The sequence below is a fragment of the Stenotrophomonas maltophilia genome, assembly GCF_039555535.1.
Taxonomy (GTDB): Bacteria; Pseudomonadota; Gammaproteobacteria; order Xanthomonadales; family Xanthomonadaceae; genus Stenotrophomonas; species Stenotrophomonas maltophilia_Q.
The window spans coordinates 56,283-113,953 of the sequence record NZ_CP154630.1; the positions used below are offsets into that span (position 1 = coordinate 56,283).

The window sequence follows — 57,671 nt, forward strand, 5'->3', positions numbered from 1 at the left end:
CAGCTCCAGCAATTCGCTGATCCCCGAGCAGCGTGGTGCCAAGACCCATTCGGACTCGCTGGCCAAGGTCCTGCAGGCGCACCGCGTGCGCGAGGATCTGGATGTGCACCTGGTGCCGGTGTCGATCTTCGTCGGCCGCGCGCCGGACAAGCAGAGCGGCTGGTTCGCGGTGCTGTTCTCGGAAAACTGGGCGCTGGTCGGCCGCTTCCGCCGCCTGCTGGCGGTGCTGCTGAATGGCCGCAGCACCATCGTCCGCTTCGCACCGCCGATCTCGCTGCGCAACACCGTCGACGAAGGCCTGGAGCCGGAGCGCACGGTGCGCAAGCTGCAGCGCGTGCTGCGTACCCATTTCCGCCGCATCCGTGAATCGGTGATCGGCCCGGATCTGTCGACCCGGCGCCTGCTGGTGGACCAGGTACTGGCCGCCGAACCGGTACGCGAGGCGATCGCCGCGCAGGCCAAGCGCGACAATTCCAAGCCGGCCGATGCCTGGAAGAAGGCGCACACCTACGCCTGGGAAATCGCCGCGGACTACTCCAGCCCGGTGGTGCGGTCGGCCAGCTTCATGCTCAGCCACGTGTGGAACCGCATCTATGCGGGCGTGCTGGTGCACCATCTGGACAAGTTCAAGGCTGCCGCACCGGGCCACGAAGTGGTCTACGTGCCCAGCCACCGCAGCCACATGGACTATCTGTTGCTGTCCTACCTGCTGTACGACCGTGGCATCGTGCCGCCGCACATCGTGGCCGGCATCAACCTGAACCTGCCGGTGGTCGGCACCCTGCTGCGCAAGGGCGGTGCGTTCTTCATCCGCCGCTCGATCCGCGGCAACGCGCTGTACTCGGCCGTGCTCAGCGAGTACGTCGCGCAGCTGGTGGCCGGTGGCTACTCGCTGGAGTACTTCGTCGAAGGTGGCCGTTCGCGCACCGGCCGCCTGCTGCAGCCCAAGGGCGGCATGATCTCGATGACGCTGCGCGCGTTCCTGCGCCAGCCGCGCAAGCCGGTGCTGTTCCAGCCCATCTACATCGGCTACGAGAAGCTGATGGAGGGCGGCAGCTACCTGGACGAACTGTCCGGACGACCGAAGGAAAAGGAATCGATCTGGTCGCTGCTGTGGGGCATCCCCAAGGTGCTCAAGCAGAACTACGGCCAGGTGGTGGTGAACTTCGGCGAGCCGATCGCGCTGAACGACGTGCTGGCCGAGAAGGCCCCGGAGTGGAAGGGCGAGGCGGTCTCCGAGGACGAGAAGCCGGCGTGGCTGTCGACCACGGTGGATACGCTGGCCGAACGCATCCAGGTGCGCATCAATGGCGCCGCCGACGTCAACCCGATCAACCTGCTGGCGCTGGCGCTGCTGTCCACGCCGAAGCACGCGATGGGCGAGGCCGACCTGATCGCGCAGATCGAGCTGTGCAAGACCCTGCTGGTCGAGATGCCGTACTCGGATCGGGTGACGGTGACTCCGCACTCGCCGGAACGGATCATCGCCCACGCCGAGGAAATCAACGTCCTCACCCGCATCAAGCATCCGCTGGGCGACGTGCTCAGCGTCAGCGGCGATACCGCGGTGCTGCTGAGCTACTTCCGCAACAACGTGCTGCATTTGTTCACCGCCTCGTCGTGGGTGGCCTGCTGCTTCCAGAACAACCGCCGCATGAGCCGCACCGGCCTGGTCCAGCTGGGCCGCACGGTGTACCCGTTCCTGCAGGCCGAGCTGTTCCTGCCGTGGAGCGAAGACGAGTTCGCGCAGCGCATCGACCAGACCATCAACGTGTTCGTGCGCGAGGGCCTGCTGCAGAACGTCAACGACGACGACGGCGGCATCCTGGCGCGCAACACCGGGCAGACCGACGAGGTGTTCCGCCTGCGTGCGATCGGCCACTCGCTGCAGCAGGCGTTCGAGCGCTACTACATCGCCATCTCGGTGCTGGTGAAGAATGGCCCGGGCGTGCTGGGCGCGGCCGAGCTGGAAAGCCTGTGCCAGCAGGCGGCGCAGCGCTTGAGCCTGCTCTATGCACCGGCCGCGCCGGAGTTCTTCGACCGCACCCTGTTCCGTGGCTTCATCCAGAAGCTGCGCGAACTGCGCCTGGTGTGGCCGGACGAGAACAGCAAGCTGCTGTTCGACGAGCGCCTCGATGCCTGGGCCAAGGACGCCAAGTTCATCCTCGGCCGCGAACTGCGCCACACCATCGAACGGGTCAGCCCGGAAGCGGCCCGCCTGGACGAGCCCGCGCCACAGGATTGAAGGTAGCGCCGGGCCATGCGGTGGGTGCGGACCGTGGTCCGCACACCTCCCGTCTGTGCCAACCAGGGTTGGCACCCCCCAGGACCGGCGCTACGCCGGTTCGTCGGGAATCTGCAGGCTTTCCAGCTTGGCGATGCAGTCCTTCAACTGCAGCTTGCGCCGCTTCAGGCGCTTGGATTCCAGTTCGTCCTCGCCATTGGCGGCCATGCGGGTGATCTGTTCATCCAGCAGGCGATGCTCGGCGCGCAGGGCGGCGAGGCGTTCGACGATCTCGGCGGGGCTGTAGGTGTCCACGACCTCCGAGCATACACAGCGATGATGACTGCCGGGAGAGGGGAATCCCGACCCCCGGCCGGGGCGGCTCCGAGCCGTTAGAATGGAACCCATGAGTGCCGTGATTTCCCTTCCCGATCCCCTGCCGCGTTCCCAGCCGCGCGCCGCCCGCGATCCGCGGCTGGCCGAGCGCGAACAGCACAAGCTGGCCAAGCGCCTGCGCCGCCAGGTCGGCGAGGCGATCGCCGACTTCGGCATGATCGAGGCCGGTGACAAGGTGATGGTCTGCCTGTCCGGCGGCAAGGACAGTTACACCCTGCTGGACGTGCTGCTGCAGCTGCAGAAGAAGGCGCCGGTGCCGTTCGAGCTGGTGGCGGTGAACCTGGACCAGAAGCAGCCGGACTTCCCCGAGCATGTGCTGCCGGAGTACCTGGCCGGGCTGGGCGTGCCGTACCACATCATCGAGCAGGACACCTATTCGGTGGTCAGCCGGGTCATTCCGGAAGGCAAGACCATGTGTTCGCTGTGCTCGCGCCTGCGTCGTGGCGCGCTGTACAACTACGCCGAAACCCACGGTTTCACCAAGATCGCGCTGGGCCACCACCGCGACGACATGGTGGCCACGTTCTTCATGAACCTGTTCCACCACGCCAAGCTGTCGGGCATGCCGCCGAAGCTGCGCAGCGACGACGGCAAGCATGTGGTGATCCGGCCGCTGGCCTACGTGCGCGAGAGCGACATCGTCGACTACGCGCAGGCACGCCAGTTCCCGATCATTCCCTGCAACCTGTGCGGCAGCCAGGAGAACCTGCAGCGCCGCCAGGTCGGCCTGATGCTGAAGCAGTGGGAAAAGGACCACCCGGGCCGCATCGAGCAGATCGCGCGCGCCATGGGCGAAGTGCGGCCCTCGCAGCTGGCTGACACCACCCTGTTCGACTTCATGGCGCTGGGCCGTCGCGACGACGCGCCGCTGCCCGACGCCCATGCCTGGCTGGCCGGTTCCCCGGCCGACGCCGACGCAGATCCCGAGACGCCCGCCGTTTAAGGCCGGCCGCCCTTCCTCTTTGCCATCCGGAATTCCATGTTCTTTCGCAACCTGACGTTCTTCCGTTTCCCGACCACCACCGATTTTTCCGAAGTCGACACCCTGCTGCCGCACGCCCTGCTGAAGCCGGTGGGTGCGCTGGAAATGAACTCGCGCGGTTTCATTTCGCCGTTCGGCCGCGAGGAGAAGGAACTGCTCTCCCACCGCATCGCCGAGCACCTGTGGCTGACTGTGGGTGGCGAGGACAAGATCCTGCCGGCGGCGGTGGTCAACGACCTGCTCGAGCGCAAGCTGGAGGAGATCGAGGAGAAGGAAGGCCGCCGCCCGGGTGGCCGCGAACGCAAGCGCATGAAGGACGACCTGCTGCATGAACTGCTGCCGCGCGCCTTCGTGAAGTCTTCGCGCAACGACGCCTTCATCGACCTGCAGCACGGCTACGTGGCGGTGGACACCTCCAGCCGCAAGACCGGCGAGTACTTCATGTCCGACATCCGCGGCCTGCTCGGCAGCTTCCCGGCCATGCCGCTGAACGCCGAAGTCGCGCCGCGCTCGATCCTGACCGGCTGGATCGCCGGCGAGCCGCTGCCGACCGGGCTGAGCCTGGGCGAAGAGTGCGAGATGAAGGATCCGGTGGAAGGTGGCGCGGTGGTCAAGTGCCAGCACCAGGAGCTGCGTTGCGACGAGATCGACAAGCACCTGGACGCCGGCAAGCAGGTGACCAAGCTGGCACTGATCTTCGAGGACAACCTGTCCTTCGTGATCGGCGACGACCTGATCGTGCGCAAGCTGAAGTTCCTCGACGGTGCCCTGGACCAGCTGGAGCATGCCGACGAAGACGGCCGCCGCGCCGAGTTCGACGCCCGCTTCGCCCTGCAGAGCGCCGAGATCCGCCGCCTGTTCCTGTTGCTGGAAGAAGCCTTCAAGCTCAGCAAGGCCGACTGAACAGGCAGCCCGACGGCCGCCGGTCATCCGGCGGCCCGAAGCAGCGCTATGCTGGGCGCATGAGCCGTCTGCTGCGCCGCCTGATCAGCCCGACCCCGCCCGCCACCGTACAGCGCGACACCGTTCGCCTGCGGCTGGAGGATGCCGAGATCGAGGTGCTGCGCGTGCGTGATCCGCGTGCGCGGCGCATCAAGCTGAGCGTGGACGAACGCGGCGCGCGCCTGACGCTGCCGCCGCGGGCAAGCCTGGTGATGGGCGAACGTTTCCTGGAACAGCACCGCGACTGGCTGGCGCTGCAGCTGCGCCAGTACCAGGGCCAGGGCCTGCCGGCACCGCTGCAGCCGGGCGAGGACGGCGTGCTGCCCCTGCGCGGCGAACTGCTGCCGCTGCGCTGGCAGGAAGGCCGCTACGCGCGCCTGGAGATCGACGCGCACGGTGCCTGCGTGCAGTGGCCGACCCGTGGTGGGGACGCCACCCTGCGCCGCCTGCTGCGCGAGTTCTACGAAGCGCAGACCCGCGCCGACGTCGGCCGCTGGCTGCCGAAGTACCTGCCTACCCTGCCGCGCGCACCCAGCCGCCTGCGGCTGAAAGTGATGTCCTCGCAGTGGGGCTCGCTGGCGCCCGACGGCAGCATGGCACTGGACCTGGCCCTGGTGCTGGGCCGCTCCGACGCGTTCGAGTACGTGCTGGTGCACGAACTCTGCCACCTGATCCAGCCCAATCACTCACCCGCGTTCTGGCACGAAGTGGAGCAACGCTTCCCCGCCTGGCGCGAGCAGCGCGACTACTTCCAGCTGGAAGGGCGACGCCTCAAAGCGATGCTGCGCCAGCTTCTGTAACTGTAGAGCCGAGCCCACGCTCGGCTGCCGTTGAATGCAGCCGAGCATGGGCTCGGCGCTACAGAAGCGCGCACAGCGCGCGACCCGCTCCTGTTCTTCCTTCCTTCTTCCGTGGTGGGCACACCGGAAACTGTCCGTGGCCGGGTGGGGGGGGGTTGCGCAGGGGCGTGAGCCGCATGGGTCCGAGGCACGCCTCGGGCGGGTTGGGCAGGACGCCCAACCCCGGTCTTGCTGTGTGCGCAGGAAAGCGCACACGAGCAAGCGGCGACCGAGCTTACAAGGGTGAAGGCGCTTTGCTTGCGAAGCACTGCTTCGCAAGCGCCTGAACGAACAGCCGCCAGCGGCTGGGCCGGGCCCCGGAGGGGGACTTGCAGCGACCCCTGCGCAATCCACCCCATTCGGCCAAGCACGGCTTCTGATTTGAACGACCCACCACGAGGGGCTCAGCCGTTGGCCGAAACCCTCACCCCGCCCGCAACGCCGCCGCCGCCGCCCACCGCGCCGCCACCCGCGGCGCGGTAATGCACACCGCCTGGTCGGTCACCGTCGTCACCGCCCGCTCCAGCAGTTGGATATCCGCCTCATGCTGGCGCGCCACATGCGGGTCCTCGAAGAAGATCGCGCGCTGGCAGCGCCCTTCCAGCACGCGGTCTGCAATCTGCGCATCACCGCCCATCGGGCCGCTCTGGTAGCGCGTCACCCACGGCGTATCGCTGGGCCAGCCACGGCTCCAGGCCAGCTCGTTCAAACGTTGGCCGGTAGTACCGGTTGCCACCCGTTCACCGAACCGGGCCAGCACCTCGAAGTGCTCGTCGGCGAAGGCCAGCATCGCCGGCTTCATCGCGTCGTGCGCGATCAGCGCCAGCGTCTGCTCCTCGAATGCATGCAGGTCGTCAGCCCCGGCATCGGCGGCCAGGCCGGCGTGGATGCGTTCCACCTCGATCCAGTCGCGCGCAGTGGCCACGGTGGAGATGAACGGCTTGCCGTGGATCACGCACTGCCGCTTCAGCGCCGTGGCTTCCGGAAACACGGAGGACGGATCGACCGGATCGATCAGGTAGATCGCGCCATCCAGCGTCCGTTCCGGCCCCATGCCAACCACCTCGGCGACCAGCTTCATCAGGCCACCCTCGCGACCGTAGGGATAGCGATGCAGGCTCCCGTATCCGGCCAGGAAGCCCTGCCGCTCGATCGCGTCATGGGTGCGGCCGACCGCATGCAATGACACGCCCAGCTCGCGCAGGCCGGGTTCGCTGGCGCGCAGCCAGCGGAACAGGGCGGCGCGCGCGTCGTGGTGATGGAGACGGTTGGCGGCCAGGCCGATGCGCATCGAATGCTCCGCAGGTAGGGGTGAAAGCGGCAGTGTATGTCGGCATCTCCTCTACTTGCTGCTTTTACAACTTTCTTCATTGCTACCCGCACGCGCGTCGCTAGCGTGACAGGCAGCGGTACCGCAGCGCGGCCGTTCATTTCCGCCCGCGAAAAGAGGATGCCCATCGTGAACGTCGCTGGCATGCGTGCCGCCGCTGCGGTCATGGCCTGCGTGCTGTCGCCCATTACCGCCGCGGCTGCGGAGTGTGGGACGCCCCTGCGCATTGCCTGGCCCGCCGATCGCGCGCCCCTGTCTTCCAGTGAAGAGGGCGAGCCGAAAGGGCTCAGCGCGGAATACCTGGCGCTGCTGGGCGCACGACAGTTGCTGCAGCCCCAGCCATTGCCATCGGCCGCCGTCGCGGAAGGTGCGGTGCCCGCCGGCATCCAGGCCCTGCTGGGTTGGCCGCGCTCGCAGCTGCCGGCGGGCTGGGTGGCCAGTACCGCTTACCAGCAGCTGCCACAGGTGATCGTGCGCCGCCGCGATGCGCCGCCGATGCTGGGCCTGGAAGGGCTGCGCGGGAAGACCGTGGTCAGTCCCGACGCGGTGTCGCTGAGCGCAATGCTGGCCGAGCATGCGCCCGGTGCACAGCTGCTGCCGCCTGCGCCGATGGATGACGGATTGGCCCTGCTGGGAGCGGGCCTGGTCGATGCGGTGATCGCCAACCTCGGCGAGGCCGAGGCCGGCCTGCGCAGCTACCGGGGCACGCCGCTGGTGATCGCCGCGCCGGCGGGTATCGACGACGCGCTGGTGCTGGCCACCGTGCCGGCCTGTGCCGGTGTCGTCAGCGCGTTCGACCAGGCCATCTCGCAGCTTTCCGGCGCCGAGCATGAAGCGATCCGCAACGCGTGGCTGCCGGACCAGCCACGTCCCCAACCACCGCTGTCGCCGCTGCGCTGGCTGGTGTCGTCTTCGCTGATCCTGCTGGCGCTCGTACTGGTGTACGCCTTCGGCTACTGGCGCGTGCATCGCGAGAGTGAGCGTCGCCACGTGGCTGCGCAACGCCTGCAGGAGGTGACCTCGAACCTGCCAGCGGTGGTCTATCAAGCGCGTCGCTCTGCCACCGGCCACTACAGCTTTCCCCAGATCGCAGGCGATGTGCAGGCGCTGTTCGGAATCAGCGTGGAAACCGCCCTGATCGATCAACAGCGCCTGCTGGCAGCGGTTCATCCCGATGACCGCTCGCGGCTGATGGACACCGTCGACGCCGCTGCCCTGGCGCGGGGCCCGATCGACGTCACCTTCCGCACGCGTTCGCCACAGGGCTGGCGTTGGGTCCGCTCGCATGGACGGCCGCTGTCCCTGGACAGCAGCGACGTCGAGTGGAGTGGCTACTGGATCGACGTAAGCGAAGAGCAGTCGCGCACCCATGCGCTGGCCGAGGCACGTCGTGCGGCCGAGCAGGCAGCGCTGGCCAAGGCCCACTTCCTGGCAACCATGAGCCACGAGATCCGCACGCCGATGAGCACCCTGCTGGGCATGCTCGAGCGGCTGGATGGCAGCAGTCTGGATCATCGCCAGCAACAGGTGCTGGTGACCGTGGGTGATGCTGCCCAGATGTTGCGTCAGATCCTGGACGATGTGCTGCACACCCAACGGCTGCAGGCACTGCCGCTGCAGCTGCGGCCCACGAGCGTGGCTGCGCTGGTGCGCGCGGTGCAGCAGTTGTTGATGCCGGTGGCGGCCAGCCGGAGCCTGCATCTGCGGATCGAACTTGATCCGGAACTGCAGGCCGGATCGCTGGCCGACGGCCTGCGCCTGCGCCAGATCCTGTTCAACCTTGCCGGCAACGCGCTCAAGTTCACCGAGCAGGGCGGCGTGGACCTGCAGGTGCAGGTGCTGCAGCAGCGCGAGGGCGGCCAACGTCTTCGCCTGCAGGTAAGTGACAGCGGTGTGGGCATCAGTCCGGAACGCCAACAGGCGGTGTTCGCTGCCTACACCCAGGCCGAGGCATCGACAACGCGCCGTTTTGGCGGCAGTGGCCTGGGCTTGGCGATCTGCCGTGAACTGGCCGCATCGATGGAAGCGGAACTTTGCCTGCGCAGCACGCCAGGCAAGGGCACCACCGTGTGGCTGGAACTGGATCTGGACGCCTGTGAGTTGCCTGCGGAGGCGTTGCCGCTTCCGGTAGAGGCGGCGCGGCCACTGTCATCGGCCCGGGTGCTGTTGGCTGAAGATCATCCCACCAACCTGCATCTGCTGGAGCAGCGGCTGCATGATCTGGGACTGCAGGTGCACGCCTGCACCGATGGTCGCCAGGCCTTTGAGGCCTGGCAGGCGCGGGCGTTCGACCTGGTCATCACCGACTGCCATATGCCGCACATGGATGGCTTCGCCTTGGCACGGGCCATCCGCGCCGACGCCTGCACGGTTCGCGCGCAGGTCCCGATCATCGCACTCACGGCCAGCGTGCTGGACCGCACCCGCGAGGCCTGCCGCGAAGCAGGCATCGATCATTTCCTGGCCAAGCCGGTAGAGGCGCAGGAACTGCGTGGCTTGCTGGCCATGCTGCTGGTGCCGGAATCAACGCGCCAGTAGGCGGATGATGCTGGCGGCGGCGTCGCGGCCTTCGGCCACGGCGGTCACCACCAGGTCGGCGCCACGCACTGCGTCGCCACCGGCGAACAGGCGTGGGTGCGCGGTCTGGAAGGGCAGGCGGTCCTTGCCCCCGGCCACGATGCGGCCGTTGGACTGGCCTTCCACGCCGTGTTCGGCCAGCCAGGCCGGAACGGTCGGCGAGAAGCCGAAGGCGATGATCACCACGTCCGCCTCCAGCAGCGATTCACTGCCGTCGATCGGCACCGCGTTCTGGCGGCCGTTGGTATCCGGCTCGCCCAGTCGGGTCTCGACCACGGTCACTCCGATCACTTCGTCATCGGCACCGGCTTCGATCGACAGCGGCTGGCGGTTGAACAGGAAGCGCACGCCTTCCTCGCGCGCATTGGCGACCTCGCGCGCGCTGCCGGGCATGTTGGCCTCGTCCCGGCGATAGGCGCACGTCACCTTGGCCGCGCCCAGCCGGACCGCGCTGCGCACGCAGTCCATGCCGGTATCGCCACCGCCGAGCACCACCACGCGCTTGCCGTTGAGATCGGGCAGGGCGATGGTGTCCTCCCAGCCGGCGATCGGCCGGCCCTTCGGATCATCACCACCGACGATGCGGCTGTTCTGCACCAGGAACGGCAACGCCGGCAGCACGCCCTTCAGGTCCTGCCCGTCGAGTCCACCGTCGGTATAGCGGTAGGCGCCGGTACCGACGAACACCGCATCGTGGCTGTCCAGCAACTGCTGCACGCTGAGGTCACGGCCGATCTCCACGCCGAGGCGGAACTGCACGCCCATGCCCTCGAGCACTTGGCGGCGGCGATGGATCACGTCCTTGTCCAGCTTGAAGCTGGGGATGCCGAACTGCAGCAGGCCGCCGATCTGTTCATAGCGGTCGTAGACCACCGCGGCAATGCCGGCGCGCGCCAGGCGGTCGGCACAGGCCAGTCCGGCCGGCCCGGCGCCTATCACCGCCACGCTGTGGCCGCTCGGCTGCACCGCGCCCAGGTCCGGGCGCCAGCCCGTGGCCAGCGCCGTATCGACGATGTACTTCTCGACCGCACCAATGGTGACCGCGCCGAATTCCTCCAGCGTGCAGCTGCCTTCGCACAGCCGGTCCTGCGGGCAGACGCGGCCGCACACTTCCGGCAGCGGGTTGGTGCTGTGGCACAGCGTGGCCGCCTCGTGGATGCGGTTCTCCTGTACCAGCTGCAGCCACTGCGGAATGGCGTTGTGCACCGGGCACTTCCAGCTGCAGTACGGATTGCCGCAGTCCAGGCAGCGGCCGGCCTGGTACTGTGCGTCTTCCTTGCCGAACTTTCCGTACAGCTCACCCCAGTCGCCGGAGGTGCGCAGTTCCACCGGAATGCGCTGCGGCATGGTGCGGGGCAGGTCGAGGAACTGGAAGGCGTGCTTGCGGCTCATGGCGGGCTCTGTGTTGTTTTCCGGGGGCCGGCCAGCGACCGGCACTACCGTTATGCGGCGCGGCGCAGGGTTTCGGTCAGCGACTCGATGCTGGCGGCCTTGGGTTTGACCAGCCAGAACTTGCCGATGTAATCGCGGAACTCGTCCAGGATCTGCTGCGCCCAGATGCTGCCGGTCAGCTCGCGGTGGCGGCCGATCAGGCGGTGCAGGTGCTGGCGGTAGTTCTCGAAGCCCTCGGCGGAGACGCGATGGATGTCGATCAGCTCGTGGTTGTAGCGATCGACGAAATCGCGGTCGACGTCCAGCACGTAGGCCAGGCCACCGGTGAAGCCGGCACCGAAGTTCAGGCCGACCTTGCCCAGTACCAGTACCACGCCGTCGGTCATGTACTCGCAGCAGTGATCACCGGCACCCTCGACCACTGCCAGCGCGCCGGAGTTGCGCACCGCGAAGCGCTCGCCTGCGCGACCTGCGGCGAACAGCTCGCCGCCGGTGGCGCCATACAGGCAGGTGTTGCCGATGATGGCGGTGCTGCGCGCCTCAAAGCGGGCGCCACGCGGCGGGCGAACCACCAGGCGGCCACCGGCCATGCCCTTGCCGACGTAGTCGTTGGCTTCGCCTTCCACTTCCAGGTGCAGGCCGCCGACATTGAAGGCACCGAAGCTCTGCCCGGCGCTGCCACGGAATCGGAGTTCCAGCGGTGCCTCGGCCATGCCCTGGTTGCCATGCGCGCGTGCCACTGCGCCAGCCAGGCGGGCGCCGATGCTGCGGTCGGTGTTGTGGATCAGGAAGCGGTGTTCGCCGCCGCGCTTGTGCTCGATGGCCGGCGCCATCAGGCCGTCCATCTGCGTGGCCAGGCTGTCCGGTGATTCGTACAGGCGCTGGGCGGCACGGTGGCTGCCCTCGTAGCGGCTGTCGGCCAGCAGGCGCGACAGGTCCACGCGCACACCGTCGCGCGGTGCGGCCTCGATCTGCCGCAGCAGGTCGGTGCGGCCGACGATCTCTTCCAGCGAACGCGCGCCCAGGTACGACAGCCAGCCGCGTACTTCCTCGGCCAGCAGGCGGAAGAAGTTCTCCACACGCTCGGGCTGACCGGTGAAGTGGTTCTCGCGCAGGCGCTCATCCTGTGTGGCCACGCCGGTGGCGCAGTTGTTGAGGTGGCAGATGCGCAGGTACTTGCAGCCCAGCACGATCATCGGCGCGGTGCCGAAGCCGAAGCTGTCCGCGCCCAGCAGCGCGGCCTTGACCACGTCCAGGCCGGTCTTCAGGCCGCCGTCGGTCTGCAGCAGGGTGCGCCCGCGCAGGTCGTTGGCCAGCAGCGCCTGGTGCGCTTCGGCCACGCCCAGTTCCCACGGCACGCCGGCATAGCGGATCGAGCTGATCGGCGAGGCACCGGTACCGCCGTCGTGGCCGGAAATGGTGATCAGGTCCGCGCCGGCCTTGACCACACCGGCGGCGATCGTACCCACACCGGCATGGCTGACCAGCTTCACCGACACCAGCGCGGTCGGGTTGACCTGCTTGAGGTCGTAGATCAGCTGGGCCAGGTCTTCGATCGAATAGATGTCGTGGTGCGGCGGCGGCGAGATCAGGCCGATGCCCGGGCGCGCATAGCGCAGGCGTGCGATCAGTTCATTGACCTTGTGACCCGGCAGCTGGCCGCCCTCGCCGGGCTTGGCACCCTGCGCGACCTTGATCTGCAGCACTTCGGCATTGACCAGGTATTCGGCGGTGACACCGAAGCGGCCGGAGGCCACCTGCTTGATCTTGCTGCGCCGCTGCGTGCCGTAGCGTGCGGGATCTTCGCCACCTTCGCCGGAATTGCTGCGGCCGCCGAGGCGGTTCATGGCAATGGCCAGCGCTTCGTGCGCTTCGGGCGACAGTGCGCCCAGGCTGATCGCCGCGGTATCGAAGCGCGGGAACAGGGCACTGGCAGGCGCCACTTCATCCAGCGGCACGGGCGTGGCCGCCGGCACCAGTTCCAGCAGGTCTCGCAGCGCCGACGGCGGCCGTGCATGCACGGCATCGCAGTACTGCTGCCACGCACGCGGGTCACCGCTGCGCGCCGCGCGCTGCAGGGTGGTGACCACGTCCGGGTTGTACATGTGGTACTCGCCGCCGTGCACGTACTTCAGCAGACCGCCAACATCCACGTCCTGCTGCGCGTCCCAGGCCTGCGCGCGCAGCTCACGCGCGTCGGCGTCCAGGCGGGCGAAGCCGGCGCCGCCGATGCGCGACGCCGTATCCGGGAAGCACAGGTCCACCACCTCCGGCTCCAGGCCGATGATCTCGAACAGCTGCGCACCGCGGTAGCTGGCCACGGTACAGATGCCCATCTTCGAGATGATCTTCGACAGGCCCTTGTAGACACCCTTGCGGTAGCGGCGGCCGATCTGCGATTGCTCACCGCCCTTGCTCAGCTTGAGGATGCCGCGGCGGCCCAGGTCGAACAGGGTCTGGTAGGCCAGATACGGATACACCGCGGTGGCACCGAAGCCGAGCAGGCAGGCCATGTGGTGCGGGTCGCGCGCGGTGCCGGTCTCGACGATCAGGTTGACGTCGCAGCGCAGGCCCAGGCGCGAGAGGTGGTGATGGATGGCGCTGGTGGCAAGCAGCGCATGCACCATCGGCCGCGCGGCCACCGGGTAGCGGTCGGACAGCAACAGCATCACCATGCCATCGCGTGCGGCCTGCTCGGCCTCGGCGCAGATACGCTCGATACCGGCGCGCAGGCCTTCGTCTTCGCTGTAGGACAGATCAAGCAGGCGGTTGGCCTGCACGTACTGGTCCATCTTCAGCAGCTGGCGCAGCTTGCGCTGGCTCAGTACCGGCGAATTGAGGATGACGTGGTTCACCGTCTCCGGGCCGGCATGGAAGATGTTGGTCTCCTTGCCGAGCTGGGTGGACAGGGACATCGCGCAGTCTTCGCGCAGCGGATCGATCGGTGGGTTGGTGACCTGCGCGAAGGCCTGGCGGAAGTAGTCGTACAGCGGACGGCTGCGTTGGCTGAGGACGGCCATCGGCGTGTCATCGCCCATCGAGCCGGTGGCTTCCTGCTCGGTCTCGGCCAGCGGACGCAGCACCTGCTCCACTTCCTCGCTGCTGAGCTGGTAAAGCTTGTGGTAGCTGCGCAGGGTGCCTTCGTCGAAGGGCTCTTCCACCAGCGACGGGTCGATCAGTTCGGTCTGCAGGTAGGTCACGCCCTGCTGCAGCCATTGCTTGTACGGCGCGCGGCCACGGTTGATGCGGTCCACCGCGTCCGAGTCAAGCAGATCGCCGCGCTTGAGGTCGATGGCCACCATCTCGCCGGGCCCGAGCTTGCCCTTGCGCACCACGCGTTCGGTCGGCACTTCCCACACGCCGGCTTCGGAGGCGACCAGGAAGTGGCGGTCGGCGGTCAGCATCCAGCGCGCCGGGCGCAGGCCATTGCGGTCCAGCGTACACACGGCGTAGCGGCTGTCGCAGGCGACGATGCCGGCCGGGCCGTCCCACGGCTCGCTGTTCAGGCCGTGAAACTCGTAGAAGGCCGCCAGGTCCGGGTCCTTGAATTCCAGCGACTGGGTAGCCGGCGGTACCAGGATGCGCAGCGCCTGGATCAGCTCCATGCCACCGGCGACCATCAGTTCCAGCATGTTGTCCAGGCTCTGCGAATCCGAACCGTGCATGGAGATGACCGGATCGAACTCGGCGATGTCGAAGCGCGGTGTCTTCCACACCTTGCTGCGCGCCTGCGCCCAGCGCCGGTTGCCTTCGATGGTGTTGATCTCGCCGTTGTGGGCGAGCATGCGGAACGGGTGGGCCAGCGGCCAGCGCGGCAGCGTATTGGTGGAGAAGCGCTGGTGGAACACGATCGCGCTGGAGGCCAGTTCGCGGCGCTGCAGGTCCGGATAGAAGCGGCTGAGCTTGTCCGGCAGCACCATGCCCTTGTAGCTGATCGCATCCGGGGTGAGGGTGGTGACGTAGAAGTCGGCGTGTTCGCGCAGCTGCTGCTCGCTGCGGCGACGGGCCAGGAACAGCGCCAGCGCGAAGCCGGCATCATCCTGGCCGACGCCGGCGTCGACGAACACCTGTTCGATGCGCGGCAGCGTGTCGCGCGCCAGCTGGCCGCAGACGCTGTCGTCGGTGGGTACCTCGCGCCAGCCGGCAACCTTGCAGCCCACCGCTTCCACCTGCGCCTGCAGCTGCGCGCGGCAGGCCTGGGCCGCGCCGGCATCGTGCGGCAGGAACACCAGGCCGGCAGCGAAGCGCGCGGTGGTGGCGATGCCGGCCTCGCTGGCCAGCAGTTTCAGGAACGCATCGGGGCGGCGCAGCAGCAGGCCGCAGCCATCGCCGGTCAGGCCGTCGGCGGCCACGCCACCACGGTGGGTCATGCGCGAAAGCGCGGCGATGGCGGTATCAACCAACAGGCGCGATGGTTGATCGTCGAGCTGGGCGACCATGCCAAATCCACAGGCATCGCGCTCGGAGCGCGGGTCGTAAAGCCCTTGGCGGTTGCGGGGGGCCATCTCTACCTCGATGCGTATAGGGTTGGCGGCGACACTCGTCCCCGCTCATTCCCTGGAGCGCATCGTGAGGCCACCGGATGCCTCGACTAGATCACAGGTTGCTGCAACGCCGCAATACACGGTTGCAGGTGCAACGGAAAGCGCCGGCAACCCAGTGCCGGCGCGGGGCCGGACTCAGCCGCAGCGCGTGCCGCTGACCGCGCCCTTGTCGTCCACTTCGATGTTCAGGCGGTCGCCGAGGAACTCCATCGTGGCCACATCATTGGGCTTGAGCACACGCACCTGGCTGGCCCCGGCATCTTCCTGCGCCTGCTTGCCGAGGGCATCGGTGTAGGCCTGGCCGACCAGGCTCTGCACCTGGCTGGCATCGCAGGTGCCGACGGGCGGTGCCTCGGTGGCCTTGCCGGCGTCGTCGGCCGGTGCCTTGGCGGCTTCGGCGGCCTGCTGGGCGTGGGCCGTGGCCGAATCCTGTTCATCCAGCGCCGGTGCCTGGCAGGCGGTCAGGGCCAGCACGGCCGGCAGCAACAGGACGGAGAGCGAACGGGCGCGAATCGGAAACGACATCATGACTCCGGAAGGGGTTGTGAAAGCCCGAGCATAGCGGCGAACCGACCCTCACGTGTTTGTCTTGTGTTATCGACAGGATCACTGCGCCGCACCAGTGACACTGCCGGACATGCCAACCCCCCCCACTCCGGAACAACAGGCCGCGCGCGCTGCGGGCCTGCGCTATGTTGATGACACCCAGCCCGGCATCAGCCGCCGCCGCGCCGGCAAGGGGTTCAGCTACCGCGATGCCGACGGCCACGCGCTGCGCGATGCCACCACCCTGCAACGCATCCGTGCGCTGGCGATTCCGCCGGCCTACACCGCAGTGTGGATCTGCGCCCATGCCAACGGCCACCTGCAGGCGACCGGCCGCGATGCGCGCGGGCGCAAGCAGTACCGCTACCACCCCGACTGGGCCGCAGTGCGCGACGCCGGCAAGTTCGACCGGGTGATCGCCTTTGGCGAAGCACTGCCTGCGCTGCGGCGCCGGCTTGGCCGCGATCTCAAGCGCAGCGGCTTCCCGCGCGAAAAGGTGCTGGCGGTGGTGGTCGCGCTGCTGGCCGACACCCTGGTGCGGGTAGGCAATGAAACGTATGCCAGGGAAAACAAATCCTTTGGCCTGACCACGCTGCGCAACCGGCACCTGGACCTGCTGCGCGGCGGGCGCGTGCGCATGCGCTTCCGCGGAAAATCCGGGCAGCTGCATGAAGTAACGGTCGGTGACCGCCGGCTGGGCACGCTGGTGCGCGGTGTGCAGCAGTTGCCGGGCCAGGCGCTGTTCCAGTACCGCGACGACGACGGTGTCATCCAGCCGGTCGATTCCGGTGCGGTCAACGATTACCTGCGCGAGGTGATGGGAGAGGACTTCACCGCCAAGGATTTCCGCACCTGGGGCGGCACCCTGGCCGCGGTACAGGCGTTCGCAGCCACCGAACTGCCCGAACCGGCCAGCCAGCGCGCGCTGGCCAAGGTGCAGCGCGAGGTGGTGTGCAAGGTGGCGGCCCAGTTGGGCAATACGCCTGCGGTGTGCCGCAAGGCCTATATCGACCCTTGCGTGTTCGCCGGCTGGGAGCGCGGCGAACTGGCGAAACTGGCCGGCCTGCGTGGGCCGCGCCAATGGGAACAGGCGACGCTGAAGGTACTGCGCCGCGCACGGCGGCTGGCCAAGCGCAGCGCCACGACGTAGCGTCGAGCTTGCTCGACGGCTATTAGCCGCAATAAATGGCCGTGATGTTGTTGGTACGGCCCTTCTCGATGGTCAGGCGGTCACCGCCTTCGTGCGCCGGTGGCACCCGCGGGCCGTCATGACGCAGCACCTGCACGTGCAGGCTGTCGCTGTCCACGCGCGCGCGTTCAACGGTGGCGGCCGAAGCGGCCAGGCCGAGCGCACCGCGCACCATGTCGCTGTGGCACTGGCCGGAAATCACCCCGTCGATCGGCTGCACCTGGGCCATCGGCGTGCTGCTGCAGGCAGCGAGGGCAAGGCTGAGAGCGGTGGCGGCGATGGCAGCTTTCATGGAGGCGTTCCTCGTGTGGTTGCGTGCAAGGGTGCGACGGCGCGCGTGGTGGCGGAATGAATGCCGTGCACATGCTGGACACGGTGCGCTCACTGCCGCCGACAGCGCGGTCAGGGACACTGCAGTTGCGGCGGATGCCGCGCCCGGTAGTGCCGGCCGCTTGCCGGCAGCCCCTTTCCCTCCCGAGGAGATCTGCATGGCCACGAGCAAGAAGCTTCCCACCCGCCGCAAGGCATCGCCGAAGGTGCGCAAAGGCAGCACCGCTACCACGACCGCCGCCGACCCGGACCGCCCACGCGTGGTGAAAACCGCAACCCGCAAGGCCGCCGCCAGCGATCCGCGGGCGGCGCGCGTCGCGTCGCGGCAGCGGCGCCTGCAGGACCAGGAAAAGGCCAAGGACGCGCGGGCGGCAAAGAAGGCCACGAAGAAGCACGCGACCCAGGCCGGTACCCGCAGGCAACCTGAGGTCATGCCCGCCCAGCAGCTGCCCAAGCCCGGGCATGAACACGAACTTGAGCTGGCGCCACGCTTCCTCGCGCCGGACTACGCGGGCAGCGGCAAACTGCAGGGCATGCGCGCGATCATCACCGGCGGCGATTCCGGTATCGGCCGCGCGGTCGCGGTGCTGTTCGCACGCGAGGGTGCGGACGTTGCAGTGCTACATCTGGACGAGGCGGAGGACGCGGACATCACCCGCCAGCACGTGGAGCGCGAAGGCGGTCGCTGCGTGGTGATTGCCGGTGACGTGCGCGATCCGCGCTTCTGCAACAAGGCGGTGAAGCAGGTCGCCAAGGCCTTCGGCGGCATTGACATCCTGGTCAACAACGCCGCGTTCCAGCTGCACTGCGAGCGGCTGGAAGACCTCGAAGACGCGCACTTGCAGGAGACCCTGCAGACCAACATCGGTGGGTACATCCAGATGGCGCGTGCGGTGCTGCCGCACCTGGGCGAGGGCGCCAGCATCATCAACACCGGTTCGGAAACCGGCATTTTCGGCAGCAAGGCGCTGATCGACTACTCGGCCACCAAGGGCGCGATCCACGCGTTCACCAAGTCGCTGGCCAGCCAGCTGCTGCCACGTGGCATCCGGGTCAACTGCGTGGCGCCGGGGCCGGTGTGGACGCCGCTGAACCCGGCCGACAAGCCGGCGGAGGACGTGGCGGAGTTCGGCAAGGACAGCGACATCGGCCGGCCCGCACAGCCCGAAGAACTTTCTCCGGCCTACGTATTCCTGGCCTCGCCGGTCTGTGGCAGCTACATCAGTGGCGTGATCCTGCCGGTGATGGGCGGGCCGCGAGGCTGAACGGCCCTACTGCGTGGAGTCTGCTGAATGGGGCCTCGCGCAGGTGTGTGGCGTGCGTCAAAGGCTGCGCCGGTGCGGCGGGGTAGGCTGGACTCCCATACCGATCACGTTCAAGGAAAGATCATGCCGGAGATGGATATCAACGCAGCGGCCGATGAAGTCGTCGCCCTGCTGCGGCAGAACGACGCCCGTGGCGCGGCCGCGCGCCTGGAGGCCCTGCACAACGGCCAGAGTGCAGTGGTGCAGGAATCGCTGGATCGCTACATCGCGGCGCGGGGTGCCACCGAGCTTGAGGCCCTGCAACGCAGCGGTGGCGTATCCGCCGCGGATGCGGCCACGGTCAACCCGATGCTGGATCGCCTGGCTGAGGCGACGCGCCCTCCGCGCATGCCCGATGCAGCAGAGACCGCAGGCCTGAGCCAGGCCCAGCAGTACGACGTGTACGGCAGCATCGTGGCCCAGCGCGGCAGCGCCGCGGCAAACGATGCGATGGCCACCCGGGATCGCGTGGTGCTGGGGTTGCGTGATGAGAACCGCACCACCGAGGCGCGCGGGCGTGGTGTCTACGACGACCGCATCGTGGTGCTGTGGAAGGATGCGCAGGGCCACGGCCATGTGCGCGAGTTCAACCAGGCCACGACGGAGCCGACGGCCCAGTACGATGGTCACGCCAAGACCACGCCACGCAGCCCCGGCTTCGGCAACGTGGCGCCGCGCACCAAGACCGAGGGCGAGGACGTCAACGGCAACCGGGTCAAGGATCTTGGACGGTTGGGCGAAGGCACCACCGAGATGCGCGCAACAACCCATCCGCGAAATGGCCATCCCGATGAATTTGCACTGCGCCCTTCGCAGGACGCGATCACCGCAGGCGCCGGCCGTGTGGAGCGCGACAGCAATGGCGACGGCTGGTTCGATGCGCGCGATACCCAGGGCGTGCAGGACCTCAACGACACCTTCAAGATCCATCGTGGCAGCCGGTCCAATACCGATTCGGCGGGCTGCCAGACCATCGGCGGCGGCGAGTACGACGACTTCGTGTCGACGGTGCGCGGCACGCCTGGGCAGAACCGTTGGCAGTACGTGCTGACCTCGGTTGCACCCGGCCAGGCGCGCGAGCTGGGACAGGACGCGCCGCTCGCGGCCAATGACGATCCCCGTCAGCCGCAGCATCGCGACCATGCCCTGCAGCAGCAGATCAGCACGCACCTGCAGGCCCTGGGCGGACGCTACGCCGAGCATGCCGATGACTACAGTCTGGTGATGCTGCGCGAAGCGAAGGCCGCAGGCATGACCCGGGTCGACCAGATCGTGGCCAGCAATCCCAGTGGTGGCCGCGCTGCGGGCGAGACACTGTTCCTGGTGCAGGGCAGTCCGGGCGACCCCGCGGCAGTGCGCGCAGGCGTCAACGCGGCCGAGGTGCGCGAGACTACGGTGGAAACCAGCCTGCGCCAGCTGCAGCAGCAAGCGCGCGAACAGGGTGCACCGGTACCGGCGCCGGCGCCTGCACAGCAGCAGGAAGTACCGGCGATGGGAGGGTGTTGAGCGATGATCCGATCACACCTGATGCCGAGCGTTTCGTTGATGTTGTTGCTGGCCTGCAGCGCCTGCGCGCCCGCTGGAGAGCGTGTCGCGCCGGCAGCGCCCACCGCCAGCCCGGCGGCGAACCCGGAGGCCTTGCCTGCGCAGACCCTGCCCACTGATCGTGGACTGCCCGCACTGCCGGAAGCCTCCGGCAGCGCCCATCCCGGCGGTCGCTACGCTGCGATGCCCGAACCTGCCAGGCAGGTGCTGATGCATTTGAAGTGCAACGTGGAAGGTGCCAGCAATGTGCAGGTGCTTTCCATTCCCGCGCAGGGGGGCCGGCAGGATTTCATGGTCACCGATCGCAGCGGGCCGCGTTTCCGTTACTGGATACGGTCGTTCTCCAGTAGTGGCGGCACCACGGGCTATCTGGTGCAGCTGCGGGACTGCCCAGCCAGCACCACCGGCATGCGCGCCTACATTGCACAGGGGGCGGCACCGCTGCAGGACGTCACCGCATCGCTGCTGGCGCAGGCAGGGCTGCCTGATGCGGCGACGATGACGGCATACCAGGACAAGGGCGCGGGCGACCTGTTCGCCTTCATCGGGCCGCTGGACAAGGTGCCGGTGCTGCGCTGGGTGGCCGAAGCCGACCCCGAGCAGCCATTGGCCGCCGACGCGCGCAGCTTCGACCATGGCAATGCCATCCACGGCGGTTTCCTGCGCTGGAACCAGGATCACTTCGAAGTGGCCAGGACCGTGCCGGCCGGGCTATGGCCCTGCGATGACAGCCCGTTATTGCCGTGCAAGGGCGACCCGTTCGTGACTGGGCGTTGAGGCATCGCGCGCATAGAAATCGGCAATGCGCGGAATGAACTGCTGCGGATTGGCACCGACAAGATTGGTCAGCACCACCACCGCCACGCGGCGCTCGGGATAGACCACGAACGCCGAGCGCGCACCGCCGATACCGGCCACCTGAAGGTCGGGCGATGCGCGCAGTACCGGCCAGCCCCCCGCCCACGGGCCGGCACGGCCATCCGCCAGGCGCTCTGCGCTCCACATCCGACGCAGGGCCGTCTCCGGCAGCAGACGGCCTTCGGTCAGCGCGACCAGCCAGCGCGCGGTGTCGTCGGCGGTGGTGAGGATGCCGCCACCGGCCCACAGCGAAGGCGGTATGTCGTAGAACCAGTGCGACAGGCGGGACGGTGCATCGGCAGCGTCGGTGGCTCGCGGGGCCAGGCTGTACATCGTCGCCGCATCCGGAATCAGGTCGTAGCTGTCGCCGAAGGTGGTGCGGGCCATGCGCGCGCTGCTGAACTGGCGGGTGGCGAGGAAACGTTCGTAGGGCATGCCGGATTGCTTCGCGATGATTCGTGCCAGCAGTACGTAGTTGGTCTGGTTGTAGGCGAAGCGCTGCCCGGGTTCGGCTTCGACCGGCTGCGCAGTGACGGCCGCCCACGCCTGCGCTTCTGAGCCACCGCCCAGCAGTCCATTCGCATCAAGGATGTCCGGAAGGCCGGAGGTATGCGCCAGCAACTGGTGTACGCGCACGTCTCTCCACGCTGGCGGAAGATCATCCAGGTAGCGCGAGGCCGGCGCGTCCAGATCCAGCTGCCCCTGCTGGGCCAGCTGCGCGGCGGCCACGCCGGTGAACGCCTTGGTGGCCGAATTGAGTGGGAAACGGGTGTCGCGCGAGGCAAGCACACCGTTCTCCACGTTGGCCAGCCCGTAGGCCTCGGACAACACGGTCTGCCCGTCCTTGACCACCGCGATCTGCAATCCTGGGATGCGCCGCTCCAGCATGATCTGGCGGATCAGGCGGCGGGTCTGGTCGTTGGCCTGGTCCTGGCTGGCAGAGACGGCGGCGAAGGGCAGTGCACTGATGAGCATGAGCAGGACTCGGAGCATTGGGTGGGACATGCGGAATTCCAGCGGGGCGTTGCGGATGGGATGCAGCGGGCGGATTGGTGCCTACCGTTCGTCGGCCCATGACTTCCGGGGGGTTGACTACAGCTGTCGTCAAGCTGACAGTGACGACACATGTAGTCAAGGGAGTGGTGTCATGCGTGGCAAGACCATCGGGGACCAGGAGCTGGCCCTGCTGCAGTACATCGATGAACATGCGCCGGCCAGCGTCGGCGAGGTCGCCAGTGGCTACGGGGAGGCCCGTGGCCTGGCCCGTTCCACCGTGCTGACGATGATGGAGCGGCTGCGGGCGAAGGGGTACCTTCAGCGCCAGCAGCAGGACGGGGTCTACCGCTACCAGGCCACCCGTGGCCCGCAGAGCGTGCTGCAGGGTGCCGTGGCCCAGTTCGTCGACAACACCCTGCAGGGGTCGGTGTCGCCGTTCGTGGCCTACCTGTCGCAGCGCCAGCAGGTCAGCGACAACGAGCTGGCCGAGCTGGAAGCGCTGGTCGCCCAACTCCAATCGCGTCGCCACGAGGGCTGAGCCATGGACACCACGATGCTGATCCCGATGTTGGAACGGCTGGGCTGGACCAGCCTGCAGACCGTGCTGCTGGTGGCCCTGGTGTATGGCCTGTGCCGCGCGCTGCCGTCGCTGTCGGCGGCCACCCGCTGCCGCCTGTGGTGGCTGGTCTCGCTGCAGGCCGTGCTCGGCCTGTTCTGGAGCCAGCCGTTGCAGCTGGCCTGGCTGCCGGCCCCCCAGGCCGTGGCGATGACTGCAACCGAAGTGGTCACCGAGACACTGCACCCGCTGGCCCCGCAGGCCTCGGCGCAGGTGCTGGCGGCGATGCCGATGCCTGCGGCGGACGTGCCGGCGGTGGCCTGGTGGGCGATCGCACTGGCCGCGCTGTGGCTGTCCGGCGTGCTGCTGATGGCGTTGCGCACCTTCGGTGAGTGGCGCCGCTGCCGCGCACTGCTGGCTGCGGCCTATCCCTGCGAGGACCAGGCGCTGGTGCAGGCCCTGCAGCTGGCCTCCGATGCGCACGGTGTGCGCCCTGCACCGCGGCTGTGGATGAGCACTCAGGTGGACTCGCCGCAGCTGGTCGGGCCGTTCCGCCCGGTGCTGCTGCTGCCCGCAGGTGACAATGCGCTGCAAGGCGACGCGCTGGACCTGGCGCTGACCCACGAACTACAGCACCTGCAGCGTCGTGACCTGCAGTGGGGGCTGCTGCCCGCATTGGCCCAGCACCTGTTCTTCTTCCACCCGCTGCTGCGCCTGTCGGTGCGCGAATACGCCCAGGCCCGCGAGGAAGCAGTGGATGCGGCCGTGGTCGGCCAGCACGGCGCCAGCCGCCAAGCCTATGGCCGCCTGTTGCTGCAGCTGGGCGTGGCCCCACAGCCGCACCTGGGCGTGGCCAGCGCCGCACCGAGCACCACCAGCCTCAAGCGTCGCCTGCTCTCGCTGCAGTCGCACCGGTCCTGCCCGCGCCTGCTGGCGATGGCGTTGACCGCTGCCGTGGTGGTGGTGGGCGTGGCGCCGATGCGCCTGGTTGCGGCCCCGGTGCCGCCGGCACCGCCTGCGCCGCCGGCCGCACCGAAGGCCGTGGTTCCCCCGCCGCCGGCGCCGAAGGTTCCGCCTGCACCGCCGATGTCGGCGCGCGCGCCGGCGGTGCCGGTGGCCCCTGCGCCGCCCGCCGAGCCCGCCGACGTTGAGGAGCTGTCCGGCCCGGACGATGCGGATGTGGCGGTTGACGTGGATGTCGACGTCGACCCGGGCATCGACGGCGGCCGCAGCACCTCGCGCAGTTCCTCCATCACCACCTACGGCCGTCTGGATCTGGGCCAGTCCCCGTCGCAGGCATTCGTGCTGGTGGATGGTGATTCGACCTTCGCCAACGGCGGCATCGACGATGTGACGCTGGCACGCAAACAGCTCGGCAAGGGCCCGGCGCTGTGGTTCCGCCAGGGCGACAAGCGCTACGTGGTGCGTGATCCGATGATGATCCAGACCCTGCAGCGTGCCTACAGCGGCGCGGTCGATCTGGGCCGCCAGCAGAGCGAACTGGGCCGCCAGCAGAGTGCGCTGGGTCGCGAGCAGGGCGAACTCGGCAAGCAGATGGGCGAGATGGGGCGTCTGCAGAGCGAGGAGGCACGCCGCATCGCACTGGCCGCTGCCGAGGCCGCGCGCAACGCGATGGCCGCGCATGACATCAACCGCGAGGCGGCGGCGGAAGCGGCGAAGGCGGCGCGCGGTGCGACCAGCGATATCGCCGTTGCGCGAGAGGCTGCGCGCGAGGCCGCCGCCGAGGCACGTCGTGCGATGCAGGAAGCCCGCAGCGAGGCCGCGCAGTCCGGCCGTACCCGTGACATGCAGCGCCTGGCCAGACAGCAGTCTGAACTGGCCAACCGACAGGCGGCACTGGGCAGCCAACAGGCCGCGTTGGGCGAGCGTCAGGCGCGCGTGCATGCGCAGGCATCGCAGCAGGCACAGCAGGTGATCGCGCGCGCACTGGCCAGCGGCAAGGCCGAGCGACTCTGAGCGGTAGTGCCGGCCGCTGGCCGGCAATGTGGGTGCCGGCCAGCGGCCGGCACTACCCTGAGACGATCAACCGCAGCTGGCGCGTTCGATGCGGTTCTGCGCATCCACCTGCACGGTCACGCGGTCCTGGCGGAAGTCCATGGTCACCGCCATGCCAGGCTTGACCACCCGTGCATTGCGCGCGCCGCTGGCGCTGACCAGCTGCTTCACGGTGGCCTCGTCGGCGGTCTTGCCAGTGAAGGCTTCAAGCTTGTCGGGCTGGCACTCATGCGGACCGTCGGCCGCCGATGGCGGCGTGGTCTCATGCGCGGTACTGCTGCCCGCATGGCTGCAGGCGGCCAGAGGCAGGATGGCGAGCAGGGCGAGGGGACTGAGGCGCATCGTCGGGCTCCAAGCGTGGATGGTGGCGGCAGTGTCGCCGCTGCCACCGTCAGGCCGCGTCAACGCCTACTGCCCGACCAGCGCCAGCGTCTCGCGCTCGCGCTGTTCCTCGTGCACCAACCGTTGCAGCAGCAGGGCCAGCGTCACCACGTCCTGGTGGTTGTGGTCGGCCACCCGGCGCAGGTTCACCGCATCGCCACCACGCAGGAAGCGCAGCCATGCGCCCGGCGCCTCAGAACCGGGCAGATCGTCCTCGCGCACCACGCGCAGCAGCTGGCGTTCGATGGTGGACAGCTTGCAGTTCTCCCAGCTGCCACGATAACGGCGGCGGGTGGGGTAGAGCAGGTCGACATGGTCCAGCGCGCTGATCGGGTCGCGTTGCCGGGCCAGCCGGTAGCGGGCCTTCAGCAGTGGCGCATCGTAGCTGCGGCCGTTGTAGCTGCAGAACACGGTGGTCGGCTGCAGCCAGCTGGCGAAGGTGGCCAGCATCGCGTCTTCCGCAGCCATGGTGGACATCAGCAGCTGGCGGATGCGCAGGCCTTCGCCGCGTTGCGGGCACACATGCCAGTCGGCGGCCCCGATCATGAAGGCGCGGGTGCCGGTGCCGCCGGCCAGGCCGGTGGTTTCGGTATCGAAGAACAGCAGGTCGCGCGCGGCCACGTGCTGGCCTTCGCGACGGGCGAAATCCAGCGACAGGGGCTGCGCCGGAATCGTCTGCGGCTGCAGCGATTCGATCAGGAACAGACCCGGTGCGATTTCTTCGCCGGGTAGTTGCCGATCCTGTGCACGGGCATGCACCGGTGCAGGGCCGCCGCGTGTGCGCAGGCCAAGCAGGCGATGCAGGCTGCCCACCTCCGGCCGACGCAGCGGTGCGGGTGCCGGTACGGAGGCCGCAGCGCCGGTCGGCTTGTGGCGGATCTCCTGTTCGACCCAGGCGAACACCGAACGCTCGGCCGGTGGTTGCCGCGCATCGTTGGCGGCCACGGATGCCGGTGGCGCAGGGGGCACGTCCGGCGCGGCCAGTGTACTCGCCTTCGGGTCGCCGGCCTGCCTGCGCAGCAGGCGCAGCTTGTCCAGGCTCAGGCTCACGGTGCCAGCAACTCCATCGGCTCGCGCGTGGTCACCACCACGTCGCGCACGTACTGGCAGGCTTCGGCATCGAACAGGTCCAGCACGCGCAGCGCCAGCGCCCGCGGCGAGGTCTCATCGTCCTCCTGTGCGGCCAGCACCGGGCCGACACAGGCCGGGCAGCCGGCCTTGCAGTCGCAGCGCTGGACCAGTTCGCGCGCGCGCTGCACCAGCTCGGCCTGGCGCTGCCACAACGGCTCGCTGAGGCCGACGCCACCAGGGAAGTTGTCGTACAGGTACACGGTGGGCACGAACTCCTGCAACAGCTCGACAACGCCAGGATCACCCTCGCTGCCGCGCAGCTGGCCACGGCCGCTCTGGTCGGCGATTGCGAACCAGGAACCATCGCCGTTGCCCACCGACTTCTGCAGGTCGCGCGCATCGGCCATCACCGCCACGGTGGCGACGATGTGCAGCGCATAGGCCGCGCCGAGGAATCCATCCAGCGCATCCTGCTTGCTGGCGAAGGCGCGCAGCAGCTGCGCCTGTGGCAGCTGCCACCACACCGCAGTGGTATGCAGTTCCTGGTCGGGCAGGTTCACCGGGCCGTAGCCGATGTTCTCGTGCGTGTAGTAGCGGATCTTCTTGTAGCCGGCCACGCGGCGCACTACGTGCACTTCGCCGTGGTGCGAATCGCCACGGCCGGCCACGCCTCCATCGAAGCGGTCCAGCACCTTGAGCTTGGTGAAGTCGATGCTGTCGGTGTAGTAGTCCACATGCGTGCGGGTGACGTAGGCCTTGCGCCCGTCCCAGTCCAGCGTTTCCACCTGGTACGGGGTGGACTGCACCATGTGGATGGCGCCTTCGTACAGGGTGAGCGCCGCGGCGGAGTAATCCACTTCGGCGATGATCTGCTGGCGGCCATCGCTGCGGTCGACCACCACGAAGTTGCCGTCGGCCACGGCACGCAGGCTGACCGCATTGGCCGGATAGCTGTCGGCGATCCATTCCCAGCGCTCGCCTTCGCGATGGATGACTTCGGTTTCGGCCAGCGCTTCCAGGAACACTTCCGGATCGATCGGGCCGAAGCCATCGCCGACCCGGAACGGCAATTCAAAGGCCGCGCAGCGGATGTGGTCGAACAGGATCAACGGCTGGTCCGGCGCGATGCGCGCATGTTCGGGCGAGGCCTCGGCAAAGAAATCCGGATGCCGCACCACGTACTGGTCCAGCGGCTGCGAGCTGGCCACCATCACGCCCAGCGCGGGCTGCTGGCGGCGGCCCGCGCGGCCGAAGCGCTGCCAGGTGGCGGCCACGCTGCCGGGGTAGCCATTGAGGATGACCACGTCCAGACTGCCGATATCCACGCCCAGTTCCAGCGCCGAGGTGCTGACGATGCCGTCGATGTTGCCGGCGCGCATCGCCCGTTCGGTCTCACGGCGCTCGGTGGGCAGGTAGCCGCCGCGGTAGGCACGGATGCGTGGCGGCTTGCGCGGGTCGTGGTCGAAGATGTCCTTCAGGTACTTGGTCAGCACTTCCACCATCAACCGGGTCTGTGCGAACACCAGCGTCTTCAGCCCGGACTTGATCGCGATGCGCGCGATCCGGTTGCTCTGCGAGCGCGCCGAGGCGCGCAGGCCGAGGTCGGGGTTGATCACCGGCGGATTCCACAACAGCACCTGTTTCGGCCCGCTGGGCGCACCGGATTCAGTAATGGCAGTCGCCGGGGCCTCGATCAGCGCCTCGGCATGCGCCTGCGGGTTGCCGATGGTGGCCGAGCACAGGATGAACTGCGGTTGCACGCCGTAGAACGCACAGATGCGCTTGAGCCGGCGCAGCACGTTGGTGACATGGCTGCCGAACACGCCGCGGTAGGTATGCACTTCGTCGATGACGATGTAGCGCAGGTTCTCGAAGAACTGCGCCCACTTGGTGTGATGCGGCAGGATCGCCTGGTGCAGCATGTCCGGGTTGGACACCACGATGTCGCCATGCAGGCGGATCGCCTGCCGCGCATCGCCAGGGGTGTCGCCATCGAAGGTGAAGGCCTTCACCCCCAGGTCGCCGGCGCGGTTGAGTTCCAGCAGTTCGGCCACCTGGTCCTGGGCCAGCGCCTTGGTCGGGAACAGGTACAGCGCCTTGGCCTTGTCCTGCATGGCCGCGCTGACCACTGGCAGGGTGTAGCACAGCGACTTGCCGCTGGCGGTGGGGGTGACGATGGCCACGTGTTCGCCGCGCTGGCTGGCCTCCCACGCTTCAGCCTGGTGGCTGTAGAGCTGCTCGATGCCACGGGCCTTCAGCGCGGCGGCCAGGGCCGGCGGCACTGAATCGGGAAGGGGCGCGTAGCGGCCTTCGCGGCCCGGAATGGCAAAGCTGCCGGTGATGCGGTCCTGGTAGCGGCGCTGCAGCCGCGCACTGAGCAGGGCGCCATCGCGGGCGGGCAGGCCGTCGCGGGTGGCGAGCTTCTGCTCGGCGTCGGCGGTGCGCTTGGCGAGTTCGTAGGCCATGGAAGATGGAGCCAGTACGGATTGCGAGGCGTCACATGGCACCTCATCCACGTCTCAGGATGTGAGACACCGGCGTGGGATGCAGTGAACCATTCAGAGCGGGACCCGAGGAGTGGTTGATCCTTCTGCTGGCTATCGCGATGTGTCAGTCGTCGCGCATGTGGCTGGCCAATGCGCGACGCTGCTGCTCTGCCCGGAGCCCACATCGCATCAGGATGCGCAACTGGACGAGCAGCAACAGCACCGCCAGCAGCCGCCACGTGCTGCGTACCAAGGCGCTGGCAAGTGGGGATGATCCCGAGGCTGTGTCGATGTCCACATGCAATGCGTGGCCTTGCTGCGAAGCGTTGACGACCCAGCCTGCCATGTCGAAAGGCTGCGGGTGTACCAGCCGGTCGCTTGTCAGGCCCAGCGCCTGCCAGGGATCGCTGGCGGCAGCCCCAGCAAGGGTCGGGCGGGGCCGGTGCTCCCGCAGGATCACCCCGGGCGGGGCATCGCGATAGGCATGGGTGAGTTCAGCCAGCTGCTGCCTGGCAATACTGCGGCTGACGGCGCGCTGCAGTGCGTGCAGGGCAGCCATGTCGGGCGTGGTCAGGTGCAGGGCCGCGTCGCCTGAAGCGTCGATTCGTTGCATGGACGCTGCAAACCCCCTCCAGCCATCTCCCGGCGGGACCGCCTCGTCAGGAAGTGCTGCGCTGCGCCGTGCAACCGGCGTCGCCAGCAGTTCCATCACGCGCTCGCGGAAGTATCCACAGTCCGGCAGGCCCGCCTGGCATGCCAGCTCCAGTCCATCCACCAGCTGACGGCTCCCCAGCACGGCATGCCTGGCATCCTGCCGTGCGCTCAGAAACAGGGCGTCAGGTGCGTGCAGTGATACACGAACCTTCAACAGGGACTCATCGCCAAGGGCCGCGATGGCGGGCGGCAGCGCGGCCGGCGGTGGCGCAACGGGGGATGTTGTCCAGACCCGTTGCCCGCAGTCGAGGATCGCAGGTGCCTCTCTGTCTCCTGCCCAGGACCGCTGCACGCCACAGGTGGCCAGGCCGGTCAGCTGCACCTTGTCACCGCGCCTGGGGGGATCGGATAGCAGATCAGAGGGCACTGCATCGGTCCGGACGCGTGACGGCCGCAGTGCATCCGCCGAGGCACGCAGGTCTTCAATGACGCCTTCGCCGTTGCCCAGGGACCACAGCGTGACGATGACCGCCACAGTCAGCCACAGCAGGTGCCTGGCCCAGGGAAGACGAGGGTGACGCAGCGCCTCCTTGACCCGGGACGGGCCGGGTGACACCGCCAGCAGTGCACGATCCTCCTCGCGCACGTCGGCGGTGACGGTGCGACCAAAGGGCAGCACGCCGGGTTCGCACCAGTGGCGAGGGACGTGCACTTCGACGGTATCGACGAAGACCCGTGGCACGTCACCATCGATCTGACCATTGCCCTGCAGTACCGGGCCGGACAGGACACCCTCGATCCTTACCACCTGCGCCGGCGGCGGCAGCGGGCGCGTTCTCTGCCGCCGCAGCGCCACTGCGACCCCGGCCATGGCCGCGCCACCGGCCAGCAGCCCCCAGGACGATCCCCAACGCATCTGACCACCCACCCAGAACAGGGTGGATGCAAGCACGATGCACACTGCGCTTGATATGCCCAGCCAGCGGGGTTGGCGGAGGGAACGTTCTGCCTCCGTCTCCTCGCGCCGGGTGCGTGGGCTTCCCTGCGCAGTGTCCACCGTGCAGGGCCCGGGCGTGGGCTGCCGGGTACCCCTCTCGAGCCAGACACATCGGTCAGTCTGCGCCTGCGTTTCACGTTCACGCTCGCCGGTGATCGTATGGCCGTTCAGCCAGACGACCAGGGCGAATGAGCGACCCAGCACGACATCCGCACGGTTCCGCGCGGACAGATGGCGCCGCATGCCATACGGCAGCAGCACCGGCACGCTGCCCAGTCGCTCGATCTTCGTGTGTGCGTCGACCTCGCGCAGGCTGTGCTCGCCTTCGATGCGGTACACGCTGTTGGACGGGCCGAGCTGGCCGGTCAATCTGAAGGGCTCGAGAGCGTCGTATTCGGCGCTGTCCAGCTGGCGCGCCGCTTGCGAGCCTCGAAGCCTTCGCAGGGCGCGATGATCGAGCTGTCGCTGATGGAATTCGGTGGCGGACAGGGCGAGGGCGAGCAGCAGCACGCAGCCAATCACCAGCAATGAAAGGGGCATGAGTGTGCTCCGGCAGGTCGAACCTGACAGGTTCAAGGGTTCGGCATCGAAAACCAATGCAACTCGTTGCGGATTGGGCCATCGCCCGCTGAACGCCTGCGCGCGGCCACAACGAAATCTGAAGCAGCGATGCGTATCCTCACAGCCTGGACGCAACAGACGGGGCAAGGGCCGTGGCACGACGTGGAATGCAGGGAGCAGTGCTGGCCAACCTGATGCTGGCGGGCCTGGCGCAGGCGCAGCAGGCGGTGCCCGAGGCTGCGCCTGCTCCTTCTGCAGACGCGCCCACGGTAGCTACCGCGCCGGTTTCCACCACCCTGCCGCAGGACAACGTCACCACCCTTGGCGAAGTGCGCGCACTCAAGCCGGAAGACGAGCCGCTGGACCTGTACCGCTTCAAGAATCCCGTGAAGTTCGGCGACAACCGCTTCAGCCGCGACTGGAGTGAACCACCGTCGCCGGAACAGGTCAGCATGGGCGGCGGCTACATCATGATGGGCGTGGTCAAGGGCGTGATGGCAGCTGCAAAGGGCGTGAACAAGCTTACCGGTGGACCGGCGCAGATCCAGGCTGCGGTGGCGCGGCCACCGCCGGAACTCAGTGCCGAACAGCAGCAGCGTGCGCTGCGGTTCTCCGAGGAGCAGGGTGCCGGTGACCCATCGCCGGTGAAGTAGGCCGGTATATCCTGCCGGCATCCCCCTCGGTGCCATGCCATGTCCCTGCGTTCGTTCTGCCTGCTGGCCGCGTTGCTGCCCGCCTCTGCCTTTGCTTCCGATATCGCCGATGACGGCGCCTGCCGCAACGGCGCGTTCCCGTCCGAACAGAGCCGGTTTGCACTGGCGCGGGTGGTCGACGCACCGCGCCTGTACCTGCTCGGCGACATGGACGGCTGCCCGGGCAAGGGCGAGCCGGCCTGCCGCCAGCGCAGCTATGTGGTCAACGGCGATACGGTGGTGACCGGGCGCGACCTGGGCGGTTATCGCTGTGCGTTCTTCCCGAACAAGGTGGGCGGCAGTGCGGGCTGGGTGGACCGCAGCAAGCTGCAGCCATTGCCTGCGGTGGTGCCGTCGCTGCGGGACTGGGCGGGCAACTGGAAGGATGGCGACAACGGCCTGCACATCTCGGTGCAGGGTGCACAGCTGCATGTGGAAGGCGACGCCTACTGGCCCTCTGCAAACCCCACGCCGGAACAGCGTCCGTATGGCCCCAACATGGGCCAGGTCGAAGCGCGTGCGACGCCACGCGGCGCCGATGTGGAGTTCGCCGAAGACACCTGCAGGGTGCGTGTGCATTCGCTGGGCGAGGTGCTGATCGTGGCCGACAACAGCGAGTGCGGTGGCATGAACGTGCGCTTCAATGGCGTGTATCGGCGCGTGGGAAAACGTTGAAGGGCGCATGAGGGACCAGTAGATCCACGCCATGCATGGATGCTCTTTGCGATCCAATCGGCCGGGGTCAGAGCCCTTTCGCGGGCGAAAGGGATCCGACCCCGAAGTCACCGCCGCCGTTCCAGCCACCACAGCAGCGAGGCGCACAGCACGAAGGCCAGCCACCATGGCCAGCGCGAGCCAGCCACCGGCTGCGTGGCCTGTGCATTCGCGGGCGTGCTGCGGGCCAGCGCCTGCGTGGTCGCATCGATCATCGCCTGCCGATGCAGTGCGGGCGCGTCCTTCGGGTCGAATGCATAGCGCCAGACGATACTGTCCCCATGCTGCAGGCGCTGCCAACCTGCGCCACGTGGCCACCAGCCGGCACAACGCAGCGCCGATGTCGCACCATCGACGATCAGCGGTACGCCGTCGCCACGCGGGTCGAAGGCCTGCAGCGGCGCCTGTACGCCACACAGCGCCTGCCGTTCGCCGGCCCAGGCAATCGCTTGTGGTGACCACAGCGCATCACCGCTGCCCTGCGCACGTGCCAGCGTGGCAACCACGCCGCTCCACAGTTCGCCGTGGCGGTCATCGCGGCCCGCCAGCACCCAACGCCAGCTGTCGGTGATGGGCAGCAGGCCGATGCGTCCCTTGCCGGCCGAGCGCCAGCCGCCGACGGCCTTGCCATCAAGACCCTGCAGCAGTGCGTTGCTGCCCGGTGCCTGCAATGCCAGTGCTTCCAGCGAAGGCAGCGCAGCGCTGTGCGAGCTGCGGTCGGCCTCTTCGCCGTAGCCGGTTGGGAGTGTGCCGGCGGCAAGCGGGCCACGGCGCGCGGCAAGGACCGCGGTGTCACCGTCGCCGGGAAGTTCGAGGGTGTGGCTGCTGCCATCGCCCTGCACGGGCAGGCCAAGATCGTGCAGGCGCTGGCGCGCGCTGGCCGAAGGTGCCCCCGCACTGCGTACCAGTACACCCAGACCGTCGCGCAGCGCCTGACGCACGGCGGCCAGCTGGCCTGCACTCAGGGCCGCCAGGCCGCGTTCGTCCAGCAGTAGCAGGTCGCCGCGCGCCAGCGTTGCAGCATCGAGCGAAACCACGCCATCGCCCACGCTGAGCCCTGCACCGGTATCGGCCTGCACCTGCACGCGCAGGCCCGCGTCAGCGGCCCAGCGCCGCAGGTACTTCAGTTCCGGGCCGGGCGCGCTGGCACGCACCAACAGGCGCAGGGGCGCTGCCGGAAGGGTCTGCTGCGGCACCGGTACGGTATCCACCACATGGCCTTCGGTGTCGAGCAGGCGCAGCCGGAATACGCTGCGGCCTTCGGCGCGGGCGATGCCAGTGAGCTGGACGCGGCCGTCTTTGGCAACGTCCGCGCGATCGACCACGGTGTCGGCCGGGTCCAGCAGCTCGGCCTTCGCCTTTGCCGCGCCACGCGCCTGCGCTTGTACCTCGAAGCGGCCACCGGGAGCAACGTCGGCCGGTGGCTGCAGCGCGACCCAGCCGAGCGGTGCGGGTGCTGCCTGCCAGCGCACGTCGCCCGGCAACGTCGCGTCGCGATCGCGTGCGACCAGGCCGGCGCCAACGAGGGTGAGCGTGGAGGCGGGGTGTTGGCGCAGCCCGGTGGCCAGGTCGGGGATACGCTGCCCATCAGGTACATCGCCCGCTTCCGGCAACAGCAGCAGCGGACCTTCGCTGGCCGGCGGTGCGCCCACCTTGTCGGCCTCGGCGCCGAGCACGACCAGGCCGGCGGCCGGTCGCTGATGGGGAGGTGGCAGCAGGCAGAAATACAGCAGCGTGGCAGCGGCGATCTGCAGCGCGATGACGACCCAGCGGCGGCCTGGGTGCGTTGTGCTTCCACGCAACTGGCGCACGCTGGCGATGACCACGACCAGGGCGAGCAGCAGCGCAATCCACAGGCTCGAACCGGAGGCGTTCATGGCTGCGCCTCCAGCGCGTCGAGATACCGTTGCCCCATCGCATCGGCTGCACTGCGCCGCATTACCTGCGGCAACGGACGCTGCAGGGCACGCCACAGCTGCGCACGCAGGCGCTGGCGGCAGTCGCGGCAGCCGGGCTCGATGCGCAGCTGTTCGATGGCGGCAGCCAGGTCCAGTGCATCGGGCAGGTAGGTAGCGTTGCGTTGCTGCCAGGTCGCGAGCGCATCGAGATCGGGTGTGCCGATGTCATCGCCGAGACGCTGCCAGGCTTCGACAATGGCCGGGTCCGGCGGCGTGCGTGCGGCCAGCGGCAGTTCACGGCTGGACAGCCCGGCGCGATCACCACCCAGCCGGCGGCCTTCATCGATGGGGGGCAGCTCCGGCCCGACCCGGGCCAGGTAGATGCGCTCGGCCTGCTGCACCTGCTTGATGAAGCCCAGCGCCTTGTAGGCGAATGGCAGCGCCTGCTCCGGCCGGCCCTGGCGCAGCTCGCCTTCAGCCGACCACATCTGGTCCAGCGCGGCCTTCAGCGTGGCACGGGTCTGCGGGTCGAGCAGGGTCGCCGCCTCGGCGTGGTCGTGGGTGTGTCCGTACTCGGAAAGCACGTCGGTCGCGCTGCCGAACACCGGCGGGGTATCTGCGTTGGCTGTACCGCCATGGTCATGGCCATGGTCGTCGTGCGCATCGGCCTGCGCGCCATGGTCGTGCTCGTGATCGTCGTCGTGGCCATCTGCGGTCGGCGTATCGCTGGTGGGCAGGTCGCTGGTCGGCGGCGGCTTCGGTGCGCCTTCGCTTTCCTCGCCCAGGAACTGGCCGTAGCGCAGGCGCAGGATGCGCTGGTCGACACCGATCGCATCGCTGCGCTTGATGAAGTCATCGGCGGCGAGACCGCGCCGCTGCCGGATCAAGGCCTCGGCATCGATGATGATCTGTCGCTGGCTGCGGAAGTAGGCCGGCAGTGTCTTCCTGATACGGCCTTCCAGCTCGGCACCCAGCGCAACCTCGGCACTGGGCAGGCGCAGGATCACACTGCTGCTACGTCCCGCCTGTGGTATGGGCGCGTGGTTGTCGCGCACTTCCAGCTGGGCGATCACATCGTTGCCAGGCTGCGCACCCAGCGCGGCGAGGTCGAGCGTATGCGCGAAGCGTCGTGCGGTCGGCGCGCCACTGCCGGTGAGGCTGACGCTGCGACGGACGAAGGTGATGTTCTCACCGCTGCCCTGGGTGGTCGTGATCGACAGCGTTGCCTGTGCAGCCACGCCGTAGTCGTCGCCGGCCTCGAAGCGCAGCGACCATTGGCGCTGTCCGGGCGAGGCCAGCACCAGGCTGGCCGCCGGTTCCAGCACGCGCACGGAGGGTGCACGGTCGGCTACCACGTCCAGCCGATGCAGGCGGGTCTCGGCCAATGCCGGTTCGCTCACCACGCGATACAGCACCGGCGCGCGTGCCACGTCCTGCGCCTGCCATTGGCCGTCCTGTTCGTTCAGCGGCAGGCGTCGGCCATCGTGGAACTGCAGCCACGCCTTGTCCGGTGCACGGTCGAAGCGCAACGACCACGACAGGCGGCTGTCGGCGGCAACCTTGGCATCCAGCGCATTCTGGGTGAGCGTGGCCTGGCCGGTATAGGCCGGTGCGTCGATGCGCAGGCGGGTGGACTGCAGGTGCAGTGGGCCCGCGGGCGGGGTGCCGCCGTGCGACGTGGGTGCAGCGGTGGCGGGGCCGCTGTTCGAGCGCGGCCAGCCGAATGCCAGCAGTGCGATGGTCAGGCCCGCAATCCAGCACAGGGCCAGCGCCGCACGCGGCCAGCGCGGTCGCAGCTCCGGCATGCGGCGCTCCAGCGTGTCCAGCACGTGCGTGCGTTGGCGCTGCTGCAGCGGATTGAGCGTGGCGGTCTCGGCGAACAGCAGGTCCGCGCTGTCCTCGCTGGCGCCGCTTGCATCAAGTTGCCGCTGCAGCCACCGACGGTCGAGCTGCCGGGCACGCGCCGTCGCAACGGCGGCGCAGGCGAGCACGACGAGCGTCCCGACCACGCAGGCCAGATCGAAGCCGGACAGGCGCAGCGCCAGCGCGGTGGCGGCCAGCGCCAACGGCAGGCCAAGCAGCAGGGTGATCAGGGCGCGTCGGCGTCGCGCGCGCTGCCAGGCACGTTGCAACGCGTTCATGCTGCCACCCTGCGCCGGGCGCTGCTGGCCATCCAGCGTTCAACGGCGAACAGCAGCACGACGACCAGTAACAGCCATGCGGTCGGCTCACGCAGCGGCGGCGTTGCGGCCGGCAGAGCGGTCTGGCGGGGCGCGTGGTCTGTTGCATCCCCCACGCGTGGGGGCGATGGCGGTTGCAGTGCCAGAAGCAGCGAGCGTGGCAGCTGCGCGTCGCGCAACGCGGCATGGGTGGTGATGTCCCAGTCACCGGGCAGTGACAGCAAGCGTCCGTGACCGACGCGCTGCTGCCAGAGCAGCGGCGCGCCATCGGCGCTGCGCAGCAGCACACTGGCCTCGGTGGCAGGTTTCGCAGCGCTCAGTACGCTGCCGCCGTCGCGCAGCCACGCCTGCCAGTGCGGCGGCAGTGCGTCGCTGCGGCTCCAGACACCGATCTCGCCGCGTTCGGGCAAGGCATCGGCCGTCAACGGTGCCGAGGGTGCCTGCACGCCCCAGGCCCGCTGCAGTGCACCGATCCAGCGCTGCACCCCGGCGGGCGCGTTGGCGTGCACGCGCAGCCGTGGCGGCGTCGTGGCGGCCTGTGTGGCTGTGGCCGCCACGGCATGCGGGCGCCACTGCACATCGCGCGACAGCTGCAGGCGTGCGCCGTCCAGGCCGGGCAGCGGATCGGGCATGTGCACGGTCAGCGCGGTACCGGCCGGCAGCTGGGCATCCAGTTCGCGCAGCAGGCTGGGCAGGGAGGCATTGGAGGCCAGCGGTGACTGGTCGATGGAGGGGAAGCCGGTTGCCAGCCAATGCCAGTTGCCATCGTTGACGGTGCCACGCAGTGCGGCGGCATCCAGTCCTGGGGCCACCACGGTCCACGCAGCGGGGACCGGCGCAGGGCCCGTCAGCGCCGGGCGCGCCAGCAGCAGCGCCAGCGCGGCCAACAGCAGCAGGCGCACCAGCAGCAGCGGCCAGTCATCGAAGCGGATGCGCTGGCGCGGTCGGATCTGCGCGCGCAGCCAGCGCAGCGCGGCGAAATCCAGCGGCGTGTACGGATGGCGGCGGGCGAGGTGGATCAACAACGGCAGCAGCCATGCGGCGAGCGCGGCCAGGCCCAGCGGGAACAACAGGTTCATGCGCCGCCCCCACGGCCGAACAGCGCCTGCAGCGGCTGGTCCAGTGGCTGGTCGAGCCAACCGCTGGCGCTGGCGATGCCACTGGCCTGCAGGCGCGCCTGCAGCGCGCTGCGTGCATCGGCGAAGCGCTGCAGGTAGTCGGTGCGGATCGCCACGCCATCGCCCAGCAGTTCTTCGCCGGTCTCCGGGTCGCGGAAGCGGTGGCCGGCGTCGAAGGGGAAATCGCGTTCGTCAGCGGTCAGGATCTGCAGCAGTGCCACTTCGCGGCGGGCGCTGGCCAGTTGTTCCAGCAGCACGATGCCGGCCTCATCGAAGCCATCACCGATCGCCAGCAGCAGGTCGCCTGGACGCACCCGTTCCCATAGCGGGCGCAGGCGATCAGGTGCAGGCCAGCCGCCGCGTGCCTGCAGCGCCTGCGACTGCAGATACACACGGTCGCGCTGGCGCGCGCCGTTCGCCGCGGGCACCAGTTGCAGGCCATCGCCATTGATCGCCAGCAGGCCGAAGCGATCACCCTGTTGCAGGGCCAGTTCAACCAGGCATGCGGCCACGCCACGCATGTGGTCCAGTCGCGTGCGCTGCGGTGCCGCGCGATCAGCCTGGCCGGCCGAGGCGGTGGCATCAAGCAGCAGCCAGACCGTTATCGGGCTTTCGCGTTCGGACTCGCGCAAGAAGAAGCGGTCCGAGCGCGCATACAGCTTCCAGTCGATCTGGCGCAGTTCGTCACCCGGTTCGTACGCACGGTACTGGGCGAATTCCAGGCCGGCACCGCGGCTGCGGCTGGCGTGCTGGCCGATGCCGCTTGCCCCGCTGGCCAGGCGCGGCCGCAACCGCAGCAGACGCAGGCGCGCACGCAGTTCCGGCGGCAGGGTCAACGGCGTACCTGCGTTCACGCGTGGCTCAACCCGGGAACGGCACAGCCTGCAGCAGCGCGGCGACCACGTCGTCGGCACGCTTCTGCTCGGCCTCGGCGGCGAACGACAGCAGCAGGCGATGGCGCATCACCGGCGCGGCCAGTGCCTGCACATCCTCGCGGGTGGCGGCGAAGCGGCCCTGCAGCAATGCGCGTGCCTTCGCTGCCAGCACCAGCGACTGGCCGGCACGCGGGCCGGCGCCCCACTTCACCCACTGGTTGATCGCAGCCGGAGCGCCTTCGCCAGGCCGGCTGGCGCGTACCAGGCGGGTGATCCAGGCCAGCACATCGGGGCTGACATGCACCTGGCGCACCGCGGCCTGCAGTGCGATCACCGCCTCGGCATCCATCACCTTCGGCACCGTGTCGGTGGCGCCGCCGGTGGTCTGCTCCAGGATCTTCCGTTCCTCGTCCTCGCTGGGGTAATCCACCAGCACGTGCAGCAGGAAGCGGTCCAGCTGCGCTTCCGGCAGCGGGTAGGTGCCGGCCTGCTCGATCGGGTTCTGCGTGGCCAGCACGAAGAACGGCGCCGGTAGCGCATAGGTGGTGCCGGCGTAGCTGACCGTGCGTTCCTGCATGGCTTCCAGCAGCGCCGCCTGGGTCTTGGGTGGGGTGCGGTTGAGTTCGTCGGCGAGCAGCAGATTCGTGAAGATCGGGCCCTGCTGGAAGCGGAAATGGCGATGACCGGTGCCGTGGTCTTCCTCCAGCAGCTCGGTGCCGAGGATGTCGCTGGGCATCAGGTCGGGGGTGAACTGCACGCGCCGGAACTGCAGTTCCAGGGCCTGGCCGAGCGAGCGCACGAGCAGCGTCTTGCCCAACCCGGGCGCACCTTCCAGCAGGCAGTGGCCGCCGGCCAGCAGGCCGATCAGCAGCTGCTCGACCACGGTGTTCTGGCCCACCACCGCGCGTGCGAGCGCAGCGCGCAGATCGTGCAGGCGCGGCAGCAGGGAATCGAGGTCGGGGGCGGTCATGGGCGTGCAGGTCCTATCAGTTGTTCAACGCGTACATCACGATGTTGACGCCGAAGCGGGTGTTGTCTTCGGCCAGGAAACGCTTGTTGCGCCAGTCGTAGTCCCACTCGCAGCCATAGTCCTTGTTGCTGTAGAGCAGGCCCAGGCGGCCATCGACCTCGATGCCCTTCAGGTAGTCGTGCACGAGGTCATCGCCCCAGCCGTTGAGCTCGAAGCTGGTCGCAGGCGGGCCGTCGGGGAATCGGAAGAAGCTGCGGTACAGCGCGTGGCTGTTGGGCAGTTTCTGCAATGCCCTGGGCCCGAACAGGCGGCCCATCTGCGCTTCGAACGAGGTGGCGAACAACCCGTCGATGTCATGGTTGCAGTCATCGACGAAGACGAAGCCGCCGTTGCGCACGTAGCGCACGAAGTTCTGCCGCTCCGCGGCGTTGAACTCGACCAGCGTGTGCCCGGCCAGGTAGCAGAACGGCGCTTCCAGCATGCGCGGGTCGGCCAGGGCCACCACGTGTTCCTGCGGGTCCACCCGCAGCGAGGTGTAGTCGATCAGCGAGGTGATCAGGTTGGACGGCATGCGTGCGTCCACGTCCCAGTCGCCGGAGTCGTACTGCAGCCGGGTGAACCAGAAGTCGTAGCGTGAACTGCGCGGGCCTGCCTGTGCCCAGGCCGGCAGCGCCGCCGCCGAAGCGGCAGCGGCCAACCAGCGCAGGCAGGCCCGGCGATCCATCAGACGGCGTCGGACAGCGAGGTGAAGGTGAAATCGCGCAGCTTCATCGGCGGGATCATCATCACGTAGCTGGATTCATCACCGGCCACGCGCACCGGCTTGCCCAGCTCTTCGATGTTGTTGAGCATGATCACCGGCGATTCGTTGAAGCGGAAGTTCTTCACCGGGTGCTTGATCTGGCCATTCTCGATGTAGAAGGTGCCGTCACGGGTCAGGCCGGTCAGCAGCACGGTCTGCGGATCAACCATGCGGATGTACCAGGTGCGGGTGACCAGGATGCCCTTCTGGGTGCCGCGCACCAGCTCGGCGGTGCTCTTGTCGCCACCGCTCATCAGCAGGTTGCCCGGCGACGCCTTGGCGGTCTTGCCCTGCTTCTGTGCCCAGAAACGCGAGTAGTCCAGGTTGGCGATCTTGCCGTTTTCGATGATGGCCATGCGCTCGCGCGGCAGGCCCTCGTTGTCCCACGGCAGTACAGGCGCATCCGGGTGCCACGGGTCGGCGAACATGGTCACGCGCGGGTCGTAGACCTGCTCGCCCAGCTTGTTGCCGCCGCCCTTCTTGGACAGGAAGCTGCGGCCCTCATCGGCCGAGCGTGCACTGAAGAAGTTCATCATGAAGCTGATCAGGCCGGCGGCCGCGGCCGGCTCCAGGATGACCGTGTACTTGCCCGGCTCCAACGCCTTGGCCTCGGCCGATTCAGTGGCCTTGCGCATGGCGATGCGGATGTCCTGGTCGGCCTTGAAGTCCGCCGCATCCTTCAGGTTGCGGCCGACCCAGCCCGAACCACGGCCATCTTCGGTACGCACGGTGCAGGTGTAATCGAAGTTGGTGGTGCGCTGGTAGGCGAAGTTGCCGTTGCTGTTGGCGGTGGCCTGGAAGCCCTGGCCGTCTTCGAGGAAGCCGGCGGCGATCAGGCCGTGGCCACGGCACGGCGCGATTGAATCGGCGGCAACCTTGGCACGGAAGGCCGGATCGATCGCGGCCGTGGATTCGCTGAAGGTCGGGCTGGCGCGGTAGCTCTGCTTGCCGATGGCCGGCATGAACTCCGGGTTCTCCGGGGCCAGGCGGGCCAGGTCTTCGGCGCGGCGTACCACGCGTTCCAGCGCGGCATCGTCGAACTCGTTGATCGAGGCGGTGCCGACGCGCTTGCCGAAGGCGACGGTGACCGCCAGTTCGGTGTTATCGACAATCCCGCTGGTGGACACGTTGTTCAGTGCGAAACGGATGTTGCCGCTGATCGCGCCGGCCAGCACGGCGGTGCACTCGTCGGCCTTGGACAGGGCAATGACCTTGTCGAGGATGGCCTTGGCCTGGGCTTCGGTGAAGATACTCATGGTGTAAGGGCTCCTGACCGGTCAGCCGAGGCTGCGTGCGGTGTTGATGACGTTGATGCCGTTGAAGCGCGCGGTCGACGAGCCGTGCGAGACCGCCGAGACCTGGCCCGGCTGGCCCTTGCCGTCGAAGAACGAACCGCCCAGGCGGTAGTCGCGCTCGTCGGCCACGGCGGTGCAGGCATTCCAGAACTCCGGCGTGCGGATCTGGTAGGCCACGTCTTCCAGCATGCGGGTGATCTGGCCATTCTTGATCTCGTAGAACAGCTGGCCGCCGAACTGCGCGTTGTAGCGCTGCTGGTCGATCGAGAACGAACCGTCACCGATGATGTAGATGCCGTTCTCCACGTCCTTGATCAGGTCGGGCACGCTCAGCGGCTTCTTGCCTGGCGCCATCGACACGTTGGCCATGCGCTGGAACTGCACGCTGGACCACGAGTCGGCATAGCAGCAGCCGTCGGACTCGGTCTTGCCGAGGATGTGGGCCTGGTCGCGGATGGTCTGGTAGTCCACCAGCTTGCCATTGCTGATCAGGTCCCACCGCTTGCACTTCACGCCTTCGTCGTCGTACGCCACCGCGCCGAGGCTGCCCGGCTGGGTCTTGTCGGCAAAGATGTTGACCAGCTCGCTGCCGTACTGGAAATGCTGTTCGCGCTTGTCCAGGGTGGCGAAGCTGGTGCCGGCATAGTTGGCTTCGTAGCCGAGCACGCGGTCCAGTTCCAGCGGGTGGCCGATCGACTCGTGGATGGTCAGCCAGGTGTGCGACGGGTCCAGCACCAGGTCGTACTTGCCCGGCTTCACCGACGGCGCCTTCAGTTTCTCCTGCGCCTGCTTTGCGGCGGCGATGGCGTCTTCCTTCATGTCGTAGGAGGAGCTGTAGTTGACCACGCCATTGGGGCCTACCACCTTGCCGGCGGTGGCGCCATCCAGGTACTCGTATCCCAGGCCCATCGGCGAGGACAGGCCCGAACGGGTACGGAACTTGCCGCTGGACTTGTCGATGGCGGTGACCGTCATCGGCGCCCAGATGCGGTGCACGTCCTGGTCGATGTAGGAGCCGTCGGTGGAGGCGAAGTACTTCTGCTCGTTGACCAGGAACAGCATCGAGTTGACGAAGCTGGCACCGGCACCCATCGCCGCAGCGTTGACGTCCAGCAGCAGGCCGACCTTGTCCTTGATCGGTACCTCCATCGCGTTCTTGCGGATCGGCGTGCGCCAGCTCACCTCGCCCACGCCCGGTGCCTTGGCCAGCTGTACCGGCGCGGTCTGCACGCCGGCGTTGGCCTTGGCGATGGCCGCCGCCTGCTGCGCGGCCTTGGCCACGTCGGCGGTGCCCAGCGCATTGGTGGCGGCAAAGCCCCACGCACCGTTGACGATCACGCGGATGCCCACACCGGTGGACTCGGTGTTCACCACGTTCTGCACCTTGTCTTCGCGGGTGATCACGAACTGCCGCAGGTAGCGGCCGATGCGCACGTCGCAGTAGGTGGCGCCAGCGCTGCGTGCGGCCTGCAGGGCGGCGTCGGCCAAGCGCTTCTTCAGCGCCGGGTCGAGAGTGGACTGCAGCTGCTCGGCGGCGATCACCTTGCCGAAGAAGGAGGGCACGATCAGCCCGCCCGCGGTAAGCCCGGTCAGGGCCAGGAAGTCACGTCTTTGCAAGGCTGCTCTCCATGTCGAAGGATGGGTGGCTCAAGCGCCGAGACTGCGCGCGGTGTTGATGATGTTGATGCCGTTGAAACGGGTGGTGGACGAACCGTGCGAGACCGCCGAGACCTGGCCGGGCTGGCCCTTGCCGTCGAAGAACGAACCGCCCAGGCGGAAGTCACGCTCATCGCAGATCGCGGTGCAGGCATTCCAGAATTCCGGCGTGCGGATCTGGTAGGCCGCATCCTCGACCATGCCGGCGATCTTTCCGTCCTTGATCTGGTAGTACAGCTGGCCACCGAACTGCGCGTTGTAGCGCTGCTGGTCGATCGAATACGAACCGCGGCCGTGGATCCAGATGCCGTTCTCCACGTCCTTGATCATGTCCTCGACGCTGAGCGGCTGCTTGCCCGGCGCCAGCGAGACATTGGCCATGCGCTGGAACTGCACGCTGGACCAGGAATCGGCGTAACTGCAGCCATGCGATGCATCGCGCCCGAGGATATGGGCTTCATCGCGGGTGGCCTGGTAGTCGACCAGGATGCCGTCGCGCACCAGGTCCCAGCGCTGGGTCTTCACCCCTTCGTCGTCGTAGCCGACCGCGCCGAGGCTGCCGGGCTGTGTCTTGTCGGCGAAGAAGGTGACGATATCGCTGCCCCAGCGGAAGCCGGCATCGCGCTTGTCCAGCGTGGCGAAGCTGGTGCCGGCGTAGTTGGCCTCGTAGCCGAGCACGCGGTCCAGTTCCAGCGGGTGGCCAACGTTCTCGTGGATGGTCAGGAACAGGTTGGATGGGTCCAGCACCAGGTCGTACTTGCCGGGCTTCACCGACGGCGCCTTCAGTTTCTCTCGCGCGTGGCGGGCGGCCGCAATGGCGTCCTCGACCGGGTCGTAGGAGTCGCGGTAAGCAGTGATGCCGCCCGGCAACTGCACCTTGCCGCGCGCATCGCCATCAAGGAATTCGTAGCCCATGCCCATTGGCGAAGACAGGCCGGCGCGGGTACGGAACCTGCCGCTGGCCTTGTCGATGGCGGTGGCGGTGAACGGCAGCCAGATGCGGTGGATATCCTGGTCGATGAACGAGCCGTCGCTGGAGGCGAAGTACTTCTGTTCGTTGACCAGGAACAGGGTGGAATTGATGTAGTCGGCACCCGCATTCAGCGCGGCGGCATTGAGTGCCAGCAGCAGCTCGACCTTGTCCTGGATCGGCACCGCCATCGCGTTGCGGCGCACCGGTGTCTGCCAGCGCACCTCTCCGACCGAGGGCGTCGGCGCCAGCTGCACCGGCCGGGTCTGGATGGTGGCGTTGGCACGGGCGATCGCCGCAGCCTGCTCGACCGCAGCGCGCACGGCGGCCTCGGTCTGCTGATGGGTTGCAGCGAAGCCCCAGGCACCGTTGACGATCACCCGCACACCCACGCCGGACGATTCGCGGTTGGTCACATTGCCGACCTGATGCTCGCGGGTGATGACCGACTGGTTGAGGTAGCGCCCGATGCGCACATCGCAGTAGCTGGCCTTGGCGGTGCGTGCGGCTGCCAGCGCGAGCTCGGCCAGACGCCGGCGCTGGGCGGTATCGACCGGCGCCAACAGCTGCTCGGCGGCGATGGCACGGGAATGCGGCAGCAGCAGGCCCGCCAGGCCCAGACCGGAAAAAGCCAGGAACTCACGTCGTTGCACAGCGTTTCTCTCTCTCGCTTGCGTGCGGTTGGCAACAGGCCGGACCGATCACGTCAACTCCTCGACTTTCGCCAGCACGGCGCGCGGGGACAAGTGACTGCAGTCATGGTTGGGGAGGGTTTCGGCAGGGCTGCGCCCTGCACCTGCTCAATGCAACGGCCGAAGCCGAAGCCGAAGCGGCATTCCGTGAGTTGGCGGGGCGGTGTGGGTGGGCAGGACACGCCGTAAACCCGTCCCTGGGGGCTCGATGGCGCCATCCATGGCGCCAACGGTCCTGCCCACCCACACCGCCCCACCTCTGACAGATTCCGGGTGGCTGTTGGTAGGTGTCGACCTTGGTCGACACATCTGTCAGATATCGATACATAAAAATGGGGTCAGATCCGTTTTCCTGCGGAAAACGGATCTGATCCCGAGAGCCGTTCCTGCAGACCGCAGGAAACTGTCGAAGGCGGGGTGGGTCCGGTTGCGGGGCGTGAGCGGCATGGGCCCGAGGCATGCCTCGGGCGGGTTGGGCAGGACGCCCAACCCCGGTCTTGCCGTGTGCGCAGGACAGCGCACACGAGCAAGGCGCGACCGAGCCTCCATGGACGGATTCACGGCGTCCCCCGCCACCGGACCCACCCGCCATCCCACGGAATGCCAGCTTTTGACGTTGCTCTGGCTCCGGCTTCGGCGGGTGCAGGGCGCCGCCCTGCCGAGCAACACCCCCTCGTGCACAATGGGCCGACCCCGCCTGGACCCCGTCCTGATGTCGAGCAAGCCGTATTCAGAAGCCTGCGAGCGCAACCGCGAACCGATCGCCGCCGCACTCGATCCGTGGATGGGTGACCGCCACCGGGTGCTGGAAGTCGGCAGCGGCACCGGCCAGCACGCCGCCTTCTTCGCCGAGCGCTGGCCGTGGTTGCGCTGGCAGCCCAGTGATCACCCGGATCATCTCCCTGGCATCGAGGCATGGCGTGCCGAAGCAGCCTTGCTGAATCTGCTGCCGCCGCTGGCGCTGCAGGTGGAACTGCCGCCGGCACCCGGCCTGTCGCTACCCGAGGGCAGCGCGTTCGACGCCGGGTTCAGCGCCAACACGCTGCACATCATGAGCTGGGACCACGTACAGGCGCTGTTCGCCGCGCTGCCACCGGTGCTGCGCCATGGCGCGCTGCTGGCGGTGTATGGGCCGTTCAATTACGGCGGCCGCTACACCAGCGACAGCAACGCACAGTTCGATGGCTGGCTGAAGGCGCGCGACCCGCGCAGCGGTATCCGCGATAGCGAAGCGGTGCAGGCGCTGGCGGCAGACAACGGCTTCACCCGCCTGGGTGACGTGGCGATGCCGGCCAACAACCGGCTGTTGCTGTGGCGGTTGGGCTGAACCGCCGGTAGTGCCGGCCAGCGGCCGGCACCACCTTCAAGCGACCTGCACGATATGCAGCGCCTTCGGATTGCGCCACTGCGCCAGCAGCGCCGCTTCACGCGCCTTGGCCTGTGCGAAATGCGCTTCCTTGACGTGGCCGAAGCCGCGGATGTGCTCGGGAATGCTGGCGATTTCCACCGCCAGCGACAGACGATCATCCTCCAGGCCGTCCAGCAGCACCTGCACCGTCGCCTCGTAATCAGCAATCAGCTGGCGCTCCATGCGGCGCTCTTCAGTGCGCCCGAACACGTCGAGCCGGCCGCCGCGCAGGAACTTCAGCTTGGCCAGCAGGCCAAACGCCTTGAACATCCACGGGCCGTATTCCTTCTTCAGCAACCGGCCCTGCTCGTCCTTCTTCGCGAACAGCGGCGGTGCCAGGTGGAAGCGCAGCTGGTAGTCGCCCTCGAACTGCTGTTGCAGGCGCCGCTGGAAGTCGCCGCTGGTGTACAGGCGGGCCACTTCGTACTCGTCCTTGTAGGCCATCAGCTTGAACAGGTAGCGGGCTACGGTCTCGGTCAGCGCGGTGGAACCGCCGATGCGGTCGGCCTCAGTGGCGCGCACGCGTGCCACCAGATCACGGTACCGCTTGGCGTAGGCGGCATCCTGGTACTCGACCAGGAACGCGGCGCGCCGTTCGATCATTTCATCCAGCGAGCGCGACAGGCGCGCGTCGTCCAGCGGCAGGAAGGCCACGTCGCCACCGTGCGAGGGCAGGCCGCGCAGTTCGCGTTCGTCGGCCGTGTTGCGCGGTGCCGCGGTGGCGCCCCACTCGTTGCCTTCCCACTCGCCCGGCGGCAGCGCGTGCAGCGGGCCCGGGGTGGATTCGGTATCGGTGTGGCGGTTGCGCACCAGGCCGGCGGCCTGCTGCACGGCCTGCGGATCGACCACGGCCAGGCGGCCCCAGGCGAACGCCTGCTGGTTCATCGCCACGGCGGCGCCATTCAACTCGATGGCGCGCATCAGCGACTCGAACGACAGCGGCACCAGGCCCTGCTGCCAGGCGTAGCCGAGGATGAACAGGTTGGCGGCGATGGCATCGCCCAGCAGCGCGGTGGCCAGCTGGGTGGCATCGAGCAGCAGCGGTTCCTGGCCGCCCAGGGCCACGCGCACGCCGGCGACGATGTCGGCGGCGGGGAACTGCATGTCCGGGCGGGTGGTGAAGGTGCCGGGCATCGCTTCATAGGTGTTCAGTACTACCTGCGAACGGCCCGCGCGGACCTTGGACAGTGCCCAGTAGTCATTCACCACCACCATGTCGCAGCCCAGCACCAGGTCGGCCTCGCCGGCGGCGATGCGCACGGCATGGATGTCGTCGGGGCGGCGAGCGATGCGGATGTGGGTGGTCACCGCGCCGCCTTTCTGCGCCAGTCCGGTCTGATCGAGCACGGTCGCGCCCTTGCCTTCCAGGTGGCCGGCCATGCCCAGCAGCGCGCCGATGGTCACCACGCCGGTACCGCCGACGCCGGTGATCAGGATGTTCCAGGGCTGTTCCAGCGTGCCGCGGATGGTCGGTGCCGGCAGGTTGTCCAGCAGCGTGGAGGCATCGCGCTTGCTGCCCTTGCGCGGCTGTCCACCGTGCACGGTGACGAAGCTCGGGCAGAACCCGTTCACGCAGGAGTAGTCCTTGTTGCAGTTGGACTGGTCGATCTCGCGCTTGCGCCCGAACTCGGTTTCCTTCGGCAGCACCGACACGCAGAAGCTCTTCTTGCCGCAGTCACCGCAGCCTTCGCAGACCAGCGAGTTGATCAGCACACGCTTCTGCGGGTCTTCCAGCTTGCCGCGCTTGCGACGGCGGCGCTTCTCGGTGGCGCAGGTCTGTTCGTAGATCAGGATCGAGACGCCCTTCACTTCGCGCAGGCGCTTCTGCACGGCATCCAGCTCGCTGCGGTCGTGGAACTCCACGTCGCTGGGGAAGTGCTCACGCTGGCCGGTCCACTTGCCGATGTTGTCCGACAGCACCACGATGGTGTGGATGCCTTCGGCGCGCATCTGCCGTGCAATGTCGGGCACGCTCAGCGGGCCGTCCACCGGCTGGCCGCCGGTCATCGCCACCGCATCGTTGTAGAGGATCTTGTAGGTGATGTTGACGCCGGCCGCGACTGCCTGGCGGATCGCCAGCGAACCACTATGGAAATAGGTGCCGTCGCCCAGGTTCTGGAACACGTGCGGGGTATCGGTGAACGGCGCCTGCCCGGCCCAGGTCACGCCTTCGCCGCCCATGTGGGTGAAGGTGTCGGTGCTGCGGTCCATCCAGGTCACCATGTAATGGCAACCGATGCCGGCCAGCGCACGCGAGCCTTCCGGCACGGTGGTGGAGGTGTTGTGCGGGCAGCCGGAGCAGTAATGCGGCACGCGCGGGAAGCTGGCGCGCGGCAACGCAAGCTCGGCTTCCTTTTCCTGCATCCACTGCAGGCGCTGTTCGATCGATTCGTTGTTGAAGAACTTCTGGATGCGGCGGCCGATCACGCCGGCGATGGTGGCGGGGGTAAGTTCGCCGGTGGACGGCAGGATCCACTCGCCGCTTTCGTCGTACTTGCCGACGATGGACGGGCGCTGGCCCCAGCTGGCCGGCCAGTTGAAGAACTGTTCCTTCATCTGGCGCTCGATGAAGGCACGCTTTTCCTCCACCACGATGATGTCTTCCAGGCCCTGCGCGAAGCGCGCGATGCCTTCCGGCTCCAGCGGCCAGGTCATGCCGACCTTGTACACGCGGATGCCGATGTCGGCGCAGGCGGCTTCGTCCAGGCCCAGGTACTCCAGCGCCTGCAGCACGTCCAGGTAGCTCTTGCCGGTGGTGACGATGCCCAGCCGCGCGCGCGGTGCGTCCATCACCACCTTGTCGATGCCGTTGGCGCGGGCAAAGGCCTGTGCGGCCTTCACCGCATAGCGGTGCAGGCGCATCTCCTGGTCCATCGGCGGGTCCGGCCAGCGGATGTTGAGGCCCCCGCCGGGCAGCTCGAAGTCTTCCGGCAGCACGATGCGGCGCGCCAGCGGATCGACCTGCACCGAGGCCGATGATTCCACCGTTTCGGCGATGGTCTTGAAGCCGACCCAGCGCCCGGTATAGCGGCTCATCGCCCAGCCGAGCAGGCCCATGTCGAGGATGTCCTGCACGCCGGCCGGGTTCAGCACCGGCATCATCGCGCTGACGAATTCGTCTTCGCTGCCGTGGGGCAGGGTCGAGCTGCGGCAGGCATGGTCATCGGCAGCCAGCGCCAGCACGCCGCCGTAGCGCGAGGTGCCGGCCGCGTTGGCATGCTTGAACACGTCGCCGCAGCGGTCCACGCCCGGGCCCTTGCCGTACCACATGCCGAACACGCCCTGCACGTTGGCGCCGGGGAACAGGTTGGTCTGCTGGGTGCCCCACACCATGGTGGCGCCCAGATCCTCGTTCAGGCCAGGGGTGAACTTCACCTTCGCCGCTTCAAGATGCTTGCGCGCGCGCCACAGTTCCAGGTCGAAGCCACCCAGCGGGCTGCCACGATAGCCGCTGACGAAGCCGGCGCTGTCGATGCCTTCGGCGGCATCGCGCAGGCGCTGCATCAGTGGCAGCCGCACCAGCGCCTGCACGCCACTCAGGTAGATCCGCCCCTCGTTGCGGGTGTACTTGTGGTCGAGCGTGTAATCACGGTCGAGCAGGTCGGCGGAAGAGGGCGAAGTGAGTTGCGCGGTACTGGTCATGGCTGGCCCGGTAGGATCGGCTGGCACCGGCCGCGTGCAGGCACGCGGCGGGAAAGGCGCGAATTGTAGCAGCGGGGCCGTGGTGGTCCCGGCACTCGCGCCCGCGCCGCTGCTGGGGTTAGGATCGGGGCGAGAGAGGGAGGCTGCGGTTGTGCAGCCTGGGGAGAAGGGATGTCAGTTCCAGGAAAGATCCTGGCCAGCGTTCTGCTGGCCTCGGGAGCGGTCACGGCGTGGGCCGCGCCGGCCATGCCGGCACCACAGGAGTTCTACTTCGACAGCGACTTGGCGGCGGCACCGATGGTGGCGATGCAGGGCGAGGGCGATGAGCTGGTCACCCAGCTGGTGAGGCTGCGCGAGCGCGGCCGGCGAGCGGTGGAAGCCACCGTGCAGCTGGCTTCAATGGCCAGTACCCAGGGCCGTGCCGAGCTGGCCGACCAGCTGTACGGCGAGGCTTTGAAGGAGGCGCCGGCACAGAGCAGCGCGGGCCGCAGCGTGCGCTGGAACTATGGCTGGGACCTGCTGCGCCAAGGCAAGCCGGAGGCAGCGCTGGAGCAATGGCTGTCATCGGCCGGCAATGCGCGCAGCAAGCCCAGCTGGGTGCCACCGACCTATGCGCTGGCGCTGTGGCGGATGGGGCAGAAACAGGAAGCGGTGCAGTGGTATGCCGCGGCGGTGCGTACCGAGCCGTCGCAGTGGAGCACCAGTGCCAACTACGCACAGCTGCTGCCGCAATGGCGCGATGATGAGCGTGCGTCGTTGGCCGAAGTGCAGCAGGCCTGGGCGGCCGCACCGCCTGCGTGGCCCTGAGGTTGGGGGTTCGGCCGGGTTGCACCCGGCACCCGCAGAGGCAACGGCCGAAGCAACAGCCCAAGCAACAGCAACAGCGGGCATTTCGCGGGATGGCGGGGCGGTGTGGGTTGGCAGGACACGCCGTAGACCCGTCCCTGGGGGCTCGATGGCACCATCCATGGCGCCAACGGTCCTGCCAACCCACACCGCCCCACCTCTGACGGTTCGACGCTGCAGTTGGTAGGTGTCGACCTTGGTCGACACGGTAGATCCACGCCATGCGTGGAGGAATCTGTATCGGAATCGACTATTCGATATCTGATCGAAATGCAGCCGAGCGTGGGCTCGGCTCTACAAAAAGCGGCCAGCCAACCGGTTTTGCTCTTGCTCTTCTTCTTTCTTCTACGTGGCTGATCGCCCCCGGAAACTGTCAGAGGCCGGGCGGGCAGGCTGCGCAGGGGCGTGAGCCGCATGGATGCGGCGATCGAGCTTACATGGACGTACTTGCAGCGTCCCCTGCGCAGCCTGTCCGCCCGGCCCCACCCGGCATTCGCCTCCAGCGAGCAACCACGAGGGGCTGCGCCGTTCGCTGGAAACTCAATCGTCCGCGGAAACCGTCCGCCCCGACGCCCACGCCCGCAGTGCCTCCACCTGCTCGGCCATCAGCACCGACAACGGCCGCGTGGCGCGGATCTCGTTCATCAGCAGCTCGGTGTCCAGCGGCCGGCCCTCGGCATGCGCCGCGTACAGCCCGGCCACGATCGCCTGTTCGATCTCGGCGCCGGAGAACCCATTGGCGGCAGCCGCCAGCGCGGGTAGCGCGAAGTCGTCGGCGTTGAGCTGGCGCCGGCCCAGGTGCAGCCGCAGCAGCTCCACGCGCACCTCAGGCGAGGGCAGGTCGACGAAGAAGATCTCGTCGAAGCGGCCTTTGCGCAGCAGCTCGGCAGGCAGCTCGTGCACCTGGTTGGCAGTGGCCACGATGAACACGGGTGCCTTGCGCTCGGCCATCCAGGTCAGCAGATGGCCGAGCACGCGGCGCGACACGCCGCCATCTTCGCCACCGCTGGCCAGGCCCTTCTCGATTTCGTCCATCCACAGCACGCAGGGCGCCAGCTGCTCGGCCGAAGCCAGGGCCTGGCGCAGGTTGGCCTCGGTCTCGCCGTGGTACTTGTTGTACAGCGCACCCACGTCCAGGCGTAGCAATGGCACGCCGAAGCCGGCAGCGGTGGCCTTGGCCAGCATCGACTTGCCGCAGCCCTGTACGCCCAGCAGCAGCATGCCGCGCGGCGGGTCCAGCCCGGCCGGTGCCGAGCCAGCGATGAACGCCACACGCCGCTGGTTGATCCAGCGCTTGAGCCGGTTGGCGCCGGCCACGTCGCCGAAGCGCGCGCTGTCATGCTCGAAGAACAGGTGGCCGCTGCGGTTGAGCAGTTCGAACTTCAGTCGTGCCAGCTGCGGCAGGTCGTCGTCGCGCAGCGCACCGTCGGCGTAGATCAGCTGGCGCGCAATGCGCCGGGCGTCGACCAGGCTCAGGCCCTGCAGGTTCTTCAGGATCTTCTTCACCGCCTCGCTGTCGACCTCGACCCGGCGGCCACCATGCTCCCGGGCGTAGGCATCGGCCTCCTCGCGCAGCATCTTCAGCAGGGCGTTGGCGTCGGGCAGGCGCGGGTTGAAGCGTACCGCCAGCGCTTCCAGCTCGGCCGGCAGTTCCACCTTGGCACCGATCAGCACCAGCACATGAGGTTCGCTGTGGCGGCGCTGGATCAGGTCGCGCAGGGCGCGCTGGTGGCTGGCATAACCCAGGTAGGGGTGGAAATCGAGGAGCAGGTAGACCCCGCGCTGCTCGGCCTGGCGGATCATCTGCAGGGCCGCGCTGGCGTCGGGTGGCCCGACCGGCGGATCTTCGCTGTCCAGGTCGATGCGGCGCAGGCCCTCGGTGATCGACCAGCGGTGCAGCGCCCGCCATACGTGCATCAGCGTCTGCCGGAACAGATCGACGATGCGACCCTCGTCCTGGGTCTCGATCACGATCAGGGGGGTGTTGGCGCGGATCAGTGCGCTCAGGTCCTGCAGCTCGCTCATGCCGGTTCGATCCTTCGGGGGCGCCACGATAGCAAAGGCGATGGCTACAGGTTCAGCACAGTGCTACCTCCCGTCACCACCGCCGGTGTACGCTCGGGGCACGTACCCGGAAGCGAGGCTGGCATGAAGACGATCCTGGTGGCCGGTTCCAAGGGCGGGGTGGGCAAGACCACCCTCGCCACCCACCTGGCCGCGTACGCGGCATTGCAGGGCAAGGCCACGGTGATCGCCGATGCCGACCCGCAGGGCTCCAGCACCCGCTGGGCACAACGGCGTGCCGGGCTGGAAAGCGCGGTGCTCCCCATTGATGTGTATCGGAAGAAGCAGTGGGCACAGAAGCTGCCCGACGGCACCGAAACCGTCATCATCGACGCACCGGCCGGTGCGTTGGCCGACGATATCCCCCATTTCCTTGACGCTGCCGACGCGGTGGTGGTGCCGGTGCTGCCCTCGGCGCTGGACATCGAAGCCATCGTCGGCTTCCTCAACAGCCTGGCCCGGAACCCGCGGGTGCACAGCCGCAAGCTGCCGGTCGGGCTGGTCCTGAACCGCACCAAGCCCTGGACCCAGACCTCGCAGCAGGCGCTGCAGATGCTGGCCGAATGGCCGTACCCGGTGGTCGCGCAGCTGCGTGACAGCCAGAGCTACGTGGTCATGACCGGCCTCGGCCGCAGCCTGTTCGACTACCGCTCCGCCCAGGTGCGCGAGCACCAGGCCGACTGGGAGCCGCTGCTGTCCTGGCTCAAGCTTTGATGCCTGCGTCACTCTTTCTGCTGCATCCTCTTCTTCATGGAAACCCGCGATGCGTGAACTGATCCTGCTGCGCCATGCCCATGCCGAACCGGCTACCCCCGGCCAGGCCGACCTCGACCGGCCGTTGTCGCCGGTGGGGCTGGCCGAAGCCGAAGCCGCCGGCAAGTGGCTGAAGGAAAACAACCTGCTGCCGGACTGCGTGCTGTGTTCACCGGCGCGGCGTACCCGCGAAACCCTGGAAGCCGTGCTCGGCACCATCGGTTACGTGGAAAAGCGCCTGGAAGACCGCATCTACGAAGCCACCCCCGGCACCCTGGCGGCATTGGTGGACGACCGCCGTGATCTCGACCGGGTACTGATCGTTGGCCACAACCCGGGCCTGGAGCGGCTGGTGGCGTTGATGACCGAGGGTACCAGCAGCGACTACCGCGGCATGCCGCCGGCGGGCATCGCCGTGCTCGGCTTCCCGCGTGAGGCCTCGATCGAGCCAGGCGTGGCCAGCCTGAACGCATTCTGGTGGCCGTGATCCGATGAGCCTGGCGCGGCGCAGCCGCTGTCTGCTGCCCGCGCTGCTGGCACTCGGCCCGGCCTGGGCCGCCGTGCCCACGCCGACCACCCTGCCACCGGTGGTCGCCGAAGCGCACCGGGTGATGCGCCTGGATACCCAGCGTTCGCAGATCGGCTTCGAGGTGCGCACCCGCTTCGGGCAGCGTATCGAAGGCCTGTTCCCGCACTTCGAAGGGCGCATCGAGATACTCTCCGACGGCCGCCACCAGGTGCACCTGAAGATGTTCACGCGCTCGGTCGAGATTCCTGGCAAATCACGCTACACCGGCTGGATGCGCGGCGAGGAGTTCTTCGATGCCGCCCGCCATCCGTTGGTCGAGTTCGACTCGCTGCCGTACTGGCCGGAAACCGTGGAGAGCGGTGGCGACATCAATGGCCGGCTGACCCTGCGCGGGATCAGCCACCCCGAGACACTGAAGGTCGAGAAGGCGGAGTGCGCCCGACCCGGCTATGATTGCGACGTCGTCAGCCGCGGTACCGTGCAGCGAGGCCGGTATGGCATGGACAGCTGGCAGCTTGCCTTGAGTGACCGAGTGACTTTCGTATTGCGTGCGCGCCTGAGCGAGGCGCCGAAACCGTGAACCTCCTGCTGCGTGTACTGGCGCTGGCAACCGTGTTGCTGGGCAGCGGTTGTGCATCGCTGTCGAATGCCGAGCGCGACCGCGCCGAGGCCATCGCCGTGCAGGCACGTTCGACCGTGGTTGATTGCCAGCGTGCCGACCGCTGTGCGCAGGACTCGCCGCTGCGTGCGCTGGCGGGCCGGGCGTTCACCGAATCCACCCCGGAACGACCGCGCCACTACGCCACCCTGCTCGATGAGGGCGAGGGTGCCCTGGTCGCACGCCTGAACCTGCTGCGCAGTGCCACCCGCAGCATCGACCTGCAGACCTACATCTTCGACAAGGACGACAGCGCCCGCCTCGTCATCGACGAACTGCTGGCCGCATCGCGCCGCGGGGTGAAGGTGCGGCTGCTGATCGACCAGCTCTCGGCGATCTCCGACCTGCAGATCCTCGGCGCCCTGTCCGGTGCCCACCAGAACTTCCAGCTGCGGGTCTACAACCCGACCTTCGGCAAGGCCCGGCTGAACTACTTCGACTATGCCGGCAGCGTGCTGTGCTGCTTCCGCCGGTTCAACCAGCGCATGCACAACAAGCTGCTGGTGATCGACGATGCGATCGGCGTGGTCGGTGGCCGCAACTACCAGGACGACTATTACGACTGGGACCGCGAGTACAACTTCCGCGACCGCGATGTGCTGATCGCCGGTCCGGAAGCGCGTGCGATGGCGGCCAACTTCGACGCGTTCTGGCGCGCCCACCGCAGCGTCCCGGCCGAGCGCCTGAACGACGTGGGCCGCACCTTGCTGCGCGAAGGCGTGCCAACGCTGCCACCGGCCACCTTCCGCCGCCCGGAACGGGTACAGCGGGTCAGCGCCGAAGCCAACGACACCGAGTTCGTCACCCGGTCCTTCGTCGATACCGCGCTACCAGTGGCTTCGGTGCGCTACGTGGCCGACCTGCCACGCAAGCATCGCCGCGAGAAGGCCGATGCACCGCTGGCCGGCCAGCATGTGACCGAGCCACAGCTGGATGCGCTGATCGCCAGTGCGCAGAAGGAAGTGATCCTGCAGACACCGTACCTGGTGCTGTCCAAGCCGGCGCAGAAGCTGTTCCGTGAACTGCGCAAGCGCCCGCAGCCACCACGCGTGGTGGTGTCCAGCAACAGCCTGGCGGCGACCGACAACCCGATCGTGTATGCGCTGTCGTACAAGTACAAGCGGCGCAACATGCGCGAACTGGGCTTCAACATCTTCGAATACAAGCCATTCCCGCTGGATGCGCCGGTCGATTACCGCAACCTGCTGCCGGACCCGATTGCCGCGCCCGGGGGGGGAGACGAGGGCGACCGCAACCCGCTGATCGGTGGCAGTGCCGCCGGCAGCAACGCACGCAGTGGCAGCAGTAGTGGTTCGGGTGAAGGCAGCAGGCAGGGCCCGTTGAACCATCGCCACAGCGATGGTGCCTACGACAACGCACGCGCGCGCCGTCGCGCCGCCGGCAGCGAGGTGGAAACGCGCCTGCTGCGCACCGAGACGCGGCCGTCGTTCCTGGGCAGCAAGGCGGTCAACAAGCCGTTGCCGGTCACCCGCAAGGGCGCGCGCATGGGCTTGCATGCCAAGTCGCTGGTGGTCGACCGCCGCATCGGCGTGGTCGGCACCCACAACTTCGATCCGCGCAGCGAGAACTACAACACCGAAGGCGCGGTGATCATCGACGACCCGGTTTTTGCCGAGGAACTGGCGCAGAGCATCCTGCGTGACACCCACCCGCAGAACTCCTGGACGGTGGCGCCGCGGGCCAAGCCACCGGTGCTGTCGGGGCTGAACTACAGCGTCGGCAAGGCTTCCGAAGCGCTGCCCATCCTTGATTTCTGGCCGTGGCGCTACGCCACCGACTACGAGTTCAAGCCCGGCCCGGAGTGCCCGCAGCCGCTGCCGAGGCAGGATCCTGATTTCCATCGCTGCTACGTCGCCGTCGGCGACTTCCCCGAAGTCAACGTCGGCCCGAAGTGGCTGCTGGTACGCATGCTGACCGCATTCGGCGCCGGCCTTGTTCCCATCCTCTGAAGGTACCCGCATGGCCCAGGTCTTCCGCGAAGCCGTTTCCATCGAGCAGCTCAACGCGCTCAGCCGCAACACGGCGATTGAATCCCTGGGCATCGTCTTCAGCGCCGCCGGCGAGGACTGGCTGCAGGCCACCATGCCGGTGGATGAGCGCACCCGCCAGCCCTACGGCATCCTGCACGGCGGTGCCTCGGTGGTGCTGGCCGAGACCCTGGGCAGCAGCGCCGGCAACCTGTGCGTGGATACCGGCAAGCAGATCTGCGTGGGCCTGGAGATCAACGCCAACCACGTGCGCGCCGTGCGCTCGGGCACGGTCACCGGCACCGCCCGCGCGTTGCACGTCGGCCGCAGCACCCAGCTGTGGGAGATCCGCATCGAGGACGAGCAGGGCCGCCTGGTCTGCATCTCGCGGCTGACCCTGGCGGTGGTGGCTGCCGGTCACGGCTGAGCCCCCCGGGGCTCGTTGACGGTGGCGGAACCCAGCGTTCCCCGCCGATTGCCCCGGTCGATGGCTGTTATGGCCTAAATCGGCTGGCAGCGATGACGGCCCTCCGGTATCGTGCGCGGATGACTTCCCCCACTCCGGCCCCCCGTGGCGGCGTGGCGCGTGTGTGCCGTTACCTGTACCGCGTACCGCTGCTGTTGGTCCACATCATCGTGTTCCTGCCGCTCATCCTGATCGGCATGCTTCCGCCGTGGGGCGAGCTGCGCGTGGGCGAGGCGACCCTCGGCGCCAAGGTGGTCAACTGGTGGCAGGGTGGGCTGATGTGGATCTTCGGCTTCCGCCTGGTGCAGATCGGCAGGCCGTTGCCCGGTGCCGTGCTGTTCGTCGCCAACCACGTCAGCTGGGTCGACATCTGCATCCTGCACAGCCAGCGCATGATGGGCTTCGTCGCCAAGCGCGAGATCGCCAGCTGGCCGTTGGTCGGTTGGCTCGCCGCGCGCGGCCAGACCATCTTCCACCAGCGCGGCAACACCGAATCGCTCGGTGGCGTGATGCAGGTGATGGCCGGCCGCCTGCGCGAAGGCAAGGCCGTGGGCGTGTTCCCGGAAGGGCGGACCCGCGGCGGTCACGAAGTGGGCCCGTTCCACGCCCGCATCTTCCAGGCCGCGGTCGAGACCGGCGTGCCGGTGCAGCCGGTGGCTCTGGTGTACGGGGTGAAGGGCGACGCGCAGACCATCGTCGCGTTCGGCCCGAACGAGAGCTTCTTTGCCAATTTCCTGCG

43 protein-coding genes (2 of these 43 cut by a window edge) are annotated in these 57,671 nt (G+C 68.1%); 21 read left to right on the forward strand and 22 right to left on the reverse strand.

The features are described from left to right. Positions 1-2,245 carry the 3' portion of a glycerol-3-phosphate 1-O-acyltransferase PlsB gene (plsB, locus tag AASM09_RS00255; protein WP_049430913.1) on the forward strand. Its footprint begins 392 nt before the window's first position, so only the last 2,245 of its 2,637 coding nucleotides appear in the window; its start codon lies off the left edge, out of view; it ends in the stop codon at positions 2,243-2,245. Positions 2,246-2,335: 90 nt separating this feature from the next. On the opposite strand, the gene AASM09_RS00260 is transcribed toward plsB, so the two are convergent. Further along, a complete protein-coding gene (locus AASM09_RS00260) occupies positions 2,336-2,539 on the reverse strand; it encodes a YdcH family protein (protein WP_049430910.1) in 204 nt (67 codons plus the stop codon). 91 nt (positions 2,540-2,630) lie between these two features. Here AASM09_RS00260 and ttcA point away from each other — a divergent pair, with 91 nt between their 5' ends. The 3 genes from ttcA to AASM09_RS00275 are packed head-to-tail and all read left to right on the forward strand — an operon-like array spanning position 2,631 to position 5,344. Next, positions 2,631-3,563 (forward strand): tRNA 2-thiocytidine(32) synthetase TtcA, encoded by a 933-nt coding sequence (gene ttcA, locus AASM09_RS00265; protein ID WP_180849206.1) that lies wholly within the window; start codon positions 2,631-2,633, stop codon positions 3,561-3,563. A 36-nt stretch (positions 3,564-3,599) separates the two neighbouring features. After that, positions 3,600-4,505 (forward strand): recombination-associated protein RdgC, encoded by a 906-nt coding sequence (locus AASM09_RS00270; protein WP_005411825.1) that lies wholly within the window; start codon positions 3,600-3,602, stop codon positions 4,503-4,505. Between the two features lie 59 nt (positions 4,506-4,564). Beyond that, positions 4,565-5,344 (forward strand): M48 family metallopeptidase, encoded by a 780-nt coding sequence (locus AASM09_RS00275; protein WP_049430906.1) that lies wholly within the window; start codon positions 4,565-4,567, stop codon positions 5,342-5,344. 463 nt (positions 5,345-5,807) lie between these two features. Here the strand turns inward: AASM09_RS00275 and AASM09_RS00280 are convergent, their stop codons facing one another. Continuing rightward, positions 5,808-6,674 (reverse strand): methylglyoxal synthase, encoded by an 867-nt coding sequence (locus tag AASM09_RS00280; RefSeq protein ID WP_049430904.1) that lies wholly within the window; start codon positions 6,672-6,674, stop codon positions 5,808-5,810. A 168-nt stretch (positions 6,675-6,842) separates the two neighbouring features. On the opposite strand from AASM09_RS00280, the gene AASM09_RS00285 reads away from it, so the two are divergent. Continuing rightward, entirely contained in the window at positions 6,843-9,251 is a 2,409-nt protein-coding gene (locus tag AASM09_RS00285) for an ATP-binding protein (RefSeq protein WP_049430931.1), read from the forward strand. On the opposite strand, the gene AASM09_RS00290 is transcribed toward AASM09_RS00285, so the two are convergent. The 3 genes from AASM09_RS00290 to AASM09_RS00300 all read right to left on the reverse strand — a co-directional run bounded on the left by AASM09_RS00290 (position 9,237) and on the right by AASM09_RS00300 (position 15,751). Beyond that, positions 9,237-10,682, reverse strand: coding sequence for an FAD-dependent oxidoreductase (locus tag AASM09_RS00290; RefSeq protein WP_049430900.1), 1,446 nt, complete (start codon positions 10,680-10,682; stop codon positions 9,237-9,239). The two genes, AASM09_RS00285 and AASM09_RS00290, sit on opposite strands and share 15 nt — an antisense overlap. A 50-nt stretch (positions 10,683-10,732) precedes the next feature. Next, positions 10,733-15,187 carry a glutamate synthase large subunit gene (gene gltB / locus AASM09_RS00295; protein ID WP_100443735.1) on the reverse strand — a complete coding sequence of 1,485 codons (4,455 nt, stop codon included), beginning with the start codon at positions 15,185-15,187 and terminating at the stop codon, positions 10,733-10,735. Positions 15,188-15,361: 174 nt separating this feature from the next. After that, positions 15,362-15,751 (reverse strand): I78 family peptidase inhibitor, encoded by a 390-nt coding sequence (locus tag AASM09_RS00300; RefSeq protein WP_049430928.1) that lies wholly within the window; start codon positions 15,749-15,751, stop codon positions 15,362-15,364. A 112-nt stretch (positions 15,752-15,863) separates the two neighbouring features. Here AASM09_RS00300 and AASM09_RS00305 point away from each other — a divergent pair, with 112 nt between their 5' ends. Further along, positions 15,864-16,922: a DNA topoisomerase IB gene (locus AASM09_RS00305; protein WP_049430896.1), complete on the forward strand. Its 1,059-nt coding sequence runs from the start codon at positions 15,864-15,866 to the stop codon at positions 16,920-16,922. A 22-nt stretch (positions 16,923-16,944) separates the two neighbouring features. On the opposite strand, the gene AASM09_RS00310 is transcribed toward AASM09_RS00305, so the two are convergent. Further along, positions 16,945-17,253 carry a hypothetical protein gene (locus AASM09_RS00310; protein WP_049430894.1) on the reverse strand — a complete coding sequence of 103 codons (309 nt, stop codon included), beginning with the start codon at positions 17,251-17,253 and terminating at the stop codon, positions 16,945-16,947. Positions 17,254-17,449: 196 nt separating this feature from the next. Here AASM09_RS00310 and AASM09_RS00315 point away from each other — a divergent pair, with 196 nt between their 5' ends. From AASM09_RS00315 to AASM09_RS00325, 3 genes are all read left to right on the forward strand, one after another. Further along, positions 17,450-18,556 (forward strand): SDR family oxidoreductase, encoded by a 1,107-nt coding sequence (locus AASM09_RS00315; protein WP_049430893.1) that lies wholly within the window; start codon positions 17,450-17,452, stop codon positions 18,554-18,556. A 123-nt stretch (positions 18,557-18,679) separates the two neighbouring features. Beyond that, on the forward strand, positions 18,680-20,101 hold the full coding sequence (locus tag AASM09_RS00320; protein ID WP_049430891.1) for an XVIPCD domain-containing protein: 1,422 nt from the start codon (positions 18,680-18,682) through the stop codon (positions 20,099-20,101). A gap of 3 nt (positions 20,102-20,104) precedes the next feature. Further along, positions 20,105-20,917 (forward strand): hypothetical protein, encoded by an 813-nt coding sequence (locus AASM09_RS00325; RefSeq protein ID WP_049430889.1) that lies wholly within the window; start codon positions 20,105-20,107, stop codon positions 20,915-20,917. Here AASM09_RS00325 and AASM09_RS00330 read toward each other — a convergent pair. Further along, complete coding sequence (locus tag AASM09_RS00330) at positions 20,876-21,973, reverse strand: serine hydrolase domain-containing protein (RefSeq protein WP_049430925.1); 1,098 nt, start codon at positions 21,971-21,973, stop codon at positions 20,876-20,878. The two genes, AASM09_RS00325 and AASM09_RS00330, sit on opposite strands and share 42 nt — an antisense overlap. 172 nt (positions 21,974-22,145) lie before the next feature. On the opposite strand from AASM09_RS00330, the gene AASM09_RS00335 reads away from it, so the two are divergent. After that, positions 22,146-22,532: a BlaI/MecI/CopY family transcriptional regulator gene (locus tag AASM09_RS00335; RefSeq protein WP_049430885.1), complete on the forward strand. Its 387-nt coding sequence runs from the start codon at positions 22,146-22,148 to the stop codon at positions 22,530-22,532. A 3-nt stretch (positions 22,533-22,535) separates the two neighbouring features. After that, entirely contained in the window at positions 22,536-24,527 is a 1,992-nt protein-coding gene (locus AASM09_RS00340; protein ID WP_049430883.1) for a M56 family metallopeptidase, read from the forward strand. Between the two features lie 66 nt (positions 24,528-24,593). Here AASM09_RS00340 and AASM09_RS00345 read toward each other — a convergent pair whose 3' ends face one another. From AASM09_RS00345 to AASM09_RS00360, 4 genes are all read right to left on the reverse strand, one after another. After that, on the reverse strand, positions 24,594-24,908 hold the full coding sequence (locus AASM09_RS00345) for an I78 family peptidase inhibitor (RefSeq protein WP_049430881.1): 315 nt from the start codon (positions 24,906-24,908) through the stop codon (positions 24,594-24,596). Positions 24,909-24,974: 66 nt separating this feature from the next. Then, positions 24,975-25,997: a ribonuclease H-like domain-containing protein gene (locus AASM09_RS00350; RefSeq protein WP_049430878.1), complete on the reverse strand. Its 1,023-nt coding sequence runs from the start codon at positions 25,995-25,997 to the stop codon at positions 24,975-24,977. Then, positions 25,994-28,483 carry a DEAD/DEAH box helicase gene (locus AASM09_RS00355; protein ID WP_049430875.1) on the reverse strand — a complete coding sequence of 830 codons (2,490 nt, stop codon included), beginning with the start codon at positions 28,481-28,483 and terminating at the stop codon, positions 25,994-25,996. Before AASM09_RS00355 ends, AASM09_RS00350 begins: the two co-directional genes overlap by 4 nt. 145 nt (positions 28,484-28,628) lie before the next feature. Further along, positions 28,629-30,695 (reverse strand): IgaA/UmoB family intracellular growth attenuator, encoded by a 2,067-nt coding sequence (locus AASM09_RS00360; protein ID WP_049430873.1) that lies wholly within the window; start codon positions 30,693-30,695, stop codon positions 28,629-28,631. A 188-nt stretch (positions 30,696-30,883) separates the two neighbouring features. Here AASM09_RS00360 and AASM09_RS00365 point away from each other — a divergent pair, with 188 nt between their 5' ends. Together AASM09_RS00365 and AASM09_RS00370 are read left to right on the forward strand one after the other, a co-directional pair. Next, complete coding sequence (locus tag AASM09_RS00365; RefSeq protein ID WP_049430869.1) at positions 30,884-31,369, forward strand: hypothetical protein; 486 nt, start codon at positions 30,884-30,886, stop codon at positions 31,367-31,369. A 39-nt stretch (positions 31,370-31,408) separates the two neighbouring features. Then, on the forward strand, positions 31,409-32,083 hold the full coding sequence (locus AASM09_RS00370; RefSeq protein WP_049430867.1) for a hypothetical protein: 675 nt from the start codon (positions 31,409-31,411) through the stop codon (positions 32,081-32,083). Positions 32,084-32,190: 107 nt separating this feature from the next. Here the strand turns inward: AASM09_RS00370 and AASM09_RS00375 are convergent, their stop codons facing one another. Genes AASM09_RS00375 through AASM09_RS00415 form a run of 9 tightly spaced genes read right to left on the reverse strand, consistent with a single transcriptional unit; the run spans position 32,191 to position 44,539 of the window. After that, on the reverse strand, positions 32,191-33,999 hold the full coding sequence (locus tag AASM09_RS00375) for a hypothetical protein (RefSeq protein WP_049430865.1): 1,809 nt from the start codon (positions 33,997-33,999) through the stop codon (positions 32,191-32,193). Further along, positions 33,996-36,161 (reverse strand): hypothetical protein, encoded by a 2,166-nt coding sequence (locus AASM09_RS00380; protein ID WP_049430863.1) that lies wholly within the window; start codon positions 36,159-36,161, stop codon positions 33,996-33,998. Before AASM09_RS00380 ends, AASM09_RS00375 begins: the two co-directional genes overlap by 4 nt. After that, positions 36,158-37,279 (reverse strand): BatA domain-containing protein, encoded by a 1,122-nt coding sequence (locus AASM09_RS00385; protein ID WP_049430861.1) that lies wholly within the window; start codon positions 37,277-37,279, stop codon positions 36,158-36,160. The genes AASM09_RS00380 and AASM09_RS00385 overlap by 4 nt, the downstream gene beginning before the upstream one ends. Then, on the reverse strand, positions 37,276-38,172 hold the full coding sequence (locus AASM09_RS00390; protein WP_049430860.1) for a DUF58 domain-containing protein: 897 nt from the start codon (positions 38,170-38,172) through the stop codon (positions 37,276-37,278). The genes AASM09_RS00385 and AASM09_RS00390 overlap by 4 nt, the downstream gene beginning before the upstream one ends. Before the next feature lie 7 nt (positions 38,173-38,179). After that, positions 38,180-39,163 carry an AAA family ATPase gene (locus AASM09_RS00395; protein ID WP_049430858.1) on the reverse strand — a complete coding sequence of 328 codons (984 nt, stop codon included), beginning with the start codon at positions 39,161-39,163 and terminating at the stop codon, positions 38,180-38,182. Positions 39,164-39,179: 16 nt separating this feature from the next. After that, positions 39,180-39,887 (reverse strand): DUF4159 domain-containing protein, encoded by a 708-nt coding sequence (locus AASM09_RS00400; protein WP_049430856.1) that lies wholly within the window; start codon positions 39,885-39,887, stop codon positions 39,180-39,182. Next, complete coding sequence (locus AASM09_RS00405) at positions 39,887-41,221, reverse strand: TldD/PmbA family protein (protein WP_049430853.1); 1,335 nt, start codon at positions 41,219-41,221, stop codon at positions 39,887-39,889. Before AASM09_RS00405 ends, AASM09_RS00400 begins: the two co-directional genes overlap by 1 nt. Before the next feature lie 21 nt (positions 41,222-41,242). After that, complete coding sequence (locus tag AASM09_RS00410) at positions 41,243-42,877, reverse strand: TldD/PmbA family protein (protein ID WP_049430850.1); 1,635 nt, start codon at positions 42,875-42,877, stop codon at positions 41,243-41,245. Between the two features lie 30 nt (positions 42,878-42,907). Next, a complete protein-coding gene (locus AASM09_RS00415; RefSeq protein ID WP_049430849.1) occupies positions 42,908-44,539 on the reverse strand; it encodes a TldD/PmbA family protein in 1,632 nt (543 codons plus the stop codon). 751 nt (positions 44,540-45,290) lie between these two features. On the opposite strand from AASM09_RS00415, the gene AASM09_RS00420 reads away from it, so the two are divergent. Further along, the gene (locus AASM09_RS00420; RefSeq protein WP_049427800.1) at positions 45,291-45,905 is read left to right on the forward strand and encodes a DUF938 domain-containing protein; all 615 of its coding nucleotides are present in this window, start codon (positions 45,291-45,293) and stop codon (positions 45,903-45,905) included. 36 nt (positions 45,906-45,941) lie between these two features. On the opposite strand, the gene AASM09_RS00425 is transcribed toward AASM09_RS00420, so the two are convergent. Further along, the gene (locus AASM09_RS00425) at positions 45,942-49,628 is read right to left on the reverse strand and encodes an indolepyruvate ferredoxin oxidoreductase family protein (protein ID WP_049427798.1); all 3,687 of its coding nucleotides are present in this window, start codon (positions 49,626-49,628) and stop codon (positions 45,942-45,944) included. 171 nt (positions 49,629-49,799) lie between these two features. On the opposite strand from AASM09_RS00425, the gene AASM09_RS00430 reads away from it, so the two are divergent. Beyond that, the gene (locus tag AASM09_RS00430) at positions 49,800-50,435 is read left to right on the forward strand and encodes a tetratricopeptide repeat protein (protein ID WP_049427797.1); all 636 of its coding nucleotides are present in this window, start codon (positions 49,800-49,802) and stop codon (positions 50,433-50,435) included. 579 nt (positions 50,436-51,014) lie between these two features. Here the strand turns inward: AASM09_RS00430 and AASM09_RS00435 are convergent. Next, positions 51,015-52,499 (reverse strand): AAA family ATPase, encoded by a 1,485-nt coding sequence (locus AASM09_RS00435; protein WP_049429869.1) that lies wholly within the window; start codon positions 52,497-52,499, stop codon positions 51,015-51,017. A gap of 123 nt (positions 52,500-52,622) precedes the next feature. Here AASM09_RS00435 and AASM09_RS00440 point away from each other — a divergent pair, with 123 nt between their 5' ends. From AASM09_RS00440 to AASM09_RS00465, 6 genes are all read left to right on the forward strand, one after another. After that, complete coding sequence (locus tag AASM09_RS00440) at positions 52,623-53,252, forward strand: ParA family protein (protein ID WP_049429868.1); 630 nt, start codon at positions 52,623-52,625, stop codon at positions 53,250-53,252. Positions 53,253-53,301: 49 nt separating this feature from the next. Continuing rightward, positions 53,302-53,778 (forward strand): SixA phosphatase family protein, encoded by a 477-nt coding sequence (locus AASM09_RS00445; protein WP_005407539.1) that lies wholly within the window; start codon positions 53,302-53,304, stop codon positions 53,776-53,778. 4 nt (positions 53,779-53,782) lie between these two features. Then, positions 53,783-54,400 (forward strand): YceI family protein, encoded by a 618-nt coding sequence (locus tag AASM09_RS00450; protein ID WP_049429867.1) that lies wholly within the window; start codon positions 53,783-53,785, stop codon positions 54,398-54,400. Then, positions 54,397-56,448 carry a phospholipase D family protein gene (locus tag AASM09_RS00455; RefSeq protein WP_049429866.1) on the forward strand — a complete coding sequence of 684 codons (2,052 nt, stop codon included), beginning with the start codon at positions 54,397-54,399 and terminating at the stop codon, positions 56,446-56,448. The genes AASM09_RS00450 and AASM09_RS00455 overlap by 4 nt, the downstream gene beginning before the upstream one ends. 10 nt (positions 56,449-56,458) lie before the next feature. Beyond that, positions 56,459-56,893 (forward strand): hotdog fold thioesterase, encoded by a 435-nt coding sequence (locus AASM09_RS00460; protein ID WP_049429865.1) that lies wholly within the window; start codon positions 56,459-56,461, stop codon positions 56,891-56,893. Between the two features lie 119 nt (positions 56,894-57,012). Further along, positions 57,013-57,671, forward strand: the 5' portion of a protein-coding gene (locus AASM09_RS00465; RefSeq protein WP_049429864.1) for a lysophospholipid acyltransferase family protein. The gene runs 133 nt beyond the window's last position; the window shows 659 of its 792 coding nt (coding positions 1-659); the start codon lies at positions 57,013-57,015; its stop codon lies beyond the right edge, outside the window.

What these genes read in the sequence shown, in the direction of transcription:
- ttcA (WP_180849206.1), top strand. Translation starts at nt 2,631, where the DNA reads ATGAGTGCCGTGATTTCCCTTCCCGATCCCCTGCCGCGTTCCCAGCCG.
- AASM09_RS00270 (WP_005411825.1), top strand. Translation starts at nt 3,600, where the DNA reads ATGTTCTTTCGCAACCTGACGTTCTTCCGTTTCCCGACCACCACCGAT.
- AASM09_RS00275 (WP_049430906.1), top strand. Translation starts at nt 4,565, where the DNA reads ATGAGCCGTCTGCTGCGCCGCCTGATCAGCCCGACCCCGCCCGCCACC.
- AASM09_RS00280 (WP_049430904.1), bottom strand. Translation starts at nt 6,674, where the DNA reads ATGCGCATCGGCCTGGCCGCCAACCGTCTCCATCACCACGACGCGCGC.
- AASM09_RS00290 (WP_049430900.1), bottom strand. Translation starts at nt 10,682, where the DNA reads ATGAGCCGCAAGCACGCCTTCCAGTTCCTCGACCTGCCCCGCACCATG.
- gltB (WP_100443735.1), bottom strand. Translation starts at nt 15,187, where the DNA reads ATGGCCCCCCGCAACCGCCAAGGGCTTTACGACCCGCGCTCCGAGCGC.
- AASM09_RS00300 (WP_049430928.1), bottom strand. Translation starts at nt 15,751, where the DNA reads ATGTCGTTTCCGATTCGCGCCCGTTCGCTCTCCGTCCTGTTGCTGCCG.
- AASM09_RS00305 (WP_049430896.1), top strand. Translation starts at nt 15,864, where the DNA reads ATGCCAACCCCCCCCACTCCGGAACAACAGGCCGCGCGCGCTGCGGGC.
- AASM09_RS00310 (WP_049430894.1), bottom strand. Translation starts at nt 17,253, where the DNA reads ATGAAAGCTGCCATCGCCGCCACCGCTCTCAGCCTTGCCCTCGCTGCC.
- AASM09_RS00315 (WP_049430893.1), top strand. Translation starts at nt 17,450, where the DNA reads ATGGCCACGAGCAAGAAGCTTCCCACCCGCCGCAAGGCATCGCCGAAG.
- AASM09_RS00320 (WP_049430891.1), top strand. Translation starts at nt 18,680, where the DNA reads ATGCCGGAGATGGATATCAACGCAGCGGCCGATGAAGTCGTCGCCCTG.
- AASM09_RS00325 (WP_049430889.1), top strand. Translation starts at nt 20,105, where the DNA reads ATGATCCGATCACACCTGATGCCGAGCGTTTCGTTGATGTTGTTGCTG.
- AASM09_RS00330 (WP_049430925.1), bottom strand. Translation starts at nt 21,973, where the DNA reads ATGCTCATCAGTGCACTGCCCTTCGCCGCCGTCTCTGCCAGCCAGGAC.
- AASM09_RS00335 (WP_049430885.1), top strand. Translation starts at nt 22,146, where the DNA reads ATGCGTGGCAAGACCATCGGGGACCAGGAGCTGGCCCTGCTGCAGTAC.
- AASM09_RS00340 (WP_049430883.1), top strand. Translation starts at nt 22,536, where the DNA reads ATGGACACCACGATGCTGATCCCGATGTTGGAACGGCTGGGCTGGACC.
- AASM09_RS00345 (WP_049430881.1), bottom strand. Translation starts at nt 24,908, where the DNA reads ATGCGCCTCAGTCCCCTCGCCCTGCTCGCCATCCTGCCTCTGGCCGCC.
- AASM09_RS00355 (WP_049430875.1), bottom strand. Translation starts at nt 28,483, where the DNA reads ATGGCCTACGAACTCGCCAAGCGCACCGCCGACGCCGAGCAGAAGCTC.
- AASM09_RS00360 (WP_049430873.1), bottom strand. Translation starts at nt 30,695, where the DNA reads ATGCCCCTTTCATTGCTGGTGATTGGCTGCGTGCTGCTGCTCGCCCTC.
- AASM09_RS00365 (WP_049430869.1), top strand. Translation starts at nt 30,884, where the DNA reads ATGCAGGGAGCAGTGCTGGCCAACCTGATGCTGGCGGGCCTGGCGCAG.
- AASM09_RS00370 (WP_049430867.1), top strand. Translation starts at nt 31,409, where the DNA reads ATGTCCCTGCGTTCGTTCTGCCTGCTGGCCGCGTTGCTGCCCGCCTCT.
- AASM09_RS00375 (WP_049430865.1), bottom strand. Translation starts at nt 33,999, where the DNA reads ATGAACGCCTCCGGTTCGAGCCTGTGGATTGCGCTGCTGCTCGCCCTG.
- AASM09_RS00380 (WP_049430863.1), bottom strand. Translation starts at nt 36,161, where the DNA reads ATGAACGCGTTGCAACGTGCCTGGCAGCGCGCGCGACGCCGACGCGCC.
- AASM09_RS00385 (WP_049430861.1), bottom strand. Translation starts at nt 37,279, where the DNA reads ATGAACCTGTTGTTCCCGCTGGGCCTGGCCGCGCTCGCCGCATGGCTG.
- AASM09_RS00395 (WP_049430858.1), bottom strand. Translation starts at nt 39,163, where the DNA reads ATGACCGCCCCCGACCTCGATTCCCTGCTGCCGCGCCTGCACGATCTG.
- AASM09_RS00400 (WP_049430856.1), bottom strand. Translation starts at nt 39,887, where the DNA reads ATGGATCGCCGGGCCTGCCTGCGCTGGTTGGCCGCTGCCGCTTCGGCG.
- AASM09_RS00405 (WP_049430853.1), bottom strand. Translation starts at nt 41,221, where the DNA reads ATGAGTATCTTCACCGAAGCCCAGGCCAAGGCCATCCTCGACAAGGTC.
- AASM09_RS00420 (WP_049427800.1), top strand. Translation starts at nt 45,291, where the DNA reads ATGTCGAGCAAGCCGTATTCAGAAGCCTGCGAGCGCAACCGCGAACCG.
- AASM09_RS00425 (WP_049427798.1), bottom strand. Translation starts at nt 49,628, where the DNA reads ATGACCAGTACCGCGCAACTCACTTCGCCCTCTTCCGCCGACCTGCTC.
- AASM09_RS00430 (WP_049427797.1), top strand. Translation starts at nt 49,800, where the DNA reads ATGTCAGTTCCAGGAAAGATCCTGGCCAGCGTTCTGCTGGCCTCGGGA.
- AASM09_RS00435 (WP_049429869.1), bottom strand. Translation starts at nt 52,499, where the DNA reads ATGAGCGAGCTGCAGGACCTGAGCGCACTGATCCGCGCCAACACCCCC.
- AASM09_RS00440 (WP_049429868.1), top strand. Translation starts at nt 52,623, where the DNA reads ATGAAGACGATCCTGGTGGCCGGTTCCAAGGGCGGGGTGGGCAAGACC.
- AASM09_RS00445 (WP_005407539.1), top strand. Translation starts at nt 53,302, where the DNA reads ATGCGTGAACTGATCCTGCTGCGCCATGCCCATGCCGAACCGGCTACC.
- AASM09_RS00450 (WP_049429867.1), top strand. Translation starts at nt 53,783, where the DNA reads ATGAGCCTGGCGCGGCGCAGCCGCTGTCTGCTGCCCGCGCTGCTGGCA.
- AASM09_RS00460 (WP_049429865.1), top strand. Translation starts at nt 56,459, where the DNA reads ATGGCCCAGGTCTTCCGCGAAGCCGTTTCCATCGAGCAGCTCAACGCG.